Annotated in this window: 45 protein-coding genes and 1 other annotated feature (2 of these 46 cut by a window edge); of the genes, 38 read left to right on the top strand and 7 right to left on the bottom strand. The window is 42.0% G+C overall.

Features of this window, described 5'->3' with window-relative positions; all coding sequences use genetic code 11:
* The 9 genes from FFM84_RS05630 to FFM84_RS05590 form a co-directional block, all read left to right on the top strand.
* Positions 1-989, top strand: partial view of an MFS transporter gene (locus FFM84_RS05630; RefSeq protein WP_130844589.1) — the 3' portion only. The gene continues 325 nt to the left of window position 1, outside the view; 989 of the gene's 1,314 nt are visible here — the last part of the coding sequence; its start codon lies off the left edge, out of view; its stop codon occupies positions 987-989.
* Positions 990-2,456, top strand: coding sequence for a rhamnulokinase (gene rhaB, locus FFM84_RS05625; protein ID WP_130844590.1), 1,467 nt, complete (start codon positions 990-992; stop codon positions 2,454-2,456).
* Positions 2,457-2,771, top strand: coding sequence for an L-rhamnose mutarotase (gene rhaM, locus FFM84_RS05620; RefSeq protein ID WP_130844591.1), 315 nt, complete (start codon positions 2,457-2,459; stop codon positions 2,769-2,771). It abuts the gene before it with no gap.
* A gap of 16 nt (positions 2,772-2,787) precedes the next feature.
* A complete protein-coding gene (locus FFM84_RS05615; RefSeq protein ID WP_130844592.1) occupies positions 2,788-4,059 on the top strand; it encodes an L-rhamnose isomerase in 1,272 nt (423 codons plus the stop codon).
* Between the two features lie 47 nt (positions 4,060-4,106).
* Entirely contained in the window at positions 4,107-4,949 is an 843-nt protein-coding gene (gene rhaD / locus FFM84_RS05610; RefSeq protein WP_130844593.1) for a rhamnulose-1-phosphate aldolase, read from the top strand.
* Between the two features lie 22 nt (positions 4,950-4,971).
* Positions 4,972-5,667 (top strand): YczE/YyaS/YitT family protein, encoded by a 696-nt coding sequence (locus FFM84_RS05605; protein WP_130844594.1) that lies wholly within the window; start codon positions 4,972-4,974, stop codon positions 5,665-5,667.
* Between the two features lie 177 nt (positions 5,668-5,844).
* Complete coding sequence (locus FFM84_RS05600; protein WP_130844595.1) at positions 5,845-6,897, top strand: PTS sugar transporter subunit IIC; 1,053 nt, start codon at positions 5,845-5,847, stop codon at positions 6,895-6,897.
* A gap of 17 nt (positions 6,898-6,914) precedes the next feature.
* Positions 6,915-7,898: a D-2-hydroxyacid dehydrogenase gene (locus FFM84_RS05595; protein WP_130844596.1), complete on the top strand. Its 984-nt coding sequence runs from the start codon at positions 6,915-6,917 to the stop codon at positions 7,896-7,898.
* A gap of 68 nt (positions 7,899-7,966) precedes the next feature.
* A complete protein-coding gene (locus FFM84_RS05590) occupies positions 7,967-8,716 on the top strand; it encodes an IclR family transcriptional regulator (RefSeq protein ID WP_130844597.1) in 750 nt (249 codons plus the stop codon).
* A 68-nt stretch (positions 8,717-8,784) separates the two neighbouring features.
* On the opposite strand, the gene FFM84_RS05585 is transcribed toward FFM84_RS05590, so the two are convergent.
* Entirely contained in the window at positions 8,785-9,933 is a 1,149-nt protein-coding gene (locus tag FFM84_RS05585; protein ID WP_130844598.1) for an ABC transporter ATP-binding protein, read from the bottom strand.
* Between the two features lie 258 nt (positions 9,934-10,191).
* Here FFM84_RS05585 and FFM84_RS05580 point away from each other — a divergent pair, with 258 nt between their 5' ends.
* The 9 genes from FFM84_RS05580 to FFM84_RS05540 all read left to right on the top strand — a co-directional run bounded on the left by FFM84_RS05580 (position 10,192) and on the right by FFM84_RS05540 (position 23,885).
* Complete coding sequence (locus FFM84_RS05580; protein WP_130844599.1) at positions 10,192-12,369, top strand: glycoside hydrolase family 3 N-terminal domain-containing protein; 2,178 nt, start codon at positions 10,192-10,194, stop codon at positions 12,367-12,369.
* Positions 12,369-15,497, top strand: a complete 3,129-nt coding sequence (locus FFM84_RS05575; protein ID WP_130844600.1) for a GH36-type glycosyl hydrolase domain-containing protein — start codon at positions 12,369-12,371, stop codon at positions 15,495-15,497. The genes FFM84_RS05580 and FFM84_RS05575 overlap by 1 nt, the downstream gene beginning before the upstream one ends.
* Before the next feature lie 145 nt (positions 15,498-15,642).
* Positions 15,643-16,890: an extracellular solute-binding protein gene (locus FFM84_RS05570; RefSeq protein ID WP_130844601.1), complete on the top strand. Its 1,248-nt coding sequence runs from the start codon at positions 15,643-15,645 to the stop codon at positions 16,888-16,890.
* A 64-nt stretch (positions 16,891-16,954) separates the two neighbouring features.
* Complete coding sequence (locus FFM84_RS05565; protein WP_130844602.1) at positions 16,955-17,845, top strand: carbohydrate ABC transporter permease; 891 nt, start codon at positions 16,955-16,957, stop codon at positions 17,843-17,845.
* 11 nt (positions 17,846-17,856) lie between these two features.
* Positions 17,857-18,693: a carbohydrate ABC transporter permease gene (locus FFM84_RS05560; protein WP_130844603.1), complete on the top strand. Its 837-nt coding sequence runs from the start codon at positions 17,857-17,859 to the stop codon at positions 18,691-18,693.
* Between the two features lie 43 nt (positions 18,694-18,736).
* The gene (locus tag FFM84_RS05555; protein ID WP_130844604.1) at positions 18,737-21,148 is read left to right on the top strand and encodes a beta-galactosidase; all 2,412 of its coding nucleotides are present in this window, start codon (positions 18,737-18,739) and stop codon (positions 21,146-21,148) included.
* A 140-nt stretch (positions 21,149-21,288) separates the two neighbouring features.
* On the top strand, positions 21,289-22,266 hold the full coding sequence (locus FFM84_RS05550; protein WP_130844605.1) for a LacI family DNA-binding transcriptional regulator: 978 nt from the start codon (positions 21,289-21,291) through the stop codon (positions 22,264-22,266).
* 1 nt (position 22,267) lies between these two features.
* Positions 22,268-23,014 (top strand): alpha/beta hydrolase, encoded by a 747-nt coding sequence (locus FFM84_RS05545; RefSeq protein ID WP_130844606.1) that lies wholly within the window; start codon positions 22,268-22,270, stop codon positions 23,012-23,014.
* A 22-nt stretch (positions 23,015-23,036) separates the two neighbouring features.
* On the top strand, positions 23,037-23,885 hold the full coding sequence (locus tag FFM84_RS05540) for a helix-turn-helix domain-containing protein (RefSeq protein ID WP_130844607.1): 849 nt from the start codon (positions 23,037-23,039) through the stop codon (positions 23,883-23,885).
* A gap of 56 nt (positions 23,886-23,941) precedes the next feature.
* Here the strand turns inward: FFM84_RS05540 and FFM84_RS05535 are convergent, their stop codons facing one another.
* A complete protein-coding gene (locus FFM84_RS05535) occupies positions 23,942-24,913 on the bottom strand; it encodes an AraC family transcriptional regulator (RefSeq protein WP_130844608.1) in 972 nt (323 codons plus the stop codon).
* A 190-nt stretch (positions 24,914-25,103) separates the two neighbouring features.
* Here FFM84_RS05535 and FFM84_RS05530 point away from each other — a divergent pair, with 190 nt between their 5' ends.
* From FFM84_RS05530 to FFM84_RS05505, 6 genes are all read left to right on the top strand, one after another.
* Positions 25,104-26,426: an MFS transporter gene (locus FFM84_RS05530; protein WP_225425267.1), complete on the top strand. Its 1,323-nt coding sequence runs from the start codon at positions 25,104-25,106 to the stop codon at positions 26,424-26,426.
* A gap of 25 nt (positions 26,427-26,451) precedes the next feature.
* The gene (locus tag FFM84_RS05525; RefSeq protein WP_130844609.1) at positions 26,452-27,702 is read left to right on the top strand and encodes an MFS transporter; all 1,251 of its coding nucleotides are present in this window, start codon (positions 26,452-26,454) and stop codon (positions 27,700-27,702) included.
* Positions 27,703-27,723: 21 nt separating this feature from the next.
* Positions 27,724-29,871 (top strand): alpha-L-rhamnosidase, encoded by a 2,148-nt coding sequence (locus FFM84_RS05520; protein ID WP_130844610.1) that lies wholly within the window; start codon positions 27,724-27,726, stop codon positions 29,869-29,871.
* A gap of 94 nt (positions 29,872-29,965) precedes the next feature.
* Entirely contained in the window at positions 29,966-30,994 is a 1,029-nt protein-coding gene (locus tag FFM84_RS05515) for an aldose epimerase family protein (protein ID WP_130844611.1), read from the top strand.
* A gap of 410 nt (positions 30,995-31,404) precedes the next feature.
* Entirely contained in the window at positions 31,405-33,360 is a 1,956-nt protein-coding gene (locus tag FFM84_RS05510; protein ID WP_130844612.1) for a sugar MFS transporter, read from the top strand.
* 85 nt (positions 33,361-33,445) lie between these two features.
* Positions 33,446-35,671: an alpha-galactosidase gene (locus FFM84_RS05505; protein ID WP_130844613.1), complete on the top strand. Its 2,226-nt coding sequence runs from the start codon at positions 33,446-33,448 to the stop codon at positions 35,669-35,671.
* Positions 35,672-35,779: 108 nt separating this feature from the next.
* Here the strand turns inward: FFM84_RS05505 and FFM84_RS05500 are convergent, their stop codons facing one another.
* Both FFM84_RS05500 and FFM84_RS05495 read right to left on the bottom strand, forming a co-directional pair.
* The gene (locus tag FFM84_RS05500; RefSeq protein WP_130844614.1) at positions 35,780-36,748 is read right to left on the bottom strand and encodes a beta-galactosidase small subunit; all 969 of its coding nucleotides are present in this window, start codon (positions 36,746-36,748) and stop codon (positions 35,780-35,782) included.
* Positions 36,735-38,624, bottom strand: coding sequence for a glycoside hydrolase family 2 TIM barrel-domain containing protein (locus FFM84_RS05495; RefSeq protein ID WP_130844615.1), 1,890 nt, complete (start codon positions 38,622-38,624; stop codon positions 36,735-36,737). The genes FFM84_RS05500 and FFM84_RS05495 overlap by 14 nt, the downstream gene beginning before the upstream one ends.
* Before the next feature lie 301 nt (positions 38,625-38,925).
* Between FFM84_RS05495 and FFM84_RS05490 the strand changes: the two genes are divergently transcribed.
* The 7 genes from FFM84_RS05490 to dhaS all read left to right on the top strand — a co-directional run bounded on the left by FFM84_RS05490 (position 38,926) and on the right by dhaS (position 47,299).
* Positions 38,926-40,092 (top strand): galactokinase, encoded by a 1,167-nt coding sequence (locus tag FFM84_RS05490; protein ID WP_130844616.1) that lies wholly within the window; start codon positions 38,926-38,928, stop codon positions 40,090-40,092.
* Between the two features lie 46 nt (positions 40,093-40,138).
* Positions 40,139-41,143: a UDP-glucose 4-epimerase GalE gene (gene galE / locus FFM84_RS05485; RefSeq protein WP_130844617.1), complete on the top strand. Its 1,005-nt coding sequence runs from the start codon at positions 40,139-40,141 to the stop codon at positions 41,141-41,143.
* Positions 41,143-42,609 (top strand): UDP-glucose--hexose-1-phosphate uridylyltransferase, encoded by a 1,467-nt coding sequence (locus FFM84_RS05480; RefSeq protein ID WP_130844618.1) that lies wholly within the window; start codon positions 41,143-41,145, stop codon positions 42,607-42,609. Before galE ends, FFM84_RS05480 begins: the two co-directional genes overlap by 1 nt.
* 90 nt (positions 42,610-42,699) lie before the next feature.
* Positions 42,700-43,701 carry a LacI family DNA-binding transcriptional regulator gene (locus FFM84_RS05475; protein ID WP_130844619.1) on the top strand — a complete coding sequence of 334 codons (1,002 nt, stop codon included), beginning with the start codon at positions 42,700-42,702 and terminating at the stop codon, positions 43,699-43,701.
* A 565-nt stretch (positions 43,702-44,266) separates the two neighbouring features.
* On the top strand, positions 44,267-45,661 hold the full coding sequence (locus FFM84_RS05470; protein ID WP_130844620.1) for an FAD-dependent oxidoreductase: 1,395 nt from the start codon (positions 44,267-44,269) through the stop codon (positions 45,659-45,661).
* A 214-nt stretch (positions 45,662-45,875) separates the two neighbouring features.
* Complete coding sequence (locus tag FFM84_RS05465; protein ID WP_130844621.1) at positions 45,876-46,661, top strand: hypothetical protein; 786 nt, start codon at positions 45,876-45,878, stop codon at positions 46,659-46,661.
* 110 nt (positions 46,662-46,771) lie between these two features.
* The gene (dhaS, locus tag FFM84_RS05460) at positions 46,772-47,299 is read left to right on the top strand and encodes a dihydroxyacetone kinase transcriptional activator DhaS (RefSeq protein ID WP_130844622.1); all 528 of its coding nucleotides are present in this window, start codon (positions 46,772-46,774) and stop codon (positions 47,297-47,299) included.
* A 321-nt stretch (positions 47,300-47,620) separates the two neighbouring features.
* On the opposite strand, the gene dhaQ is transcribed toward dhaS, so the two are convergent.
* Positions 47,621-48,613: a DhaKLM operon coactivator DhaQ gene (dhaQ, locus tag FFM84_RS05455; protein ID WP_130844623.1), complete on the bottom strand. Its 993-nt coding sequence runs from the start codon at positions 48,611-48,613 to the stop codon at positions 47,621-47,623.
* A 156-nt stretch (positions 48,614-48,769) separates the two neighbouring features.
* Here dhaQ and dhaK point away from each other — a divergent pair, with 156 nt between their 5' ends.
* The 5 genes from dhaK (at position 48,770) to FFM84_RS05430 (ending at position 52,086) form a co-directional block, all read left to right on the top strand.
* Complete coding sequence (dhaK, locus tag FFM84_RS05450; protein ID WP_130844624.1) at positions 48,770-49,765, top strand: dihydroxyacetone kinase subunit DhaK; 996 nt, start codon at positions 48,770-48,772, stop codon at positions 49,763-49,765.
* Between the two features lie 14 nt (positions 49,766-49,779).
* Complete coding sequence (gene dhaL, locus FFM84_RS05445) at positions 49,780-50,367, top strand: dihydroxyacetone kinase subunit DhaL (protein ID WP_130844625.1); 588 nt, start codon at positions 49,780-49,782, stop codon at positions 50,365-50,367.
* The gene (gene dhaM, locus FFM84_RS05440; protein ID WP_130844626.1) at positions 50,364-50,732 is read left to right on the top strand and encodes a dihydroxyacetone kinase phosphoryl donor subunit DhaM; all 369 of its coding nucleotides are present in this window, start codon (positions 50,364-50,366) and stop codon (positions 50,730-50,732) included. Before dhaL ends, dhaM begins: the two co-directional genes overlap by 4 nt.
* A gap of 15 nt (positions 50,733-50,747) precedes the next feature.
* Positions 50,748-51,455, top strand: a complete 708-nt coding sequence (locus tag FFM84_RS05435) for an MIP/aquaporin family protein (RefSeq protein WP_130844627.1) — start codon at positions 50,748-50,750, stop codon at positions 51,453-51,455.
* 358 nt (positions 51,456-51,813) lie between these two features.
* Entirely contained in the window at positions 51,814-52,086 is a 273-nt protein-coding gene (locus FFM84_RS05430; RefSeq protein ID WP_130844628.1) for a hypothetical protein, read from the top strand.
* 54 nt (positions 52,087-52,140) lie between these two features.
* Here the strand turns inward: FFM84_RS05430 and brnQ are convergent, their stop codons facing one another.
* Complete coding sequence (brnQ, locus tag FFM84_RS05425) at positions 52,141-53,532, bottom strand: branched-chain amino acid transport system II carrier protein (protein WP_130844629.1); 1,392 nt, start codon at positions 53,530-53,532, stop codon at positions 52,141-52,143.
* Positions 53,533-53,599: 67 nt separating this feature from the next.
* Positions 53,600-53,856 (bottom strand) — a binding site (T-box leader).
* 147 nt (positions 53,857-54,003) lie between these two features.
* On the opposite strand from brnQ, the gene FFM84_RS05420 reads away from it, so the two are divergent.
* Positions 54,004-55,749 carry an ABC1 kinase family protein gene (locus tag FFM84_RS05420; RefSeq protein WP_130844630.1) on the top strand — a complete coding sequence of 582 codons (1,746 nt, stop codon included), beginning with the start codon at positions 54,004-54,006 and terminating at the stop codon, positions 55,747-55,749.
* A 443-nt stretch (positions 55,750-56,192) separates the two neighbouring features.
* Here FFM84_RS05420 and FFM84_RS05415 read toward each other — a convergent pair whose 3' ends face one another.
* Complete coding sequence (locus FFM84_RS05415; protein ID WP_130844631.1) at positions 56,193-56,843, bottom strand: MIP/aquaporin family protein; 651 nt, start codon at positions 56,841-56,843, stop codon at positions 56,193-56,195.
* A 215-nt stretch (positions 56,844-57,058) separates the two neighbouring features.
* On the opposite strand from FFM84_RS05415, the gene FFM84_RS05410 reads away from it, so the two are divergent.
* Positions 57,059-57,671, top strand: the 5' portion of a protein-coding gene (locus FFM84_RS05410) for an exonuclease SbcCD subunit D (RefSeq protein ID WP_130844632.1). Its footprint extends 506 nt past the window's final position; only the first 613 of its 1,119 coding nucleotides appear in the window; its start codon is at positions 57,059-57,061; its stop codon lies off the right edge, out of view.

The raw sequence follows: 57,671 nt of genomic DNA, 5'->3' as shown, positions 1-57,671 counted from the left end.
TTACAGGGATCGCCGTTGGAGCTGGGGTACCGGCTTCATGGACCTATATTTCAGAAACTTCGCAATCGGATGATCGGGCCAAAAATATTGGGATCTCTCAATTCGCCTGGTCATTAGGACCAGCAATTATCTTTATTGCTGGGACTTTGTTAGCACCAATCGGATTAATGGGTAATCGACTCTTATTCATCTTCTTAACAATTGTCGCCTTCATCGCTTGGCGGCTACAAAGTAAGTTGGATGAATCACCAGTCTGGGTTGAACAAAAACAACTTGAAAAAGCGACTGGCGAAAAACCACATCCATACCGGGATTTATTCTCAAACGTGGTCAATATTAAGACGTTGTTGTTCTTGATTGGGGTTTATATGTTCTGGAACTTAGTTGCTGGGGCCATGGGCTTCTTCATGCCATTTGTTTATGAAACGGCTGGTGGTTTGACGAATATGCAAGCGAATCTATTGCAAGCTGTTCTTTGGATCTTTACTGCTGCTGCGACTTACTTTGGATTTGCCAAGTATGGTGACAAAGCCAATCATCGGATTTTCTTCTTTGTCGGTGCGGCAATGGCCGTTGTTTCATGGGTCGTTTTATCATATGCCGGCATGAACTGGACGAGTCTTTGGATTTTCGTCACGGTTTGGGGCATTTCCGCCGGGATTGGTGCGCAAGCATGGTATGCCTTATGGGCGACAGAACTGTTTCCAACGAAGTACCGGGCTGGTTCCCAAGGTGTGATGTTCTTCGTTGTTCGGGGTTCCGCGGGGATTTGGTCAATTATCTTCCCAACCATCCTTAGCACCATGGGCTTCAAAGCTGCTGGGACGTTTATGATTGCCTTATTGGTTATTTCGTTAGTTATTGGGACAATCTGGACACCACAAACACGTGGAAAGTCACTAGAACAAATCACCGATGAACGTTATGGCAAGGATGATTCAGCGGAAATGACTCATACTGACACCTCAGCCAATGGGAGTGTGAAATAGATGAAGTCATATATTGCAGTTGATATTGGGGCCTCTAGTGGGCGTCTAATGTTGGGCCAAGTTCAACAAGGAAAACTAACGTTGCAAGAAGTCCATCGATTCTCAAATGGTTTTGCCATGGCGGATGGACATGATCGTTGGGATGTTGACCATCTCGTCCATGAAATCTTTTTAGGTTTGGAAAAAGTTAAGAAGATGGGGATCAACGCTGTGAAATTAGGGATTGATACTTGGGCCGTTGATTATGTTTTAGTGGGTAATGATGGTCAAAAGCTCGAAGACCCGATTAGTTATCGTGATAAGCGCACACATAATGCGATTGAAGAATTAACGAGCGATTTGCCACGCGAATATATCTACGAAAAGACTGGGATTCAATTCCAAGATTTTAATACGCTTTATCAGTTATATAAAGAAAACCGGCAATTGTTGTCACAAGCTGACAAGATCATGATGATGCCGGATTATCTGGGGTATGTCCTGACGGGAAATGCAGTCACTGAAATCACTAATGCGTCGACAACGCAAATGTTGAATTTACGAGTTGGTCTCTTCGATAAAGATTTACTTGGTAAAGTCAATGTGTCGCAAGATCAGTTCCCACGATTAGTTGAAGCCGGAACGATTCTAGGCAATGTTAGCCATAAATGGCACGAAAAATATGATTTACCAGAGGTAGAAGTGATCACCGTAGCCACTCACGATACGGCTTCGGCTGTGGTTGGGACGCCAGGTCAAGGTGACCGTTGGGCGTTTCTGAGTTCCGGTACTTGGTCATTGTTAGGTACTGAACTCAACGTGCCTGAGAATGGGTTGCAAGCTTTCCATGAAAACTACACCAATGAATGGGGTGCTTATGGGACCTATCGTTTCTTGAAAAATATCATGGGGTTGTGGATTGCCCAATGCGTCCGTCATGAATTGAATGATAAATATAGTTTTGGCGAGTTAGCTAAACTTGCTACTGAAGTAAAGCCGTTTGCACAATTTATTGATATTAATGATGATCGCTTTACTAACCCTGACAATATGATTAAAGAACTCCAGGATTACTGTCGGGAAAATGGCCAGCAAGTTCCTGAAACTCCGGGTGAATTATTCCAAGCAATCTACTCAAATTTGTCATTATTTTATGCCAACGAGTTGTCGAAGCTAGATGAAATTTTGGGTTATCACATCGACACGCTAAATATCGTCGGTGGTGGTAGTAACGTTGGTTTAATGAACCAGTTAACCAGTACGTTAGCCCAAGTTGACGTGATTGCTGGGCCAAGTGAAGCGACAGCTGTTGGGAATATCATGGTACAAATGGTGGCCGCAACGGAAGTTAACAACCTTGATGCTGGCCGGCAATTGATTGCGGATTCATTCGATTTGAAACGTTATCATCCTGAAGCTAGTCAATATGGTGAAGTTTTAAGTCAGTATCAAGCCTTTCTAAGTAAACAAATTAAGGAGATGGTTTAAATGGTTAGATTGGGACAAGTGATGTATTTGCATAAAGATGCTTTTGATGAATATCAAAAACGGCATGCCGCATTATGGCCAGAAATGCAACAAGCATTGAAGGAATATGGTGCCACTAATTATTCAATTTTTTTGAATAAATTGACGGGTCAAACATTCGCTTACCTCGAAGTGCCGGACGAAGCGACCTATAACAAGATTGCGGATACCGATATTTGCAAAAAATGGTGGGCATATATGGAACCACTAATGGATACGAACGAAGATAACAGTCCGGTTACGACGGATCTTACAGAAGTCTTTCATTTAGATTAATTAGGAGGAATTACTAATGGTTAAAACTGACGAAGTCGAAAAAGCTTATCAAGTCGCTAAAGAACGTTACGCTGAACTTGGTGTGGATACAGAAAAGGTCATGGAACAACTCAAACAAGTTAAATTGTCGATTCATTGCTGGCAAGGTGACGATATTCATGGGTTCTTAAATCCCGATGCTGAATTAACTGGTGGGATTGGCGTTTCTGGGGACTATCCTGGGATTGCGCGGACACCTGATCAATTGACCGGTGATTTACATGAGGCTTTATCGTTGATTCCTGGGAGTCATAAAGTGCAATTACATACATTGTATGCGGTTACAGATAAGAAGAAGGACTTCAATGAAGTGGGTCCTGAAGACTTCAAGTATTGGGTCGATTGGGCTAAACAAGAAAAAATCGGATTGGATATGAATCCAACGTTCTTCTCACATCCTATGGTTAAACATAACTTTACGCTGGCTAGTCCAGAAAAATCAGTGCGTGATTACTGGATTGAAGTCGGTAAGAAATCACGTGAAATTGCCAATTATTTTGGTCAAGAACTAGGGCAACAATCAGTTAACAATTTCTGGATTCCAGATGGTTTCAAAGATAACCCAATTGACAAGCAAACTCCTCGGACACGCTTGATCGAATCACTGGATGAAGTCTTTGCTAAGCAATATGACGAAAAGAATACGATTGAAGCTGTTGAAGGAAAATTGTTTGGGACTGGGATTGAATCATATACCGTTGGTTCGCACTTATTTTACAACAATTACGCGATCAGTCGTGGCAAGTTATGGACGATTGATGCTGGTCATTGGCACCCAACTGAAGATGTCTCGGATAAGTTTTCAGCATTTATGCCGTTTGGCAAAGGCTTGATGTTACACGTCTCACGTCCAGTTCGTTGGGATAGTGATCACGTGGTTATCTTCGACGAAGCCTTGCAACGGATTACCCGTTCATTGGTTCGTGATAATGAATTAAGTCGGACTAATATTGGCTTAGACTTCTTCGATGCCACGATTAATCGGGTTGCTGCTTGGGTTGTTGGTGCTCGTGCCACCCAAAAAGCGTTGTTACAAGCAATGTTGGCCCCAATCGATGACTTGAAGCAAGCTGAATTAAATTATGACTTTACGAAGTGTTTAGCCGTAACTGAAGAATTGAAATCATATCCATTTGGCGCAGTTTGGGATGAATTCTGTTTGAAGAATAATACTCCAGTTGGGACTGACTGGTTGGACGAAATTCACAATTATGAACAAACGGTTCAATTCCCACGTGACGCTAAATAACGCATTCAGGTTGTGATAACAAAAAATTTAAAAGAGGTTGGCAAATTATGACAGACTTTATTGACTCACCATATGTTAAAAATATGGCGAAAACGACAGAAAACTTATATCGGCATGGTTGGGATGAACGTAATGGTGGTAATGTTAGTCTTCGTTTAACCAAAGACGAAGTGGCAGCTTACGCTGGGACTGACAAAGTCTTACGTCAAATTACAATCAAATTTGATGCTAGTGAATTGGCTGGTAAATACTACCTCGTTACTGGAACGGGTCGGTATTTTAAGAACATGGTGGAATATCCAGAACGTGATATGGGCTTGGTACGGATTAGCGAAGCTGGTAATAGTGTTGACCTCATGTGGGGCTTCAACGATGGTGGCGAACCAACCAGTGAATTTCCAGCGCATTTGATGAGTCATATCGAACGACTAAAGAAAGATCCTGATCAACGGGTGATCATGCATTGCCATCCAACGAATTTAGTTGCCATGAGCTTTACCTTACCACTTGAATCTAAAGTGTTTAGTCGGACATTATGGCAGATGCATCCTGAATCAATAGTCGTCTTCCCAGAAGGTGTTGGTGTGATTCCTTACATGTGTCCAGGGACTAATGCGATTGGCGAAAAGACAGCTAATAAGATGCAAGATTATCGTGTTGTTTTATGGCCACATCATGGCGTCTTCGCTGCCGGTGATTCTTTAGATGAAACCTATGGCTTAGTTGAAACCGTTGAAAAATCGGCTTTGATTTACACAACCATCCAAGCTCAAGGTGGTAAGATCTTACAGTCGATCACTGATAAAGACTTACATGATTTGTGTGAACGGTTTGATTTAACCCCTAATGCGGATTTTTTAAATGATGGTGAAACGATAACTGCCAAATAGGTTAGTTGAAAAGAGGGTTACCATGCTACAAGATCATCATTTACCGCTTAGTCAAGATTGGCTAAAACGTTGGGCTTATCTAGGCTTATCACTCCTAATTAATGCAACTGGTCATGCGTTGACGGTTGTGATGAATCTTGGTAGCGCGGTTTGGACCGCTTCGGCAGTTAACTTGTATCATCTATGGCCACTGGATTTGCGGACCACGTTGTTTAGTTGCGGCGTGGTCGTGGTCATCATGAATACCGTGTTAATTCGCCAAGTTAACTGGTCCAGAATTATTGGTAATCTATTATTAACACTGCCATTTAGCTATTTGATTCAATGTTTTACAGCCTTGATTCAGATAACCGGAATTGAGATGTTGTCACTTGGTTGGCGAATCCTGATTGATATATTAGGGATTCTGTGTGTAGCGTTAGCAACATCGATTTATCAACGTGCAAATCTGATTTTGCATCCAAATGATGACCTTATGCAGATTATTCGATTTAGATACGTTCATGGTAATGCGACAATTGCACAAATGGTGCATTATATTCCGCCGGTCATTATCATGGTGGGCACATATCTGGTTAGCGGACAATTATGGGCAGTTAATATTGGCACTTTGATTTGTTTGTTCTTTCAGGGCACGTTTATTGGATTCTTTGATCGATATGCTTTTCGGAATTTGAAGCATTATGGTATCCGATCTAAAAGCATAACTGAACATTAGCAGTATTGAAAAAGGTCTCAAATCTTAGTTTAGGTTTGAGGTCTTTTTTGCTGTAAAAAATAGTGACTAAATTATTAATCAAAAAAACATTGAAAAAATAATCACAAAGGATTATGATATCTTTTGAAATGGAACACCGTTCCATTTCAAATAAAAAAGAGTTAGGCGGCTAGTTTAATGCAAGAATTAAGGCAATATAAAGTTGGTGAATTTTGGAACAAATTGCTGTCTGGAATTGCGATGGCAATTGTTGTAGCAGTAACACCAGGTGCGATTATCTCACCATTCATTGGCGGATTGGCTAAGAGCAGTGCCTTTTGGGCTGCAATCAATACCGCGACTAATATGGGAATTTACATTGTTCCAGTAGCGGCGGGAGTTTTAGCAGCGGATCAATTTGGCTTTACAATGATCGAAAAGGCAAGTGTCTCTTTAGCTGCTATTGCGGGTAGTGGTGCAGTAGTTTATGCGCATAATACATGGACATTAGTTGGTATGGGTGACTTGATCAATACGATTTTAGTTATTGCAATTGCAATTGTAACGATTTTTCTTGTACGGCCCTATGTGGGAAGTTTTTCAATTATTTGGGAACCAATCCTATGTGGTTCAGTTATCGGTGCGTTCGGCATGTGGTCATATCAATATGTACACATGATTTCAATGGGTGTCGGCAATATTTTAAATGCTTTTACGACACTACAACCAATCTTATTATGTACATTGATCGCCATGTCGTTTGCAGTAATTATTGCAACGCCACTATCAACAGTCGGCTTAGCTTATGCGATTGGGATTAGTGGAATTGCTGGTGGCGCAGCCTCAGTTGGTGCAACAGCCTGCTTTATGATGGTAGCGGTTGCAACGTATAAAGTGAATGGTAAAGGCGTGGCTTTTGCAATGTTTTGGGGTTCTGTAAAAATGATGTTGGCTAACTTTGTTAAACACCCACGAATGTTATTGCCGATTGCAATTGTTGGCGCTATGACCGGCTTTACGGATGCTTTCTTGGGTATTAAAGCAGGGGCTGCTTATGCTGGATTTGGTCAACCAGTGGGTCCGATTAATTCATTTACGTATATGAGTGGTTCAACGATAGTAAATGTTATTGTTTTAGCATTAATTTACTTTATCTTACCAATTATTTACTCACTGATTGCTTATGTCATCTTTAGAAAGATGCCTAAATTATATGATGAGAACGATTGGAAAATTGATCTAAGTAAATAACTTTGGAGGAACTTAAAATGAAAATTATTTGTTACGCGGTATTGCCATTAGAAGTACCATACATCAAAGATTGGGCTAATAAGAATGATGTTGAAGTCAAATTAATTCGCGAAGAATTGAGCGCGACTAATGCAGATTTGGCAGCCGGTTTTGATGGCGTTTCGTCAGAAGGAATTACCCCAGTAGATGAACGCGTCTACGCAGCTTTTGAACAATACGGAATTAAGCAGTTAGCGATTCGACAGGTTGGTTTTGACAATCAAGATGTCGCTGCTGCAAGTGCTCACGGTATTACGTTAACTAATGTAGCCGCGTATTCACCACGAGCTATCGCAGAAATGGGCGTCACGCAAGCGATGTATTTGTTACGAAAAGTTGGTATTTATCAAGATCGGATGGCTCATGGTGATTTTACTTTCGATGAAAAAACGATTAGTACGGAAATCTTTAATTGTACAGTTGGCTTAGTTGGTGCGGGTCATATCGGTGGCGCCACTGCACAAATTTATAGTGCCTTAGGTGCAAAAGTGTTAACGTATGATCCATTTTATGATGCTTCACTGGAACCTTTTACAACATATGCTGATCTGGATACTGTTTTAGAACAAGCAGATATTGTTTCATTACACACACCATTACTACCAACGACTAAGGGGATTATTAGTGCATCGTCCTTAAAGAAAATGAAGCGTAGTAGTATTTTGATTAATATGGCTCGAGGAGAATTAGTGGATACCGAGGCATTGATTACAGCACTTGAAAATCATGAGATTGCGGGTGCTGGCTTGGATACTTTGGCAGATGAATTTGAATTTTACGGTCAAGACCAAGTAACGAAATTACCAGCTGATTACCAACGATTGAGTCAGATGCCTAATGTATTAGTAACGCCACATGTTGCTTTCTTTACAAAGTTAGCGATTAAGAACAGCATGGAAATTGCATTAAATGATGCGAAAATGATCATTACTGGTGGTAAGAGTAGAAATGCGGTTAATTAACTGAGCCGGCCGATGCTTTTATTTGGCTTGAGATTCCGTTATACTACCGATTAAGGAGACTGGTATCTATGACAGATGATGGTAAGTTAAATAAAACTGTATTGCATGTTTTTAAAATTCTAGATATGATTGCGGCAACCGATAGTCCAATTGGCGTTAGTGAGTTAGCCCACCAAACCGCGTTACCGAAAACCACAGTTTTTAGGTTGTTAAATACGCTTGAACAGATTGGTGCAATCAATAAAGATACTTATCAACAGTATCGAATCGGGTCTAAGATTATTGCTTATGGTAAAGCAGCCGAACATCAGAATACACTGGTAAACGTTGCTCTGCCATACATGCAGGACTTTACCAAAGAGACAAAAGAGAATATCAATTTAGGCGTGCTATATGATAATCAAGTATTATATTTACATGCTGAACAAGGTGAGAAGTTTAGCCTTCAGGTAAATCTTTTACCAGTAGCGCCACTCTATTGTAGTAGTTCTGGTAAGATTTTTTTGAGTGATTTTACATCAACACAATTAGATGATTATTTAAAACATGTCGAGTTACGACAACGAACGATTAATACGATTACTAGTGTAACGGAATTGAAAGCAGCAGTTACTCAAGCGGCTGAAACAAAATTGGCCTATGATAATGAGGAATATGAATACGGACTGTCTTGTATGGCTGTACCGCTGTATCATGATGGCAAAATTATTGCGGCAGCTAGTGTATCTGGACCAACTTCACGATTAAAAGTTCGTGGTTGGGATAATATTCGTCAGAGTATTATTGATTTTGGACAAACTGTTAATCAGTTGCTCTAACATTGAGCAACATAAAAAGAGGAGCTTAGCTCCTCTTTTTTAGTACCTCAAGTGGGATGGATGAGATATTAAGCCTCTGCCTGTTCCTTATTCATAGCAGCTTCGGCCTCTTTAGTGACAATGGATTCGGTGGTGTCTTTATCAAAGAAGTGAGCTTTGTTAATGTCAAAGCCCATTTTAACGGTATCACCAGGGTTATGGAAATCACGAGAGTCAACGGTTGCGACAAACTCGGTATCATCGACTTGGCTATAGAGTTGACTTGTAGCACCAAGTAATTCGGAAACTACGATTTTAGCGGTAACGACTGAGTCAGGCCAAGTCTCGAGGAAGACATTTTCGGTATGAATATCTTCGGGTCGAATGCCGAAGACAAGTTCTTTGCCATTGTAGCCACGGTCATTGAGAATTTGAGCGCGACCAGTTGGTATTTTAATCTGAATACCTTGATGATCAGAAATGAACCCATCTTTATAGGTCACATCAAAGAAGTTCATGGCCGGGGATCCAATGAAACCAGCAACGAATTGGTTGCGAGGATGATCATAGATTTCGGCTGGTGATCCAATCTGCTGAACTTGACCAACTGACATAACGACAACACGATCTGCCATAGTCATGGCTTCGGTTTGATCATGTGTGACATAGATGGTCGTTGTATTTAAACGTTGGTGTAACTTGGCAATTTCGGCGCGCATTGATACCCGCAACTTGGCATCTAGGTTTGATAAGGGCTCGTCCATTAAAAAGATAGGGGCATCTCGAACAATTGCTCGGCCTAAGGCGACTCGTTGGCGTTGACCACCGGATAGATCGGCTGGCTTGCGATTGAGAAAGTCTGATAATCCTAAAATTTCAGCAGCGTAGTTAACTCGCTTTTTGATATCGGCAGCTTCATATTTACGTAGTTTGAGCCCAAAGGCCATATTTTTAAAGACACTGAGATGTGGATATAAGGCATAGTTTTGGAAGACCATTGCAATATCACGTTCTTTTGGAGCAACGTTATTCATGACTTCGCCATCAATTTTTAGGTCACCTTTAGTGATGTCATCTAATCCAGCAATCATTCTTAAGGTCGTTGTCTTACCACAGCCAGAAGGGCCAACAAAAACAATGAACTCTTTATCTTTAATGTGTAAATCAAAGTCCTTGACTGAATAATCAGTTGCGTTGGGATACTTTTTGTATAAATGTTCTAAGTCAATTTCAACCATATTACTAACCCCCGGGTGATTTAATAAGTAAAGTGTAAATGATAGCGCTTTATATAACCATGGACGAATGTCCAAGAAAAGTATTGAATATTTGGTTGTTTTTACAAAAACGTTTCGATTAACGATTGTAAGAATTGTGGAATAAGTAAAAACCACTATTAAAAAGTGTAAAGACATAAAAAAGAGATTGATTTAGATATGAAAGCGCTATATAATTTCATTGAAACGTTTCGAAAAGGAGAACAGGAGGCTTAATTAATGGCATCGCAAACAGCAAAAACAATCTTAGAGGAAATGACGATTCAAGAAAAAATCGGTCAATTAATTCAACTGAGTGGTGATTTTTTTCAAAATGGTACGGCAGCAATTACCGGACCGCTAAAGGAACACCACCTTTCACTGGAAACTATCTATACAGCTGGCTCAGTGCTTGGAATATCAGGAGCTGAACGCGTTCGGCAAGTTCAAACTGATTTCTTGAAGCACAGTCGATTGAAGATTCCACTATTATTTATGGCCGATGTTGTACATGGCTATCAAACTATTTTTCCAATCCCGCTAGCGTTGGGCGCTACTTTTGATCCGCAGACCATGCATGATACGGCAGCAGTCGCGGCTAAAGAATCCGCTGCTGGCGGTGTTCATGTGACCTTTGCACCAATGGTTGACCTAGTGAGAGATCCACGTTGGGGTCGTGTTATGGAATCAACGGGTGAAGATCCATATTTGAATTCTGTAATGGCTAAAGCGGCGGTTAATGGGTTTCAGGGGAAGCTGCCATTGGATGCCAATCATATTGCTGCTTGTGTGAAACACTTTGCAGCCTATGGTGCGCCGGAAGCAGGTCGTGAGTATAATACTGTCGATATATCTGAATGGCGTTTTCGCGAACAGTATTTACCTGCATATGCAGCGGCAATTGAGGCTGAATCATTATTAGTGATGACCTCTTTCAATACACTTTTTGGGATTCCGGCAACAGCCAATCAAAAATTAATGCGAGATATTCTGCGACAAGAATTAGATTTTAAAGGTGTCCTAATTTCAGACTGGGATGCTATTGGTGAAACTATTGCTCATGGTGTAGCTGGTAACCTTGAAGCAGCGGCTGATTTGAGTCTTAAGGCCGGTGTCGATATTGATATGATGTCGTTTGCTTATGCTAAATATCTTGAAAAAGCGGCCAATTTAGACGAACACACCAAATTGTTAATTGATGAAGCGGTAGTACGTATTTTGGACTTAAAAGTTGCGTTAGGGCTATTTGAAGATCCCTATCGTGGTTTAAGTGTTGAACGAGAGGCCACGACGATCTTATCGTCAGACAATTTACATGTTGCGGAACAAGCGGCTGAAAAGTCGATGGTATTACTAAAAAATGAATCAGTGTTACCTTTGGCGACAGATGCGAAGGTGGCCTTAGTGGGACCAGGTGCTCATACGGGTGACTTGCTAGGTAGTTGGTCTTGGCAAGGTGATCCTCAAAAAACATCTAGTATTTATGATGAGTTTAAATCACGATTCAAATCGGTTGAGTATGCTAAAGGGTGTGGGTTTCATGCGCTTAACTACCAGGAACTGGATCAGGCGGTAATGATTGGTCGAGACAGTGATGTAATTGTTGCCGTTGTTGGGTTGCCAAGTAGCGAAACCGGGGAAGCAACAAGTCTAACTCAATTGACATTGCCAACTGAACAATTAACTTTGTTGAAGCAATTGGCAGCTTTAAACAAACCATTGATTACGGTTGTTTTAACCGGGAGACCACTTGATTTAACAGCAGTAGCAGCTGTTTCTTCAGCGATAGTATTAGCCTGGTACCCGGGTAGTCGAGGTGCTGCAGCGCTAACCAATATTTTGACTGGTGAGGTTAATCCTAGTGGTAAGTTACCGATGAGTTTTCCGCGTCATGTCGGACAAGTACCGATTTATTACAATCACTACAATACAGGTAGACCTATTAGTCAGACTGCTGATGACGATGAAAATAAGTATTTATCAAAATATGTCGATGCGAAGAGTGAACCGTTATATCCTTTCGGCTATGGATTGAGTTATGCGGATTTGGCTGTTGAGCAGCTAAAGGTGTTGAACCCAATAGTGAATGATAGTCAGAACCTGCAAGTAGAGGTCACGATAACTAATCATTCGACAATCAGCGCGACAACGGTAATGCAAGTTTATAGTCACCAATTGGTTGGTCAGACGGTTCGTCCGGTTAAAGAATTAAAATACTTTGAACGACTATCATTGGCACCGTTAGAAACACGAGATATTTTAGTAACGTTGCCGCTTACGACGTTTAGAAGCATGCAATCGAATTTGCAATGGCAGGTTGAAGATGGTGATTATACAGTGATGGTAGGCCTTGACTCGGACAATGTGTTACAACAACCGTTTGAAATACGGGCTAATAATAAAAGGGGGCAAGAATAATGCCGGTTATTCAAAACGAACATTTGCGGTTCGAATTACTTGATAATGGGGCTATTGGCCAAATCTTAGCTGACGGCGTAATGATTAATCAGGTTGTAGGTAATAACCTAGATGGTAGTATGAGTAATATTTATTTACGGATAAAAGAAGATGATCAGTACTTTAGTCAGCCTTTGATGGGACCGCATAGTACCAGCAAGGTTAACTATAGTGAACGTAGTGTTAGTTGGTCGGGGCGCTTTAAAACCATACGATATCGGTTACGATTATTATTGAATGACACGACTTGGTTTTGGACGGTAAACGTTGACTCTGAAACGGATATTAAGGCCGATATTACGTACACTCAAGATTTGGGTTTGGGTATGCCGGAATTTGTTCAATCGAATGAGGCATTTGCTTGCCAATACTTAGACCATTATGTTGAGCAGAAAAACCAGCAAATCGTGATTGCCTCACGTCAAAATCAAGCTCAGAATGGGCAGTATCCATATATGCAAGAAGGGTCATTAAGTCCCATTAAAAGTTTTTCGACGGATGGCTTTCAATTCTTTGGTTCAATGTTTAAACAAACCCAAATTCCGGTTGGATTATTATCGGCTGATCTGGAAAATAAGAATTTACAATATGAATGCGCGTTGACGGGGTTGAGGACATCAGAAATTGTTATCGGAGCCAAGTCACAAGAAGTTGTTTTTTATGGTAGTTTTGTAGCCAATCAACCTCACGGAAATCAACGAGTTCTAATTTCGGAAACAACGATTCAGTCTTTGCTAGCAGAGATTGATGTATTTAAAGAGGCATCGTTCAATTTATTAAAACCGGCGGTTCAAATTGGCAATGTCTTAGCGGGTCAAACATGGGATGATAATGAACTTCGAAATCGATTCCCAAAAACGAGACAAGTTGAAAAACGAAATGGTGAAACGCTGTCGTTTTTTACCGAAAATGGTGATCATGTTGTTTTACCTGTGAAAGAACGACAACAAACGCGTCAAACTGGAAATATCGTTTTGGCAACGACTGAGAGCGTTCCGGGAACTAAACTAATGGCGGCGACTCAATTTATGCCAGGTGTCTTTCAGGCACACATGGTTTATGGCAATACAAATATGAATGTCCTGTCTAGTTTTACACGGGATGCGTTGAACTATTTTAAAGTTAACGGAACTAGAATTTATATTAAGCGGGGGTCTAAATATCACTTGCTAGGAATGCCGAGTGCGTTTGTAATGGCATATGATGGTGCTGACTGGTACTATCAACTAGCTGATGATGTTATTCATATTACCAGTGATGCCGGTGCAACCGCGCAAAGCTTGAAGCTTAGTTTTCAATCAGAAAAGCATCGAGTTTACGATATTTTAGTGACCACACAGTTGCAAACGGATTCGCTTGGGTTGAATCCTGATCTACAGTTTGACGCACGTCAGATTGTCGTTTCACCTGAAAAAAATACACTGATGGGACTGCGCAATCCAAGCTTAGGCTATGTGTTAGATTATCGACATTATGATGGTCAATTGCGAACGCTTGGTACTGAAAAAATTTTATTTGGAGCTAATATTGCAAGACCAACAAATCAACTAGTTGCTATGTATGCCGAGACAACTCAATTCAGTATTTTAACTGGATTAGCAACAGAAAAGGTTGCTGATTTTGAAGTAGCGACAATTCGAATGGCCCACCAGCAACATATTGAAAACTTGTTACAAGGTTTTGAACTGTCAACGACCAATCCGATTAAACAGGACCTTGTTGAGCAGACAAATTTGATCTTACGCTGGTATACCCATGATGCCATGGTGCATTTGATGTCACCACATGGCTTGGAACAGTATGGTGGTGCGGCCTGGGGAACTCGTGACGTATCTCAAGGACCAACTGAATTCTTCTTGGCAACCCATCAATATCAGGCAGTTCGTGCAATTTTAGTACAATTATTTTCGCATCAATTTATTGAAAATGGCAATTGGGCACAATGGTTTATGTTTGACGAATATGCGGATAATTTCGCTGATGAATCACATGGTGATGTCGTTGTTTGGCCGTTAAAGGCATTGTCAGACTATTTAGTTGCCAGTCATGATACGAGTATTTTGACAGAAATGTTGCCGTATATGTCATTTGAGACTAAGGCATTAACGATTGAACAAGAAACACTTGCTGAACATGTTCAACGTGAAATTGCCTATATTGAAACTCATTTTCTTTATGATACGGCTGTATCTGCATACGGTGATGGTGATTGGGATGATACTTTACAGCCGGCAGACCCGTTGCAGAAAAAACAAATGGCCAGTACTTGGACTGAAGAATTAACCATTGAAACTTTCAGAACCGCGGCTCGAGCTTTTGAATCAATACCAGCACTGGCTAGTCAATTTGAGAAGTTAGCCACTGCGATGATGGCTGATTTTAGGAAGTACTTCATGCAAGGGGAAGTTCTGCCAGGGTTTATTAGGATGGATACTCATCATAAGGTCACACCACTGATTTATCCAGGAGATCCGATTACCAAAGTTAATTATCGACTGTTACCTTTATCTCAAGGCGTGCTGAGTCACATATTGGTGGATCAAGAGGTTCCACAAGCTCTGAAGGTGATTAAAGAGCAACTATTATTCCCAGATGGTGTTCGGTTAATGGATCAACCATCGACTTATCATGGCGGGGTCAGTGTCATCTTTAAGCGTGCTGAGCAGTCGGCTAACTTTGGACGCGAAATTGGACTGCTGTATGTTCATGCCCATATTCGCTATGCGGCTGCAATGGCAACGACGGGCGACTATCAGCAAGCATGGAAACTGCTACAACTAGTAAACCCAATCAAATTGTCCGATCGAGTTAAAAACGCTGATTTGCGGCAAGCAAATACTTATTTTTCAAGTTCAGATGGCGGTTTTGATAATCGTTACCAAGCCCAGCAACAGTTTGATTTGTTACGGACGCAGCAGGTCAAGGTCAAAGGTGGTTGGCGGTTGTACAGTAGTGGGCCAGGTATTTATACTGGAACTTTATTGAATGATATTTTACAGCTACAAAAAGAAACGTTTAACCATGGAAGAAAAACTTGTCAAGTTGATTTTGATCCAGAATTAAATATTCGTATTGGACTAGACAAATAGCTGTTTTACAGTATTTTAACTAATTTTTGTAAAAATTAGAAAGTGGAAATAAAACTAAAAAAGTATTGTAATCGGTTTCAAATGAGATATAATAGCAATGAAAACGTTTCGATTAAACTTTTTAACATTTTAGGAGGGGCTACAAATGAAGTTAAAAAAGGCAATGGGGTACGGAATGGTTGCTGCGGCAAGTGTCTTATTACTTGCAGGATGTGGTAATAGTTCAACTAAGAGTTCCAGTTCAGGCAATAGTGAAACGTTAAGTTTTTGGTATGGCGGGGATGCTGATACAGCAGTTAAGCCAATTATTAAAGCGTTTACTAAGAAGACCGGGATTAAAGTTAAAGTTCAAAGTATTCCTTGGAGCCAATATATCGATAAAACATTGACGGCTACAGCATCTAAGTCTGGTCCAGATTTGATGGTAACAGGAACAACAACTATGCCAAATTCAGTAGCCTCTAAATCACTGATGGATATTACATCAACGGTTAAAAGTGATCAGGCATTGAATCCAAATAAGTTCTTTGCAGGATCGGAAGCCACAACTAAGTTTAATGGCAAGTATTATGCGGTTCCTTGGTATGTTGAAACTCGAGTCTTGTATTACCGAAAAGATTTATTAAAGAAGGTTGGTTACAACCATGCGCCTAAGACTTGGGCGCAATTATATGACGCTGCTACTAAGCTTTCAAAACGTGGTAAGGACATGTACGGGTTCAATGTGGATGCTGCTGAACCAACATTTGGGTTCATGTTTGCTCGTCAAAATGGGGCAACCTTGCTTAGTGGTAAAAAAACACAATTCAATCAAGCGCCAATGGTTGGTGCGCTGAAATATCTTAACAAGTTTGTTCAAAATGGGGCTTCACCAAAACAAGATCTAAAATTGTCAATTGGTCAATCATTTGGTGGCAATGGTCGTGTACCAATGTTTATCTCAGGGCCATGGATGATGCAATCTGTTAAAACTGATGCCGGTTTGAAATCTAGTCAATGGGGTGTCGCTGAACTACCAAAAGGTAAAGCAAACAACATGTCTAATACTGGTGGCGGTAACTTATCAATCTTCCGTTATACCAAGAACAAGAAGAATGCGATGAAGTTATTGAAGTTTATGTCTAATAAAGAAAATCAACTGAAATATTATAAGACCAGTACTTCAATGCCAACTTTAAAAGCTGCTTGGCAAGATAAGGCTTTGAGTGATACAAATATTCAAGTCTTCCGGAAACAATTAAATAGTTCTCAACCAATGCCATTGATTAAGCAATGGGATCAAATTGGTCAAAACTATCTTAAAGCTTGGGAACAAATTGCTCTAAATAATGCTAGCGTACAAAAAACGATGGATACATTTAATCAACAAACTGAGCAATTATTGAATAAGTAGCATTGATGAGTTCTGTTGGTGAAACAATGGAACTCATTTTTGCTAATTGAGAGGGGCTGTACTAATGGGAAAATCATTTCGTGAAAAACTGATACCATATACATTTGTATTACCGGCACTGATCTTATTAGCATTGTTTTCATTAATACCAATTGTAATTGCGTTAGTGATTAGTTTTACTGGTATGGATATTACGGGGCTTGGCGATTTATCACAAGTTAAATTTATTGGTTTTCAGAATTATACTCAATTATTTAAAGATCCTACTTTCTTACAATCAATTTTTAATACAGGCTTCTATGTCATTATTGGGGTGCCATTGGTTGTTATTCTATCGTTGACGGTAGCTATTCTGATTAATTCGGGGCAAAATCGATTCTTCAAATTTATGCGATTAATTTTCTACACACCCTCAATTACGAATACGGTTGCAGTTGCGGTTGTTTGGACTTATATGTATAACCCAAGCATGGGCATGATTAATAATTTTTTAGGTAAGTTAGGAATTAGTGAAATTGGCTGGTTAACGGATCCTAATGTTGCAAAGTACGCGCTGATAATTCTAGCGGTTTGGAAAGCCATTGGGTTGAATATGTTGATCTTTTTGGCCGCCTTACAAGGTATTCCACGCTCACTATATGAAGCAGCTGAATTAGATGGCGCTAATTGGTGGCAACAAACTTGGTACATCACGTTGCCATCAGTACGTTTTTCAATTTTCTTTGTTACAGTAACGACCTTAATCGGTTGGTTCCAATTCTTTGATGAACCATTTGTGATGACTAAAGGTGGACCATTGAACAGTACGAACTCAGTCGCCCTGTTTGTTTACCAAAATGGTTTCCAAAACAGTAACTTTGGTTATGCTGCGGCCGGTTCTTTCATCATGTTTGCGGCCATTATCATTGCAACCTTAATTCAATTTAGGCTACAAAAAAAGCAACAAGGTAGATAGGGGGAGACAATATGGATACACAAGGAATTCATAGTGCCAGTAAAACTGGCAAGCTTACTTCTGGACTGATTCTGGCTTTGTGGGGTTTTGTAACCGTATTACCATTTGTCTGGATGTTCTTAACGTCATTTAAAACCAATATCGAGATTTCACAAATGACACAATCATTTTGGCCACAACATTGGACGTTAGATAATTATCGGAATTTATTTATTGATGGTAACTTCGGCGTTTATTTGAAAAATACGTTGATTATTACGGCATTTACATTCATCGGTATGTTTCTGAATGCAATGGCAGGCTATGGTTTTGCTAAGTTCCATTTTAAAGGTCGTGGTGTGTTATTCATCGCAGTTCTATCAACGATGATGATCCCAGGCCAAGTCACGATGATCCCAGTATACTTGATCTTATATAAGATGCATTTAACGAATACGTTGTTGGGAATTATTTTGCCGAGCTTGGTTGGTGCCTTTGCGATTTTTCTATTTCGTCAGTTTATGTCGAATATTTCCGATTCAATTATCGAAGCGGCACGGCTGGATGGTGCTGGTGAATGGTATATTTTTTGGCATTTAATTATTCCAATGTCAGGACCAGTTTTAGCCGTTCAAGGAATTCTAACTTTCATTGGTGGTTGGAATTCATTCTTATGGCCATTGATCATTGCTAACGACCAAAAGTATTATACGTTGTCAGTTGGTTTGCAATTGCTTCAGGGTCAGCATACGACTGATTATGGGTTGCAGATGGCCGGATCGTCCTTCATGGTTATTCCAATTATTATTATCTTCCTGGTTTTCCAAAAATATATTTTGCAAGGATTTAGTGTCCAGGCCGAAAAGTAAAGTCGATGACTAGTCTAATTAACTTAGATGATGAGGATTAAAGATGATTTCATTAACAGATAGTAATTTCTTGATCGATGGTCGGCCGATAACGATCTTGTCAGGAGAAGTACATTATTTTAGATTACCTAAACATGCTTGGCGTCCGACCTTAGAAGCACTCAAAGCGACTGGGATGAATACCGTATCGACGTATATTCCATGGTTGATTCATGAAGAAATTGAAGGTCAATATGATTTTTCCGGTAAACAACATGCGGAAAATGATCTAATTTCATTTATTGAGTTAGTACAGGCGATGGACCTGTATCTGATTGCACGCCCAGGACCATTTGTGATGGCCGAATTAAAGAACGAAGGCATTCCTTATTGGGTCAGAGAAAAATATCCAGAGGCAATAAGTCGTACGTGGAATGCACAATCGGTTATGACTGGGACACTTGATTATAGCCATCCCGGTTTTCAACAGGAAACCCGGCACTGGTTTCAAAAAGTTAGTGGTGTACTGAAGCCATACTTACAGCCTAATGGTGGGCCAATTATTGGGGTGCAATTAGATAATGAAGTTGGCATGTTGAGTTGGGTCAGTAATTCACCTGATATAACGCCCACGACTAGTCGACTATTTGCTAATTGGTTGGTGAATAACTATGGTGATCAACTTCCAATGGTATATCCGAAAGCTATTGTAGACCCAATTCAGGCACTAGGTTTGATGGCTAAACCAACGGACGATTACGTGTTGCAATTAGAGTACGATCTGGGTTACTTTAACCGAATTCGATTTAAAGATTATATTAACAATTTAATAGATGCGGCTAAATCTGCTGGTCTCAGCGACGTGCCATATTTTATTAATGTTCATGGTACAGATCAAGAACGTGGCGAAACTTTTCCGATAGGGATTAGTCAGCTATACGACTTATTTCAATTGAAGGATGTATTGATTGGTACAGACATCTATTTTGGCGATTTTACCATGATGAGTGCAACGCATCTGTATACGTTGAATCGATTTATGCAAGCGGTTGATGGTCATTGGCCATTGAGTACATTAGAATTTAATGCAAGTTCAGGTAACAACACGGACCATGTGCCATTAGAAACAGACGCCTCGGCACTGGCGCTGAAAACACGGTTGCAAGTTGCACAAGGAACGAAAGTTATTAATAACTATCTATTTCGAGGTGGTTATAACCGTAAACTAGCGGTTCCTGTTAATGACGGCAATTCAAGAGTTGGAATCCACGGTTGGCGCCACGGTTTTGGCTCATTGTTAAACCCTGAAGGTGTACCAGCATCATCATTACCGACAATTAAGGATGTGACGCAAAAGCTAAATCATTTGCAGACTTTAATGGGTGACTTAAGAGCAGACAACTTGCCAATTAAAGTTGGCTTTTATCCAGATCTATTTATGACGGAATCGGTTTATCCAAATAGTCAGTTGGCCCAAGCACAGGCCGATAATCAGGCTATTAATCGTGCACAGCGTCCTTGGAATAGTTTATTGCGCGCGTTGTTGGCAACTAAACTGAATTATGATGCCTATGATATTCAAAGTCAGTCGTTGGACATAAATAAGGTACCGGTGTTAATTATGGCGACGGGTAAGGCAATGCATGAATTGTGTCAAAAAAAGTTGGTTGCTTATGTTAAAGCTGGGGGACGTTTAATCCTTACTGGTGAGTTGCCTATCCAAAATCTAGTCGGTCAACCGGCAACACAATTAATTGACTATTTGGGCGTACGACCAGAACCAGTTAAGACGGAACGATGGGACTACTTTCCAACCATTATTGGTGAAAATTTTCTAGAAGGTGTTCCGGAGGTGCGAGTAACCTTTTTGCAATCCTTTGCCGTAACTAATGGTACGGTTTTCTGGCGTGAGTTAATGACCCGACAACCAGTAGGTGCATTTATCAGGCGAGATCATGGTGAAGCTGCGATCTTAGGAGCTGATTGGCGATTTGAACCTATGTTTTATCTTAAATTGTTGGCGCATTTTGGTATTAAACCACAATTTGAGTTATTGCCACGGCAATCACAAATATTGGTATTAGCAACTGGCGGGTGTTTTGGTAATTTTATTCATATTTTGAATACGGATAATAGCGAAACACAATTTAAAATTAGTGATCTGACTGGAAGCTTATTTAACGATCAGTGGATTCATGTGCCAGCCAAGGATGGTTTGATATTGCCAACAGATGTACAGTATTTTGACTGGCAGTTGGATTTTGCGACAGTAGAGTTGAGTGCCATTGATAAACAGCAATTAGTATTTGATGTGCATCATGTGGATAGTGTTATCCAGTTAACGATAACTGATGGACAGTTTTTACCCAGTCAGGCAGCATGGGCTGAAATTAAAGGTGAAACGATGAGTATACATCCTAAAGCAGTCGGTCGATTGGTCGTTGAACGGCAAGGTCAAATCGTATATAGTAACTAAAAAATTTAATTTAACTTGAATATAAGGCAGGACTTTTTCAGATATAATGGCGTATTATCAATAATAGAAGAACTTAGTTATTATTCGCTGCGATTAGTATTCTGTTAGTAGTCGACCGATAACGACAAGGAGGAACTAAATTGGTAGGAATACGTGATATAGCTGATAAAGCTGGTGTTTCCATTTCGACGGTTTCTTATGCTTTAAACGATAGTGATAAAGTGACCGCTGAAACGAAAAAACGCATTTTAGAAATTGCAGATAAATTGCACTATACCCCTAATTTAGCGGGTCGAATGTTAAAAAAGCAAAAAACCAATATGATTGGGATGTATATTGCAAGTTTTGGTGGTTATTTTTATCACCACATGATTGATGGTGTTGCGCAGGTCTTGCGAGAGAACAACTATGAATTGATTATTGGTTCCGGCGGAAGTCATTCACGTGAGTTTATTCCGCAACACTTAGTAGATGGTGCGATTGTTTTAGATTCGGATTTTCCAACGAGTTTGATTGAACGTTATGCCAATGCAGGTAATCAAATTGTCGTGATGGACCGTGAAATTAAAGTTCCAAATGTTCGACAAGTACTATTGGGAAACCAGGCGGGGGCTATTCAAGCAGTTGACACGTTGTTAACTGCTAATCCGGATGCCGTTGTCTTTATTACCGGTCCGTCAGATTCAAATGATTCCCAATTGCGCCTGCAGGCCGGGTTAACGAGAATGGATCAATGTTCTGACAAACCAGTACTTGTTATTCATGGAGATTTCACTGTTGATAGTGGTCATCATGCCGCGGATATGATTGCTAAAATGGGTCATAGAAACGTGGGGGTGTTTGCCTTGAATGATGAGATGGCTATTGGGTTGTACGAGCGTTTACCAGAATTAGGTTTGAAACCCGGTGTTGATGTCAAAATTGTTGGGTTTGATAATGATTCTTTAGGTCCATATTTAACGCCAGCGTTAACGACTATTGATTATTCGAAACATGGCTGGGGTGAATTAACGGCTAAAACATTAATCAATATGATTGAAGGAAAACAAACGGTCAAAAATCAGGTTCTTAAGACTAAAGTTATTCATCGTGGTTCACTTGGTGAAACGGAGTGTTGAGATGATTATAAATCACATGCGAATGGGTTCGCGGGCTTTAGGGATGCAAACGAGTGTTAATGTTTTGTTACCAGATTATCCGCAACCTAATTTGCCCATTTTACTATTACTACATGGCTTAGGGGATGATGAAAATACCTGGCTTGAACAGACCAGGTTAACAGCTGTCATTGGTGAGCGACAATTAGCGGTTATTATGCCCCGAGTAGATCGTAGCTATTATACTGATACTGTGGCGTCAGGCTACTTTAAATTTGTTAGTCAAGAGTTGCTAGGGCGATGCCGACAAGTGTTTTCATTGTCGTCTTTAGCAAGTCAAACTTTTGTCGGTGGGGTTTCTATGGGGGGGTTTGGTGCCTTAAAAGTGGCCCTAAATAAGCCAGATGATTTCGCTGGTGTACTGAGCTTTTCTGGTGTCACAGATTTAATCAAGCAGTGGCAATTGAATCCAGATCGTGATGACTGGTTTAAAAGTATGTATGGTACACAAGCTAAGATGTTGGAAACGATAGATGATTTATCAGGATTGGCTGCTAATTGGCCGCAAAATAAACGAAAACCGATTGTTTGGCAATTCTGTGGTCAATCTGATCCGTTTAATAAGATGAATGCAGAATTTCATAAACAATTGATCTTACATCAATTCCAGACAACTTATTTAACACTGCCTGGAGCACATACCTGGTCTGTTTGGAATCGATCCTTAGATTCAGCGATGGCGTTTTTAGACAATCAGTTATTTAAGTAATGGTTGAAACGAGGTGAGTGGGATGATTACGCCGGCAGAAATTAAGCAAATTTTTCCAGAGGCTAATTTTAGTCATGCGCCACGACTTGACTCAAGCTTAGTTGAATTTAAAATTGCATCGCAGACGTGGTGCAGCTTAGAAAAAACATCATTCAATCAACGGGAATTAGTCTTGCTAGACTTGATGAGTCAACCGAAAGAAATGATTAAACCAAACAATCGTTGGTATTCATTTCTATTTGAGCAAGGTGATCTTATTGATTATGACTCACCTGTTAGACTGTTACAATTTAATGTGCATTTTACTGATTTTGAGAGTACGCCTGATGCGTGGCAAGCGGCACTACTGAGCATGTTTGCACAGTCAGTTGAAGGGTTTTGGCTTAATGCAACGATGTTTATCTTAATTGAGCCTAATCAGTCTGATTTAGTGAGCGACGATGATTTGATGGCTATGTTGCACACGGTTGATGCTGATTTTTTTACTGATACGACGGTATTTATAGGACATGTTTGGACTGTTGATTCTATGTTGCCGGTTATCTTTAAGGATGAGCGACGGCTGTTTAAAAGCAATCCGCCACAAAAGGTTAATCATATTACGAATACAATTTTTGAGTATTTGTTTACTAAGAAAGTTCGGCAACAACCGGTTTTTGTTGCATTGAAAGCTCAGATTAAAGATAATCAACAAAATGTTGAAATGATATTAATGCTTTATCAACAACAAGGTAATTTAAAGTCAACGGCTGAACATCTCTATATTCATCGCAATACGTTGTTATATCGGTTAGATAAATTTAATCGAGAAGTGGGATTTAATTTGAAAGAAATGGATGACTTGGTGTTTTGTCATTTGTTGCTAACGTGAACAGCTAAAAAGAGACCATAACGTTGATTTATTGAAATCGTCGTTATGGTCTCTTTTTAGGCCTTGTCGGTATACTTTTGTCGATACATCTCAGGTGTGAGTTGTAAATGCTTTTTATAAATTCTAAAAAGGGGCGCTGCATTTTGATAGCCCATTTGATTTGCGATGGTTGTAATAGTTTGGGTGGATTCGATAAGCAATTTTTGTGATTCAACTAGTCGTTTTTGTTCAATTAAAGCTTGAAAAGTATGTCCAGTTTCAAGCTTTATTTTATTACTGAGATAATTGCTATTGTAGCCAAAATACTTAGCAACCGTGGTTAAGTTGGTATTTGTATAATGTTCATCGATGTATTGTAGTACTTTTAGAAAATCGTTTTTCTTTTTTGGTAGGCCAGATGCTTGAATCTTTTTAGAGTTAGATAATTCTGTCAAGAACGCCGATAGTATTAGATTCATGGAGCGTCCTTTAAATTTGGTATGCTGATAATTTTTTTCAATTAAACTATTGATCAGATTACGTGCAATCGTATTTTGACTAATATCGAAAATGATGAAGTCGTTGTGCGTAGCGGCTTTTTTTGATGCCGTCATAATAAAATTGGTAATTAAGTCGTTAGAGTGAGATAGGTTTGTCAGAATATCAGCCATAATGGAACTGTCCTGAATTAAGATATTAATTAAAATATCTTGTTCATTAGTGTAGTCCAAACTATGGGTAACACCTTGGTCCATCATTAATAATTGGTGCTCTTGTAAGGTGATGTGTTGGCCGTTAATATTTTGTTGGCACTGACCAGAATACATATAGTTTAGTTCAATAAAGTTATGAGTATGTGCGGCTGTGTAAGCGAACCGATGATGTTTCAGAATATAGATATTACCTTCGGAGAAAAATTGAGCTTCAGGGAGCTTAGGAGTATTTGATTGAGTATAGTTAATATTTAATTCATTGAAATCCTGTCCGTTTTTTAACTGTTGATGTTCGATTGTATCAATCTGATGTAACTTTTGATCTAACGAAAACATAATATGCCTCCCAATTTGGATGAACTGTAAGACTGATATCTTTATTGTAAATCAAATCTATAGTAATAGGACTATCTTTAAAAAAATATGTAATTTAAATAGTTAATGTATGTATTGAGGTTATTGTTAAAAGATATGAAAGCGGTTAAATTTAGAACGTAGAGGTTGGATAAGAAAGGATGCGAGTGATGTGAGTAGTAAAAATGGTAAGGGAAGTTTAGTTAAAAAGTATTCACCATTGGCGACTGCAGCAGGAATTGGTTCAATGTTGGGGTCTGGGTGTATTATCGGACTTTCAGCTACGTTACCTGTTTGGAAAGCTGGTTTAAATTTATCGGTTGCTGAAATCGGCATAATTTCAGGATCGTTAACCTTTGCGATTGCTTTTGGTTCATTACTGGCTGGTCAAATTACAAAATGGTTTGGGTTGATTCGAGCTTTTAACTGGCTAAATCTTATTTATGCAGTAGGTGCTGGATTATGTATTGCGGCAACTAATTTTATTGCTTTGTTTGTCGGCGTGATCGTTATTGGACTGGCTTCAGGCTGTGATTTGCCGATTAGTTTAACGGTTGTTTCACACGATGCACCAGATGAGGCAACTTCAGCTGAATTGATCTCGTCAACTCAAATTTTTTGGATGATTGGAGTTTTCATTTCTTATATTTGTTCATTCCTATTATCAGGTGTGAAGGGTGTTTTGGGTGCTAGATTAGTATTTGGTATTTTATTAGTATTTGCTATTATTACGTGGTTATGGCGGACGCTTTCAAAACAATTTCGGCAATTTCATGAAGATGATGCAGCTCGTCAAGCTGCCAAGACTACCACAGCTTCTGCACAAAAGATTTCACTGAGGGAGTTATTCGATGGTACAAATGGTCGTAAATATCTAAAGTACTTTGTTGCTATTTTAACGTTTTACGTTTTTTGGAATTTAATTGCGAATACTTGGGGACAGTTTCAAACATACGCATTAACTAATGCTGGGGCCAGTCAAACGCAGGCAACAGGATTAGGCATTATCTTAAATTTAGTTGCTTTACTAACAACTATTGCATTTGCTTCCGTAGCAGGTGGTAAATGGCGTAATGTGGCTTTCTTTGTAGGTGCATTTATTCAATTAGGTGCGTTAGTTGGTATGGCATTTATTGGTGGTAGTGCTGGCTTTATGCCATTAGCAATTACGATTGGACTATATAATGTTGGAAGTCCACTAGCAGGAGAATCAATCTATAAAGTCTGGACACAAGAATCATTTCCGATGCAAGCTAGGGCTTCTCTGCAAGGGATTATTAATGGATCATCGCGGATGGTTTGTGGTTTGTTTGCGTTAGTTACCCCATTCTTAGTAATGCCATCCCATATTAAAATGTCGATGTTTGGTTTTTCTGGAATTGTTGTGGTCGTTATTATTGCTGGTACAACAATGATGCATCTGCAACATAAATATCATCAAGTTACGGCAAAGTCTGAAGCAAACGAAGGCTCAACTGTATCGGCTAATCAGTAAATCCTAGCTTGAAGGAGTGACCATTATGGCCTCAAAAAAAATCAAAAAAGTAATAGCGGTTTCATTAAATAATTTTTTGGATTCTGGTTGCATTGTAGCTGGAGCAAGCGGGTTAGCACTTTGGGCTAAAGCTTTTCACATGAGTAGTTTTTTAGTCGGATTACTTGGTGCGCTGAGTGCCAACGCAGTTGGGGCAGCAATTGGGGCACTAATTGGTGGTTATTTAACAGACCGATTTGGCCGAAAGTTGATTTACACCTACAATATGTTGCTCTATATGTTAGGGTGCTTGATCGTGATACTAGCATTTAATCCGATAATGCTTTTCATTGGATTTATTACTTTAGGTATCTCAGTCGGAGCTGGGGTTCCAGCGAGTTGGAGCTATATTTCAGAAACCTCTGATTCTAAAAATCGAGGTAGTAACATTGGGCTGTCACAACTGTTCTGGGCGTTGGGGCCAACATTTGTATTCATTGTTGCAACGATAACGTCGCCACTGGGACTACTAGGAAACAGGATTGTCTTCTTAATGTTGCTGATTGTCGCTTTTGTTGCTTGGCTATTGCAGCGACAATTACAGGAGTCACAAGCGTGGCAAGATGATAATAAAGGCCAGGCGATTAAACATGATAGTTATCGAGAACTCTTAACCAATAAAATCAATTTAAAAAACATACTGTTCTTGGTTTCGGTTTATCTATTTTGGAATTTAGTCGCGAGCTCATCGGGTTTCTTTATGCCGTTTGTATACAGCTCAGTTGGGCATATTTCATATAGCTATACACAAGTTATTTCAGCTATCGCTGGAATTGTCAATGCACTGGCAGCCTACTTTATTTTTACAATGTTTGTTGACAAAACGAGCCATCGCTTAATGTTTTTTATTAGTGCGATTGGATCGGTTATTTCTTGGATTAGTTTGACATTCTTTGGCTTTAATCAATTAGGTTTGTGGACCTACGTTATTCTTTGGAATGGCTGCGGTGCTTTTGGACCACAAGCTTTTTATGCTTTGTGGTCGACTGAGCTCTTTCAAACGCGATATCGTGGGGCCGCGCAAGGTTTAATGTTTTTCTTAGTGCGTGCCAGTAGTGGTGTGATGTCAATCGCTTTTCCGATCATCATTGCATCAATTGGGTTTCAGTTTGCCGGTTATATGATGATCTTTTTCTTAACGATTTCATTGGTTGTTGGTACAATCTGGACACCAAAGACGCGTGGCAAAGATTTAACTGAAATTTCAGCTGAAGTTTACCAGGAAAAACAAAATTAGGACATTTGGAGGAAATTAAAAATGAGTTGGATTACAAAGCAGCAGGAACAACGACATCCTTTACAATTTGAAAAAACATTCACTTTAGAAAGCTTGCCGAATACTGCAATAGCTAAAATATCTTCAATCGGTAATTATGTGATTACTGTCAATGGCCAGTCTGTGACAGATATGGTACTAACGCCAGGGTATACATCTTTCAGAAAGCGTTTACAATATCAAACAATTGATATTGTAAACGCTTTGGTAAAAGGAGCTAATAAATTAGTAATTGAAGTTGGTGGTGGTTGGCAGCTAACTAAATTAGATATGGATATTCATTGGCTCGAAAAGGAGCAATTGTCTGAATCGGTGTATTGTGATTTGAGCTTGAATTATGCGGATCATGTTGTGCAGTTGATGAGTGATGAAACTTGGCAAGTTTCGACCAGTCAAACGGAAGTTGCAGATTTATATGGTGGTGAAGTCACAGATTATTCACGGCCAGTGCAGTTATTAGGTAATGCAGAAAAAATTAAGTTTCCATATGATCAATTAGTTCCTCAGACTGGTCCTGATGTTACTGAAATGATTACTGTATTTTCTCGACAAATTATAACAACACCTAAAGGTGAATGTGTGATTGACTTTGGTCAGAATTTAACTGGATATGTTGAAATTAATGGTGATTTTGTCGATGGACAGCATATTGATATTTCACATGCGGAGGTATTAGATGTTGATGGCAATTTCTACAATGCTAATTATCGAGGAGCCAAATCACAACTATCATATGTTACGTCTGCTGAAGTGCATACGTTAAAGCCTAAATTTACGTTTTTTGGGTTTCGGTACATTCGATTGGATCATTATCCTGAAACTTCAGCGAACGAGTTAATGCAAAGTCTGGTTGCAAAAGTTGTTTACTCGAAGATGCAACGAACTGGATCATTTCGAACTTCTAATGATAAAGTCAATCAATTGTATGACAATGTTATTTGGGGACAGCGTAGTAACTTTTTAGATATACCAACTGATTGTCCTCAACGTGATGAACGAGCAGGTTGGACAGGAGATGCACAGGTCTTTATTAACGCCGCTAGTTACAACTATAATGTCAGTCAATTTTTTGATAAATGGTTAGCTGACTTAAATCTTGATCAATATGAAAATGGTGGTGTCCCACAGATTATCCCTAATTGTGGTAATCGGTTAAGCAGTGCTGCGTGGGGAGATGCCGCAACGATTATTCCATGGCGTATTTACTTGTTTTATAACAAATTACCGTTGCTAAAACGGCAATTTGATAGTATGAAACGGTGGGTAGATTATATTACAAAGACAACAGATGAACCAGCGCTGTGGACGGGTACAGATCATTTAGGCGATTGGCTTGGGTTGGATGCCCCAAAGGGTTCTTATAAGGGCAGTAGCCGTGAAGATTTAATTGCAACCGCATTTTATGCGCATTCAACGTGGTTATTAATTAAAGCCGGTCGAGTATTAAATAAAGATGTTGCTAGTTATGTTGAATTGTATCATGAGATAAAACAAGCGTTTAATCAACGTTTTTCCGAATTGAAAACACAAACGGAATTAGCATTAGGGCTACATTTCAAATTAGTATCGGACAGTGATTCTGCAGCTAAAAAATTAGTTGAATTAATTCGGCAAAACAATAATCATTTAACAACAGGGTTTGTTGGAACGCCATATTTGTTGCATGCCCTGAGTGAATCCGGATATAGTCAAGTTGCTTATGATTTGTTATTGCAAAAAACATATCCCTCATGGTTATATCCAGTTAGCAAAGGTGCCACAACTATCTGGGAACACTGGGATGGTATTAAAGAGGATGGGTCATTCTGGAGTCCGGATATGAATTCGTACAATCATTATGCTTATGGAGCAGTGGCAGATTGGATGTATGAAAATGTTGGTGGAATTCGAGTACTAGATGATCACCCGGGATTAAGTAAAATTGCTATTAGGCCAGAATTTGATCAGCGGCTTACTTGGGTTGAAACAAAGTTAAAAGTGGCTGCAGGGACTATTGAAGTTTATTGGAAACAAATTTCGCCTAAAAAATATCGTATTGATGTAACAAGCCCTGTGCCATTTGTTTTTGGTCATCAAGATGAAAAGGCTTATGATGCAGGTAATTATGTGTTTTACGATCAACTGAATTGAAAATACTAATAATTTAGGTAAAATTTTACCAATGATTAGGTGAGTTTTGCTATAATATCCATGAAAGCGTTTTAAATCATGGAGGTGCGTTAATTTGGAAACTAAAAAATCAGTATTTGGTCAATTAGATGGTCAAGATGTCATCAAGTATACTTTGGTAAATGACCGTAAAACTCGGATCTCAGTCTTAAGTTATGGTGGAACTTGGCAAGAGTTTGTCGTTAACGAAAACGGTACGGAACGGCCACTCATCTGGGGTCTCGACAGCATGGCAGATTACCAACGTGTTGGCTATTGCCTTTGTCAATCAATCGGTCGGGTAGCCGGTCGGATTGGTGGTGCCAAATTCGATATCGATGGTCAAACTTACAACGTCGACATGAATGAACAAACTCATTCCTTGCATGGTGGTGCCCATGGCTTCAATACTTTGCTCTTTGATGGTGACTTTAGTCAAACAACTGATAGCGCCAGTGTAACGTTGAGCCGCCATATTGAATCAACTGAAGATGATTATCCTGGTAACTTAGACGTACAAATTAAGTTCACGCTGGACAATCAAGATCGTGTCAGCATTGCCTTTACAGGTGATACGGATGCCGCAACCCTCTTTAACCCAACGAACCATGTTTATTGGAATGTTACGAACGATCGCACTTCGTTAGTCAACCAAACGTTACAAATTCATAGTGATCAACGACTAGAATTTGATGGCGAAAAAGTGCCAACGGGTAAGCGGCTAGCGGTTAAAGATACGGCCTATGATTTCAACTACCCACAACCTGTTCAAAGTGCACTAGATCAATTGAAAGTTGAAAGTGATGGCATTGAATTCGATGATGCTTACGAAGTAACGCCAAGTACCACTGAACCAATCGCTGTTGTCGGTGATACTGACGGTCATCGTCAAGTAAAGATTTACTCAGATCGAAATAGTTTGATTATTTATACGGCCAATCCGTTTGATCCGGCTAAAGAAACCGCTCATCAATATAATGCGTTAGCGACTGAGGCGCAAACGTTACCTGATGCCATTAACCATGATGGCTTTGGAGATATTGTTTTACGACCTGATCAAGCTGTGACCCACACGATTAGTTACCAATATGAACATTTAGCCTAACCAAAAAAGTAAGGGCCCCATCAGATGATGGGGCCCTTACTGTACCTAATAATCAAGTTAATCATAACATACTATGAGCGTAAGTGTGATTGAAAAGTAAATCTCGAAATAGTGTGCCATCAAATGCTGGGTAAAAACAGTAATGTTTTATTAATTTACTAAAACAATTAAATTAAATTTATTATGCAAATTAATTTGTTATTAACGTACACGACAACGCCGTGTAATCGCTGACATAAACACGTATTCTGTAATTAAACAGATCAATGTATAACCTCGAAAAAGTAGAGAAGAAAACAATGTTTTAATAAAATAATTACGCAAGTTTTACTAAAAAGCGTTGACATCTTTCTTGAAAACGATTACATTAGTAACTGTAATTTACAACAAGGAAGATGTGAGGCGATACTATGACTGATACAAAATCAGCTGCTGAAACCAAAGGCCAACAAGTAAAATCTCGTTTGGCGTATTCATTTGGTGCTTTTGGACATGATGCGTTTTATGCAACCTTATCCACCTACTTTATTATGTTTGTGACATCGCATTTGTTTGATAAGAGTAGTGGGAGTCAAGGTGCCAAGATGATTGCTTACATTACATTAATCATCGCGGCTTTACGGTTCGTTGAATTGGCAATCGATCCACTAATTGGGAATGCGATTGATAATACAAATTCTCGCTGGGGCCATTTCAAGCCATGGATTCTTGCCGGTGGGACGATCGGTTCAATTGTTTTAGCTATTTTATTCACGAATATGGGTGGTTTAAATACGTCTAGCCCAATTCTATATTTAATTATTTTTGCTATTTTATACATCACGATGGATATTTTCTATTCGTTTAAAGACGTTGGTTTTTGGTCAATGATTCCTGCCATTTCATTTGATTCGGCAGAACGTGAAAAGACGGCGACTTTTGCCCGGGTTGGTTCTAACATTGGGGCTAACTTGGTTGGGGTTGTTGTTATGCCAATCGTGCTTTACTTCTCAACGAACGCTAATAGTGGCCAAGGGGATACCAAAGGGTGGTTTGCTTTCGGGCTAATCATTGCGTTGATCTCTTGGATCTCAGCGGTTGCCGTTGGATTTGGGACTAAAGAAAATGATTCTGAATTACGTCAAAATGCTGAAAAGACAACTTTCAAAGATGTCTTCAAAGTATTGGGCCGTAATGATCAATTAATGTGGTTATCGTTAACTTACGGGATTTACACGGCCGGGATTGCGATCACCAACTCATTGGAACTTTACTACTTTACGTATATTATGGGGAATGCCGCACAATACTCATTGTTGGCAACCTTGAACGCCATTATCGGGATCTTCTCTGTTTTGGCCTTCCCACCATTAGCTAAGAAATTTAGCCGGCGGAAAGTGTTCTTCTTAGCCATTGCAGTGATGATTGTGGCTTTAATCTTATTTGCCATCTCTGGTGATTCTTTACCAATGGTCTTAACTTCAGCCGTTTTATTCTACATTCCACAACCACTTATTTTCTTAGTTGTCTTGATGGTCTTGAGTGATTCTGTTGAATATGGTCAATTGAAGTTTGGTCACCGTGACGAATCATTGACGTTATCTGTTCGTCCACTTTTGGACAAACTTGGTGGTGCCATTTCTAACGGGATCGTTGGTTTAACTGCCGTTTGGGCTGGGATGACTGCCGGGGCAACCTCTGGTGATATTACCGCTCATGGCCAAATGATCTTCAAGTTAATGATGTTTGGGATTCCAGCTGCCATGGTCTTAATTGGGACGTTCATTTTCTTTAAGAAAGTTAAATTGGATGAAAAGATGCATGCTGAAATCGTTGATGAACTTGAAAAGACTTGGCACGAACACTTGGATACCGACGAACCAATGGCCCAAGTTGAAGCTGAAGTTGCTGCTAAGACAACGACTTATCAAGTGCCAGTTACTGGGACGATGATCAGTTTAGCTGATGTTTCAGATGCCAACTTTGCTAATGGGACAATGGGTAAAGGGTTCGCGATCAAACCAGCTGATGGTGGTGTTTATGCGCCATTTGATGGGGTTGTTGAAGCGACCTTCCCATCACGTCATGCGATTGGGTTACGTTCGGACAATGGTATTTTAACCTTGATTCATATTGGGGTTGGCACTGTTAATATGCGTGGGACTGGTTTTGTTCAATACGTTGAAAAGGGTGATCATGTCACTCAAGGTCAAGAATTGATTGAATTCTGGAACCCAGCAATTGTGAAAGCTGGCTTGGATGACACCGTGATGGTTGTTGTTTCAAACTACAAAGATATCGATGACTTTAAGTTCTTGAAGGAAACTGGCAATGTCGCGCATGGTGACGATGCTTTGCAACTTTCAAATCCAGGGTCAAAAGCGTAATAAGCGTTGAAGAGAGACTAAGTCCACTAATGTAGGGGGATTTGGCCTCTCTTTTTGCAAAAACAACCTAAAGGAGCTCACAAAAATGGCACTTCAACATTTAACAAAGACAACCGATTTGATTCAAGTCGACGACCACCAACAGGTCTTTCACTTACAAAACAATGACATATCCTATGTTTTAGGCGTCGAAACCGGCGACGTCTTAGCGCACTTGTACTTTGGCCCTCGGATTGAACAATATCATGGTGAACGCCAGTATCCCCGGATTGATCGGGGGTTTTCTGGCAATTTGCCACAGTCGCTGGATCGGACGTATTCAAAGGATGATGTCCCACAAGAATATGCCGGCAATAATACTGGGGATTATCGGTTACCGGCGGCGGTGATTCGCGCTGAGAATGGTGCACGGACGGTTGACTTTCGGTATCAAACTTATCGAGTTAGTGACGGTAAACCAGACCTAACTGGCTTACCACAAACTTATGTTGAAGCTGACAATGAAGCCCAGACTTTAACCGTGTTATTAAGCGAAGCAACGTTAAATTTACAATTAGAATTAAACTATACGATTTATCGTGATCGTCCGGTAATTACCCGTAGTGCCCGTGTGATTAATCGAGGCGAATCCGCGGTTAATATTGAAAAGCTAGCGTCAATGCAATTAGATTTACCAACGGAACCTTTAGAGGTCATCTCACTACCTGGTAGTTATGCGCGTGAACGTCAATTGACGCGGCAACCAATTCCTCGTGGTTTGACCCAATTCGAAAGTCGTCGCGGTGGCAGTTCGCATCATATGAATCCCTTCATGGCCTTAGTCACACCACAAACAACGGAGTTCAGTGGCGCGGCACTTGGAGTCCTATTGATTTATTCTGGAAATCATCAGCTAAGTTTGGAAAAAGACGCCATTGGGCAAACACGGGTGATGGCTGGCATCAATGAATACAATTTTGACTGGCAATTAGCTCCGGAACAGTCGTTTCAAACGCCAGAAGTCGCAATGGTTTACTCGAATACTGGCCTGAATGGTATGTCACAAAGTTATCATAGTCTATTAAGAGAGCGTGTCGCTCGCGGTCAGTATCGCAATGCTGATCGGCCCATTTTGATTAATAATTGGGAGGCGACTTACTTTGATTTTGACGCGGGTAAGATTCAACAGATTTTAGATGCGGCGGCACCTTTAGGCATTGAAATGTTCGTGTTAGATGATGGCTGGTTTGGCCATCGTAATGATGACAACAGTTCGCTAGGGGATTGGGTGGTTAATCGAGATAAGTTACCTGGTGGTTTAAGTCAAATTGCGGCTCAAACGCATGCGAAGAAGATGCGTTTTGGCTTGTGGTTTGAACCGGAAAATATTTCTGAGGATTCGGATCTGTTCAGACAGCATCCTGATTGGGCCTTAGGCGTTCCTAACCGTGGGCGGACGTTATCACGCAATGAATATGTGCTAGATTTTAGTAATCCATTGGTTGTTGATAATTTGTATGAACAGATGACGGTGGTACTAGATGAAGTGCCAGTTGATTATATCAAATGGGACATGAATCGAAACTTGACAGAAGTTTATTCGGCAGCGTTAGCCCCCGCGCAACAAGGTGAAGTCAGTCATCGCTATATTTTAGGTGTTTATGACTTGATGGAACGGTTGACGAAACGTTACCCACAGATCCTATTTGAAGGTTGTTCAGGCGGTGGCGGTCGTTTTGATGCCGGTTTGTTGTACTATATGCCACAAAGTTGGCCATCAGATAATAATGACCCCATTGAACGGTTAAAAATTCAATATGGGACGTCATTAGTTTATCCGATCTCATCAATTACAGCGCATGTGGGTACGAGTCCTGATGAGTTATTAGGTCGATCAACAAGCATGGATATGCGTGGTGCAGTTGCGATGAGTGGCACGTTGGGCTATGAACTGGATGCTTCGGCCTTGAGCGATGCAGATAAGCAGGCTGTGATTGGCCAGATTAAGTTTTACAAAGAGCATCGGCATTTGATTCAATATGGCACTTTTTATCGGTTAGAAAGTCCATTTACGTCTAATACTGTAGCTTGGCTATTTGTCAGTCCTGATCAAAGCGAAGCCTTATTGTATCGGTTTGTTGTGCAGGGCATGGTACAGCCTGAACCGCACATTACCAAATTAGCCGGGCTAAAGCCACAAGCACAGTACTTGGATACGGGTAGTGAACAAGTTTATGGTGGCGATGAGTTAATGAACGTGGGTCTTTATACGACACCGGTTCAAACGAGTGATTTTATGGCCCAGATTAATTATTTTAAAGTGTTAGATTAACAGAAAAAGGTGCGATTGGCTTTTGGAGCTAATCGCACCTTTCTTAGTTAACAATACGAAAAAGGAGACTGCGATGAATGCGCAATCTCCCTTAATTTCTGATACGATTTAGTTTTCTGGTACATCAATCGTAAAGCTCAAATCAATATCTTTATCGGCCGGAATGTGGTACTGAGCTTCAACATCTGTTCCCCAACTATCAATCCCACCGACCCCACGTACAGCGCCGAAGATCCCTAAAACAGTGCGGCGAGCTAACGGCAATTCTTCAAGATGGGTGGCACTTTCAAGTTCAATTGCAGTGTATGGCAAGCAACTGAATGCGAATGGTTGGTCAACTTGGGTAAATGTTAAGGCCATTGGCTTAGCCACTTGATCAGCATTATTTTGTGTCGTGTTGCGATGCACGGTCACTTGTTTGGTTTGCATGTGCATGCCGCATTCTTGTGGCACCAAGTATGGCGTTACGGGCATGCCATCAACGTGATACGTCCCAGGTACACCGCCAGCCAAGCGATCAGGATAAGTTTCACCAGATAAACCGGTGTAATCAAAGCCAGTGGCCGTCGTTGGCATTGTGAAACGGACGCCAAAAGTTGGCAATTCTGGTAAATCAGTATGCCCGGTGTAGTGGGCATTGATCGTGATTTGACCACTTGGCTTCACGGTGTAAGTCATCGTTACCGGCGTACTTGGCACCGTGTTGGTTGCGAAGGTAAACGTTAAGGCGACTTCATCAGCAAATTCTTGATTGCTATAACGATTGTTAACTGGTGCGACTGGCAATTCGGGTAATTGTTGCCCATCAACGGTAACACTGACTTGTTGGCAAGTCGTGAATTGATCAGCAGCAAACCATTGGGCCGACTTTACTGAGAAGCCACTGCCGTGATCATTATCGGTTGTCGCCCGCCAAAAAGTTGGTATTGGCGTCCGGTATAGCCATTCACGGTCATTAACCACGAGTGATTCTAAACCGCCGCGTTCGTAACTAAAGAGGTAATGGAAGTTAGGTCCTTGCAGGCCTAATGTGCCATCGCCAAAGACAACATGTAATTTTTCATTAGTGTAAGCCATAATAATATTTCACCTCTTGCATTGCGGGTTTTGGTGTCCGATCAGCAAACATAAGTCCATCACCTGAGAATTCATAATCAGAATGACGGTCATCAAAGTCGCCACCATAACGTAAGACGTCTTGATCCGTAATTGAATCGTGAACCCAGAGGGCTTGGTCGATAAAGTCCCAAATGAACCCGCCTTGATACATTGGGTAACGGTCAATTAAATCATTGTAAGAAGACATTCCACCAAGTGAATTGCCCATGTCATGCATGTATTCGCAATTCAAGAATGGCTTAGCTGGATGATCATCCAAGTAAGCCGCGATTTGATCAGGCTTTTCGTACATCCGACTTTCAACATCTGAAATGCGATCTTTGAGTTCTGGGGTGTGCACGACGCCTTCGTAGTGGACCAACCGAGAGTCATCATGTTCTTTGTAGAATTCTTGCATTTTAGCGATATCTTCGCCAGCGTAAGATTCATTGCCAAGTGACCAGAAGATAATTGAGACGTGATTTTTGAACCATTCGTAGTTTGACCGTGCCCGATCAATGACGGCCGCTAACCAATGCGGATTGTCGCCAGGCACATTGTAAGAAGGTTCAATGGCGCCCATCTTTTGCCATGAGCCGTGAGATTCGAGGTTGTTTTCAGCCATTAAGTAAATCCCAGCTTCATCACATAAAGTATACCAAGGTAATTGGTCAGGGTAGTGACAAGTTCGATCAGCGTTGATGTTGTTATCAAGCATCGTTTGAATATCGGCTTGCATGTCGGCCATCGTAATTGCCCGGCCGGTCTTGGCATTCCATTCATGGCGGTTAACGCCATTGATAACTAAGCGTTCGTTATTGACGTAGATCACTTTGTCATCGCGGAGTTCCACTGATCGGAAGCCAAACTCATAAGGCACGATTTCTAATAGTTGCCCATCTGCGGCTAACGTTTCAATCGTCAGGTGATACAACGTTGGTTGCTTAGGTGACCATAACGCAACTTGGTCAAAGTGAAGCGTATCGAAAGTCACGTTTTCCTGGCCAGCTTGCGTTTGGGTGGCGAGGGTTTGACCATTGGCATCGGTAACCGTTAACTTAATGGTAGCACTATCGGTGGCGTCACCGGATAGTTTAGCCGAGACGTTTAAGACGCCACTTTGATAATTGTTCGTGACGACTGGACGAATATCTAAATCATCGACATGCGCTGCCGGGAGCGCCAGTAAGTTGACATCGCGGAAAATCCCGGAGAAGCGGAACATATCTTGATCTTCAATAAAAGCGGCGGTTGAGCGATTGTAAACGCGGACCGCTAAGTGGTTCGTACCCGCTTGTAAGTAAGGGGTTAAGTCGAATTCAGATGGGGTGAAACTATCTTCGGCGTAACCGACGAAATGGCCGTTTAACCAAACGTAGAGGGCTTCTTCGACACCTTGAAATTGAATAATCGTCCGTTTGTTTTGGAAGCTGTCAGGTAAGTCGAAGTCTTTTAAGTAAGAGCCAACGGTATTGTCATCGGCATCACTAAAGAGACCGTCGACTAAACTGTCAGAATTTAAGGTATACGGTGGGCGGCGATAGATTTGGCCATCCCAAGGATATAAGGTATTAATGTAGTTAATTTGGCCATAACCTGCCAATTCAATGTGACCAGGCACCTGAATCGTGTCAAAGTCGGTTGCATCGAAGTCTGGTTGGTAAAAGTCAATAGGGCGTTTTGCCGGGGTTTTGGCAAAGTTAAATCGCCATGTCCCATTTAAAGATTGAACGAGACTGCTCTGTTGTTGCTTTAGTTCGGTCGTCGTTTGATAAAAGTGATGGTCACTGTGGGCCGGAAGTTGGTTCACGCGGAACACTTCGGGGTCATCTAACCAATTGAGTGCTGCTTGCATAGATTGCGGCTCCTTTCAAAGTTCACTAAAAATAAAACGCTTTCAATTATTATCATAAAACAAAAAATGGTACTTGTATATAATATTTAGTTAAAGTTTAACTAAATGATGAAAATTTTATTCCTGAAATCGCCAGCGAACTAATCAATAATAGGATTAAATCAGGCTTTATAAATGAGAATAAGTTAACCGCTACCATTCTGATAATAACAGGATTTTGAAAGCGGTTGACAAACCAACTTAAAAGGCTTATATTCAAATTAATAAAGTTTTAGTAAAACAACTAACGGAGGGTCTACCTATGAAAACCAGCGATTTAAAACAAGAATTCCAAGCCATCTTTGAAAGCGAACCAGAACGTGTCTTCTTCTCACCTGGCCGGATTAACTTAATTGGTGAACATACCGACTACAATGGTGGTCACGTTTTCCCATGTGCCATTACGATTGGGACTTACGGTGTCTACAAAGCGCGGACCGATAAGACGGTGCGGATGTATTCAGCTAATATTCCAGATCAAGGCATTGTGACCTTTGACGTGGATGATTTAACTTATCGCAAGGAAGCTGGCTGGACCAACTATCCTAAAGGAATGATGGATGAACTTGTTAAAGCTGGTTACAGTTTTGACCATGGATTTGATCTTTACATTCATGGGAATATGCCTGATGGCGCTGGTTTATCTTCATCAGCCTCAATCGAATTATTAACTGGGATTGTGTTGAAGTCAGGGTTTGATTTAGATATCAGCCAATTAGACTTAGTTAAGATTGGCCAAAAGTGTGAAAACAACTATGTTGGCGTTAATTCTGGGATCATGGATCAATTTGCTGTTGGAATGGGTAAAAAAGATCAAGCGATTTTACTCGACACTAACACGATGGATTATTCATACGCCCCAGTTAAATTAGGCGACTATGTGATCGTGATCATGAACACCAACAAACGTCGTGAATTAGCTGATTCTAAATATAATGAACGTCGCTCTGAATGTGAAGAAGCCTTACGTCGTTTACAAACGAAACTTGACATCAAGTCATTAGGTGACTTAACGGAAGACGAATTTGACGAAGCCGCTTACCTCATTAACGATGAAACGTTAATCAAGCGTGCTCGCCATGCTGTCTTCGAAAACCAACGGGCTATTCGGGCCACTAAAGCCTTAGCTAAAGATGATTTAACCACCTTTGGTAGCTTAGTCACAGCATCACACGTGTCCTTACACTTTGATTATGAAGTGACGGGTAAAGAATTAGATACGTTAGCTGAAACGGCTTGGGCTCAACCAGGTGTCTTAGGTGCCCGGATGACCGGTGCTGGTTTTGGTGGTTGTGGGATTGCTTTAGTTAAGAGCGACGAAGTGGATAACTTCAAACAAAATGTTGGTAAAGTTTATCGCGATACGATCGGTTACGATGCGGACTTCTACATTGCTGAAATCGCTGATGGTCCTAAAGAATTAGCTTAAAAAGTGGCAGTTAACAAAGATTGAGAATTGAATTGGAGGAATTAGCATGGCAGTTTTAGTTTTAGGTGGGGCTGGTTATATTGGGTCTCACGCTGTTGATCGGTTAGTTGCAAAAGGTTACGATGTGGCCGTTGTCGATAATTTGGTAACGGGGCATCGCGCCGCTGTCAATGATCAAGCCCGTTTTTATGAAGGGGACGTTCGTGATGTCGACTTCATGAACAAGGTTTTTGATCAAGAAGATATTGAAGGGGTCATTCACTTTGCGGCCTTTTCAGTGGTACCTGAATCCATGAAAGACCCATTGAAGTATTTTGATAACAACACCGCCGGGATGGTGAAGTTGCTTGAAGTAATGGCTAAACATGACGTGAAACGGATTGTCTTCTCATCAACGGCCGCCACTTATGGTGAACCTAAGCAAGTCCCAATCAAAGAAACTGATCCGCAAGTGCCAACGAATCCTTATGGTGAAAGCAAACTCGCAATGGAAAAGATCATGCATTGGTCAGATGTCGCTTATGGCATCAAATTTGTGGCGCTACGTTACTTTAACGTCGCTGGTGCCAAGCCTGATGGCAGTATCGGTGAAGATCATCATCCTGAAACCCACTTGGTCCCAATTATTCTCCAAGTGGCGGCGGGTGAACGCGATCAATTGTCAATCTTTGGCGATGATTATCCAACGCCGGATGGTACCAACGTTCGTGACTATGTCCACGTCGTTGATTTAGCCGATGCGCATATCTTAGCCTTAGACTACTTGAAGCAAGGTCATGATAGTAATGCCTTTAATCTCGGGTCTTCAACCGGGTTTTCTAACAAGCAAATGTTAGACGCCGCTCGTGAAGTCACCGGTAAACCAATTCCAGCCGTCATGGCACCACGTCGGGCTGGTGATCCTAGCACCTTAATCGCCGCTAGTGATAAAGCTCGGACCATTCTTGGTTGGACGCCACAATATGATGACGTTAAAGAAATTATCAAGACCGCTTGGAACTGGAAACAAAGTCATCCAGCTGGTTACGATGATCGGGGAGGCCAAGCCTAATGACGAGTGTCGACCAATTTACGGCGGCCGTCATTGCCTCAGCCGCACCTTATACTGAACTTGATGAATATTATGTGCACAACCGCATTTTAGGGTTAGTTGGTGACGACAATCCTGTTGAAGCTGTCGATGACCAATTAACGAGTTTAAACGATGCGTTGGTCCAAACAGCGATTAACAACGGCAAGATTGATGACACGCCATCGGATAAAGAAATTTTAGCCGATCAATTGATGGATCTGGTGACACCATTGCCATCAACGTTGAACCAAACATTTTGGAACAAGTATCAAACAAGTCCTCAAACGGCGACCGATTACTTCTTCCAATTGAGCAAAGCCAACGATTATATCAAAACGCGCGCGATTGCGAAAAATGTTGTGTTCCCCGCAAAGACGGACTTTGGTGATTTGGAAATCACCATTAACTTATCCAAACCTGAAAAAGATCCAAAAGCGATTGCGGCGGCGCGGAATCAACCGCAAGATGGGTATCCATTGTGCCAATTATGTATGGAAAATGAAGGCTACTTGGGCCGCTTGGGCTATCCCGCTCGGAGTAACCACCGGATTATTCGCTTAACCTTAGGTGGTGAAACTTGGGGCTTCCAATATTCCCCATACGCTTACTTCAATGAACATTCGATCTTCTTAGACCGAGTTCATCGACCAATGGTGATTAATCGTCAAACGTTCAGTAATTTATTAGAAATTGTTAAACAATTTCCACATTACTTTGTCGGTAGTAATGCGGACTTGCCAATTGTCGGTGGCTCGATGTTAACGCATGAACATTATCAAGGTGGTCGTCACGACTTCCCAATGATGAAAGCGCCGATTGCCCGTAAGATTGATGTGGGTGTCGCTAATGTTGAGGCGGGCATTGTTAAATGGCCAATGTCAACGATTCGTTTATCGAGTACTGATCAAGTGGCTTTGTTAGATGCCGCCACGAAGATTCACAATATTTGGATGACTTATTCTGATGAAAGTGTTGATGTTCGTGCTTATACCGATGGCGAACGTCATCACACCACGACGCCGATTGCGCGCAAAGTGGGCGACCAATATGTGATTGATTTGGTCTTGCGTGACAATCAAACGTCAGCTGAATTTCCTGATGGGATCTTCCATCCACATCAAGATGTGCAACACATCAAGAAGGAAAATATTGGTTTGATCGAAGTGATGGGTCGTGCGATTTTACCGGCACGATTGAAGACGGAATTGCATGAGGTCGAACAATATTTGTTAGGCCAAGCTAATGACATGGCTACGATGCATCAAACCTGGGCCGATGAAATCAAGGCTCAAAATAAGATTACAGCTGATAACGTGACCGAAATTGTGCAGCGTGAAGTGGGCAACGTCTTTGCGCGGGTGCTCGCCGATGCTGGGGTCTTCAAGTGGGATGATGCTGGTGAAGCCGCATTTGACCGTTTTGTAACTACCGTAAATGCTGATTAAAATAGCGTGATTAAACCCAGCTTTGTCAAAGCTGGGTTTAATGCGTACAATGGGACTTATAATGATTTTTATGAAAGAGGGGGCGATACCATGGCGACAACTTTAAAAGATATTGCCAAAGAAGTCGGGGTTTCATTGGCGACAGTCTCACGGGTGTTGAACTACGACCAATCGTTATCGGTCGGTGATGAAACTCGCCAACGGATTTTTACCGTGGCGGAAAACTTGCAATATTCAAAGAACAAACGGCATACCAATGCCCCAACGGCTAAGAAAAAATTAGCCATCGTGCAGTGGTATTCGGAATCTAAAGAACAAGATGATTTATATTACATGTCTATTCGGATGGGCATTGAACGTCAAGGACAAGCACGACAATTTGAAGTGACCAATATCTTTCAAAGTGATACGGGGCAATTAGACGCCGACGTCGATGCGGTAATTGCGGTCGGTAAGTTCAGTCCACAACAAGTTCAAACGATGGCCGCGTTAACGGATAAAATTGTTTTTGTGGATGACGATCAATTTGCGGCTGGTTTTGACAGTGTCTTGACCGACTTTAAGTTAGCCACCGAAAATGTCGTTGATTATTTCTGGAACCAAGGCATTCAAGCAATTGGGATGATTCACGCTAAGGAAATGACGACCGATCAAGCTGAAACGGTGGTTGATCAACGTTACTTGAGTTTCAAAACGGCGATGGAGAAACGTCATGCCTATCAACCGAAGTTTGTTTTTGAAGGCGATTATACGAGTCAATCGGGCTATGTCATGATGAAGCAAGCGATTGATACGTTGGGCAAAGATTTGCCGCGGGCGTTTTTCGTGGCTAATGATCCGATGGCTGCTGGTGCTTTAAAAGCCTTGCAAGCCGCAAATATTAAAGTGCCAGAACAAGTCAAAGTGTTCAGTTTTAACAATACGTCCTTAGCGACTTTTGTGTATCCAGAACTCAGCTCAGTGAACGTTGAAACCGAGCTGATGGGGGCGACCGCGGTTGACCTGATTGTCAATCGGCTACAAACCGGTCGGCAAGTGCCGCAACGTATTGAGCTAGGCACCCGTTTAGTAGCACGCGATAGTACGAAATAAATGATTTACTTAGTAGCGATGAGACGACCAATTAGTGGTTAGTTTCATCGCTTTTTTAGATGAGTAATTAAATTAGCCACCTACGCCAGCCAGTGATTCTGCCAGCTGTGGGGACCGGCTCCAGCCAAAGTGCGGGTTGCCACCTCGCTTTTGAGCCTAGCCAAAACCGCTAGTCTCAAAAGTCGTCCACATCGTAAGTCCGGAAAAATCATCCGGACTTACGATGTTTTCACGGTCGGCGCCATCACTGGCTGGCTTCGGTTATTTTATGGACATTAATTCATTCAAGCTATTATAACCAGAGCTCACATTGAGCCACTTTTGATTGGTGAATCTCTAATATATCAACGATGATACTCAAAAAGTAACTTTCGGCCTTAGTCATTAGTAGTAGTTAAATTAAAATAACAAAAAATTAAGTTGTACTAAAGATAGTTTTGGAATAGGAAAGATGTTAAACTAAACGAAACTATGAAGTTTAAGTGAATAAACCTTACTTATTAGATTAGGGGAACGGTACTGGTTAGTGAGATCAGTGAGATTAAAAATGAATGGAAGTTATCAGATGAAAGTCATCATTGTGGGGAGTACGCATGCGGGGACGGCCGCCGCAAAACAAATTTTGATTCGTCATCCAGAAACTGATGTGACGGTCTATGAACGGCATGATAATATTTCGTTTGTCTCTAGTGGGATTTATTTATATCTTACGGGGAAAATTAAACGCTTGGAAGATATGTTTTATTCTTCGCCTGACGATCTGCGTGAAATGGGCGCGACGGTTCGAACCCAACATAACGTTTTACGAATTGATACGGCCAAAAAAACCATGCAAGTTGCCGACATGCAAACGGGGCGGGTTTTTGAAGATGATTACGATAAGTTGATTATGACGACCGGCTCTTCTGTGGCGGTGCCGCCAATTATTGGGATCGATCAAGCCAATGTCTTGTTATGCAAGAACTATCAGCAAGCTCAAGAAATTTATAAAACGGCTAAGGATCATCATCATATTGCGGTGATCGGGGCCGGGTATATGGGGACAGAATTAGCCGAAAGTTACGCTGAAACGAATCATGAAGTGTCCTTATTTCAGTCGCACGGTCATATCTTAAACAACTATATCGGCAATGAATTATCCGATCGGGCCGTTCAATTGTTACGGGATCATGGGGTACATGTGCACCTTAATCAACGGGTGACGAGTTTTGAAAATACCGAAGATGACCGGGTATCCATTGAAGGGCCTGATCAAGAATATGAAGTTGATCTAGCCATTGTCTGTACTGGCTTTGTGCCGAATACAGAACTTTTGCGCGGACAAGTGGACATGGATCGTCATGGCGCCATCATTATTAATGATTATGTTCAAACATCAAATCCAGATATTTATGCGGCTGGAGATTCTTGTGTGGTTAATTTTAATCCGACCGGTAAGCCGGCCTATACGCCATTAGCGACTAACGCGTTGCGGCAAGGGGCGTTAGCGGGGATTAATGTTTTTGGTGATATCCAGCCGTATGTTGGCACCCAAGCCACTTCGGCGATGAAGTTGTTCGACTATACGTTAGCGACTTCTGGTTTGACGTATAGCGCAGCCCAACGTGATCACTTGCCAGTTCGGCATGCGATCTATGATGGCCCCTATCGACCTAAATATATGCCCAATCCAACTGAAATCATTATTGATTTGGTTTATGATTATGAAACGCGCCAAATCTTAGGGGCACAGTTTTGGAGCGAACATGATGTGTCGCAATCAGCGAACACGATATCGGTCATGATTCAAAATGGCAATACCATTGATGATTTGTCATATGTGGACATGTTATTCCAACCAAATTTTGATGAACCATTTAACTATTTGAATTTAGTCGGCCAACAAGCCGTCGAACAAGAACGGCAATTGGGTAACGACGAGCCACGGATTACCGCGATGGGCAATTGGGGTAAAAAGTAGGTAGAATGAAGGCCAGAAAATTTTTCTGGCCTTTTTTGCGCCCAATTAACCATGATTAATTGGTTGAAAATCAATTATTTTGGGGGAACTTGAAACTATTTCAAACTAAAGGACAAATAACTGGCTAAATAGCTGTCATGACAACGATTGCAGTCTCCTGTCGATTGGCTTAAACTTATCAAGGCAAGTTTCAAGTAAATTGGAGGGGTATTTGATGAAAAAACGACAGTGGGTCATTGCATTAGTCGGGGTATTAGCCGTGGGGATGTTGAGCGGTTGTGGCAATGCAGCTCAAACGAGCTCAAGTACGAGTTCTAAAACCACAAAAATGGCGACAAGTAGTAGCGCCAGCAGCACTGATCCAAAGTTAGCCAAGGATGAGGCAATCTTAAAAAAGGCGCAACAATTGAATGTGGACGGCAAGTATAAGCAGTCTAATAAGCAGTTGAGTTCGATTGATTTAGCGGATTTGAGTAAAAAGGGATTTGGCGCGTTAAAAACGGAATTCTTTGCGTTACAAAAGAGCAATGATAAATTCTTACTGAAAAAGCATAAGCAAAGCAAGACGGCTAGCACGACTAAGAGTGGTACGGCTGCGGCATCGTCTAAGACAACCACACCAGCCACGAATCACAGGTTTGATGGCTACAGTAAGTTTGTTGGGGACTATACTTTCTATAACTACGATAGTGATCGGCCACAGTCAGATTTGTCGATTGCTTCCGATGGAACGGTGACCCAAAACAACAATGATGGCTCAGCTTATTATGGCACCGCCACGATCAAGGCGTCTAGTGCGACTGGCATTTTGTCTTACGATGTTTCAACGGGGACCAATGACACGAAGACAATTCATGCTAACGTTGAAGTGGATGTCGTTTGGGATAGCGATAATGAGCATGAAACTTATTACGGGTATACCTCTTATGATGGCAACTCGGTGTTAACCGATGGCAATACCTATGATGGCAATCTGGTTAACGAAGTTTGGATTAAATAGTCATGACAACTAAAAACGTGTGGCGGCATCACCTGAACTTAACTTCAGAGTGGTGTCGCCACACGTTTTGCATTAAACTGGGAGCAATACTGATGAACGGAGGTGGCCGAATGGCGTATATTACACAACGCAAAATGGCGCAAGGGTTACAGCAACTTGTCACAACTAAAGGCATTGACCATACGTCAGTGACGGCCATCATGGATACGGCGGGGTTACGTCGGCAAACGTTTTATGATTATTTTCAAGATAAATATGAATTGCTGGCCTGGTCTATTGACGACACGTTGAGTGAAACGGTCGAGCATAATTTGAATTATTTAAAATGGCCGGCCATCATTAACTTGGTTTGCTATGAACTAGAGGCGCATCGGCAATTTTATGTCGCCAGCGTCAAGACACAGCACGAAATTGACGTGACGGCTTTAATTGCCAACCATTTAGCTGAATTAGTGACCCATCTTAGCCCAACTGATGTGGTGGCCTCGGCGGCAACGTTAATTTGGTTACTGTGCTTAGGCATTGCGCAGTCCTTGATTCATAATTTACTCACCAATCATCCGCGAGATTATGAAGAATTAGCGACGGCCGCTGTAACGGCCATTCAAATGACCTTAAAGATGCTAGCTAAAGGTTGAAAGATAAAGATGCGGCAGCAACTTGACTAGTTTTGACTTCAGTCATGCTAAATTTGCCACCTACGCCAGCCAGTGATTCTACCGGCTGTGGGGACCGGTTTCAGCCACAGTGCGGGCTTCAACCTCGCTTTAAAGCCTAGCCAAAACCGCTAGTCTCAAAAGTCGTCCACAGCGTAATCCCGGAAAAATCATCCGGACTAACGCTGTCTTCACGGCCGGCGCCATCACTGACTGGCTCCGGCTCAACGTGGGCGAACGGTAGGTGGCAAGTTGAGCGTGTACCTGTCACTAAAAAACAATTTTTATCCTTTAGATACTAACTTAATGATTTGGCCATGCCGGTGTTTTAACCGGCATGTTCAGGGCAGCTAACCAGTCAGTTTGTTCGAGGTGCAGCAATGTTAAAGAAAGCCCATGCATTCCATTTGATGTTAGGAAGGTTCCCGCTTGATGAAAGTCGAGCGCTAACTGGTCGAGTTGTAGTAATTCATGCACATCGTGATTAAAGACCATTAGTTCCAACGGGGTAATGCCACCCAAAGAATTGACTAAGACGGCGTAATGATCGTGGGCGTGCCATTGAAAGTTAAGTCGTAATTTACTAATCAGTTCTTGGGCAAGTCGTTCTGATGATTGGAATGGTTCTTGTCGATAGCCAGGCTCACCGTGAATTCCAATGCCATAATAAATTTCACCAGGATTTAAGGTGAATGAGGCGTCGGCTTGACCAGGAATCAGGGCACCACTAGTCGCGACCCCAATGGTTTTGGTGGCGGCGGTGACGTGTTGCGCGAGGGTTGTTAATTCGGCCATGGTGGCCCCATTAGCGGCCGCCGCACCTAAGAGCTTATGGATAAGAACCGTGCCGGCCACGCCGCGACGTCGCTGTTTTAAGGAGGCATTATCGACGGAAATATCGTCAGCCACGAGGGCCATACCCACGTCCCAACCTTGGTCTTGTAGGGTTGTTTGGGCAGTCTTAAAGGCCTTAACATCGGCGGGAAAGTTTTTAACGATCAAAAAGAGTCGTCGTTGATGGGTCATCGCCTGCGCAACCTTAACAATTTGTTCAGCGGTTGGTGGCGTGAAAATTGTGCCCATGACGGCGCCAGTCAACATGCCGTGGCCGACATAGCCCCAATGAGCTGGGGCGTGTCCACTACCACCACCAGCCAATAGTGGGATCTGGTTGTCAGCAAAATGACGATCATAACAACCGTACGTGTCGGGAACCCAAGCTAGCTCAGGATAGGTCCACTGAATACCTTGCACTGCTTGGGCGAGGGCTTGGTCCGGTTCATTAATAATTTGCATGTGCACACCAGCTTTCAAGCGTTTACGGCTATTATACCGCACTTAATCTAAGAGCCTGCCAAGCAATACCGGACAATTTAGTGATTTTGTCCGTCGTAATTGTAAGCGGATTCATATACAATGAAAGAGTAAATTCAGAAAGGATCGTGAGTCAAGATGAAAAAGATTATCAATGCTCCTCAAGATGTGGTTCCTGAAATGGTCGATGGCCTCGTCCGCGCGTATCCACAATATTTAAAACAAGTGCCCGATACGTTGGCGATGGTCCGTAGTGATACGGCCTCAATGGTTGGCAAAGTTGGGATCGTCAGTGGTGGCGGTAGTGGTCATGAACCGGCTCATGCTGGTTTTGTTGGTCAAGGCATGTTGAGTGCTGCAGTAGCTGGCCAAGTCTTTACGTCACCAACGCCTGATCAGATTTATGCAGCGATTAAAGCTGTGGATCAAGGCCAAGGGGTCTTCTTAGTTGTTAAGAATTATTCCGGTGATGTGATGAACTTCGACATGGCCAAAGATATGGCCGAGATGGATGATATCGAGGTGCAATCAATTGTGGTTGACGATGATATTGCTGTAAAAGACAGTCTTTATACGCAAGGTCGCCGTGGCGTGGCTGGAACTGTCCTGATGCATAAAGTCTTGGGTGCAGCGGCTGATCAAGGCGCAAGCTTAGATGAACTCTCTCAATTAGCCCAAGCCGTTTTGCCACACCTCAATACCGTAGCGGTAGCTTTATCGGCGGCCACGGTACCTGAAGTGGGCAAACCAGGTTTTGAATTAGCTGATGATGAAATCGAGTATGGCGTCGGTATTCATAGTGAACCGGGTTATCGACGTGAAAAAATCAAACCATCTAAGGCATTAGTCACTGAATTGTTGGCTAAGATTGATGAGCGTTTGCACTTAGATGCTAGTCATCAATATGCTGTTTTAGTGAATGGTATGGGTGCTACGCCATTGATGGAACAATATATCTTTAGCCATGACTTACTCGATGCCTTAGCTGAAAAAGGGATTAAACCAGCCTTTATGAAGGTTGGTAACTACATGACGTCCATTGAAATGGCGGGAATTTCATTAACAATCTTTGAATTAACGGATGCTAAATGGCTTGATTATTTGACCTATCCGGTTAAAACAATTGCATGGTAGAAAGGATGACGACAATGTTTACAGCACAAGCAGCAACAACTTGGTTAACTAAATTTGGTGATGCTATTGCGACGAATAAGGCGTATTTGAGTGACTTGGATACCCCAATTGGTGATGGCGATCACGGCAATAATATGGCACGTGGGATGACCGCGGTGCAAGCCGCGTTAGCCACCCAAACGGATGCGGATTTAACAACGGTCTTTAAGACGGTAGCGATGGCGTTGATTAGTAAAGTCGGCGGGGCTTCTGGGCCATTATATGGGACGGCCTTTTTGGAGATGGCGAAAGCTAGCAAAGCCGGCACGACAGATTTACCGACACTACTTGCGGCGGCTTTAGCTGGGATTGAAAAACGTGGTGGTGCGCAAGCTGGTGACAAGACCATGCTGGATGTTTGGGTACCGGTCGTCGCCGCTGTGCAAGCAGACAAGTTGGATGCGACATTGATTGCCACGGCCGTTGACAGCACAAAACCGATGATTGCGAAAAAAGGTCGGGCTTCCTACTTAGGTGAACGGGCGATTGGTCATCTCGATCCTGGTGCGGTTTCTAGTGGTTATCTGTTTACAGCATTATTAGAAACGGAGGCACAAGCATGAGTTTAGGTATTGTGGTGGTTTCACATGTCCCTGAAATTGCGGCTGGTGTCACGACCTTGATTAAACAAGTCGCCGCCGATGTGTCGATTACTTTTGCTGGCGGAACCGATGATCAAGAAGTTGGGACCAGTATGGCCAAGATTAGCGCGGCTTTTGACGCCAATGACGCCGATGAATTATTAGCGTTTTATGACTTAGGTAGTGCCAAGATGAACCTAGAAATGGCGATTGAAATGAGCGATAAAACGGTTCATTTATACGATACGGCATTGGTCGAAAGTGCGTATACAGCCGCGTCATTAGTACAGGCTGGCGTTGATTTGGCGGCGGTCGAAGCACAATTAGCCCCACTTAAAATTAAGTAAGGAACGGTGAGCGGGATGCAGGGATTTTTAGGTGAATTTTTAGGCACGTTGGTATTGATTGTCTTTGGGGTCGGGAGTGGTGCGGCCGTTAATTTGAAACAGACGTACACAAAAGGCCAAAACTGGACGTTTATTGCGTTAGCCTGGGGCTTAGCCGTCACGTTTGGGGTGTATGTTGCTGGTCAATTTGGGTCGCAAGGCCATCTGAACCCAGCGGTCACAATTGCGTTTGCGTTATTTGGTTTCTTTCCTTGGGCCCAAGTTTTACCTTATCTAGTTGGTCAGTTTTTAGGCGCATTCGTTGGGGCAGTTGTGATCATGATTCAATACTACCCACACTTTAAAGCGGCTAAAAGTCCAGCAGATGGTAATAGTGTTGGGATCTTTGCGACAGGTCCAGCGATCCCTAATCCGTTATTTAACTTTTTGAGCGAAGTGATTGCGACGTTCTTCTTTATCTTCCCACTATTGAATCTTGGTAACTTTACGCAAGGATTGAAACCGTTGATTGTGGGGTTGTTGATCGTCGTGGTTGGGTTAACGTTAGGCGGAACAACCGGCTTCGCGATTAATCCAGCGCGTGACTGGGCGCCACGGTTGGCTTATACGATCTTACCTGTACCAAATAAGTCTGATGCTAACTGGGCTTATGCTTGGGTCCCGATGTGTGGCCCGTTAGTCGGGGGGATTTTGGCCGCTGGCTTGCAAGCTTGGCTTCATTAGATTTGGTTCATTAGAAGAGTCGTTTTCAGTGTAAACTGAGGCGGCTTTTTTTAGCTGGACCAGCTTGTCGCCTGTCGTTCGCCCACTCAATGCCGGAACGCTGTGGGTGGACCGGTTAAGCCAAAAGGCGGTCTTAACCGTCGTTTTGAACCGCTCAACCCGCGTTTCAAAAGCGCCGGGCTCTAAGCGATAAATCGCTAAGCGCCCCCACGGCTGGGCACGGTCCCCCATAGCTGGTAGAATCACTGACTGACGTAGGTATATCAATAAAATTATAACCGCTTTTAATCGTCTTTTGGGGCTAAGATTGCTATGGTTAAGTTGGGTAGGATAGTGTCCTAATTTGGGAGACAGTATCATGACGGAAACATGGCGGGTTTATCCCGTAATTATGAGTTACGTGCCGGCGAATCAGCCGACACCTTATTTAGTCGAAATTCCAGCCTTTCAAGGTGAAACGCAAGGTCGTTCTGTGGCCGATGGCATGCGCCAAGCTCGGACTTACATGGGACTAGCGGCCAGTGAACTGATCGTACGTGGTAAAGAGGTTCCGGCTAGCGAGACGCATTTGCCAGTGGTAAGTGCACCAACGATTGTGACCTTAGTTGAGGTAGAAATTGGACAGGTTTAAACGCCAAAAAAATGCGCTCGTCAATTGCTGACAAGTGCATTTTTAATAAACGGCTTAATTATGATTACCAACGGGATTAACGGCATGGTTTTTGGTACGTTGCAAGAGTAAATAGTGTCCGGTTCCTAAGACTGCCCCAACCAAGGCTGGAACTAACCAGTCCATGCCGCTGGATGCAAGTGGCATATACGATTGAATGTGGGCCATGGCTAAGCCTAAAGCGCTTTGACTCACAACGGCTGGGAAAGCGGCGACCATGTCAAAGACAGCTGGCACCACTGTGAAGACAACGACCCAACGATAGACGACTGGTGCTTGGTGAAATAATGGCGACAAGATGGATAAGAAGATTAAAGCCATTGCCAATGGGTATAAGAACATCAAGACTGGCGTTGACCAGGCGATGATTTGGTTCAAGCCGATATTGGCGGTTAAAAACGAGGCTAAACAAGTGATCCGTAACCATGCTTTATAACTTAAGAAACCAAAGTGTTTGTGGAAATCTTGGGCGAAGGCAGCGACTAAGCCGATTGCCGTCGTTAAACAAGTGGTGATGATTAGTACCGCTAAAACGGCTTGACCAAAAGTCCCCATGTAATGATTGACGATTTGGTTGAAGGCCACGCCACCATTGTCGGATAGCTTAAACATGCCTAATGATTGGGCACCTAACAAGATTAATAAGACGTAGATAAGCCCTTCAAAAGTCATCGAGAATAAGCCAGCGCGCGCAGTGACCCAAGCAGCCTTGTTAGGATCTTTTTGCCCCATAAATTGAACGGCAGTAACGATGGTGACACCAAGCGCTAATCCGGCAAGTGCGTCCATCGTGTTGTAACCTTGCAAAAACCCGTTGGTAAACCCAGCCGTTTGATAGGCAGCTGTGGCGGTGGTATTGCCGGCATGCGCGAGTGGACTGCTGAAAGCAACGAAGAAGATAACGACTAATAAGAGCAAGAATAATGGATTCAATAATTTACCAACACGATTCATGATTTTGTGTTGTTCCAATGATAAGTAATAGGCTAAACCGAAGAAGACTGCTGAGAAAATAAGTAAAGCGACGGTTTGATATTTAGCCGGGAAGAAGGGGGCTAACCCAACCGTGAATGAAACCGTGGCCGTCCGGGGCGTTCCAAAGAAAGGGCCGATCGTAAAGTGGATCAGGACCATGAAGACGATCGCAAAAGTGGTGCCAAGTGGTTTACCGATATCGTAGACGCCTTTTGATTTGGTAACACAAACGGCGAGGACCGAAAGAAGTGGCAGTAACACGGCAGTCACTAAGAACCCGACGGCGGCCATGCCCCAGTGGCTACCGGCTAATTGTCCGAGGTGTAAGGGGAAAATTAAATTTCCAGCGCCAAAGAATAGGGCGAAAATCATGGAGCTCAACGTGACGTAATCGCGTTTGGTTAAGTGTCGTTTTTGAACTTTATCTAGCATATGTAAAACCTCCAAAATAGTCTCGATTAACAAAAAAACGTCCTAGCAACTGAATTTGCATTCAGTTCACCAGGACGTTTAAAAACGCGTTACCACCTTAGCTTTGTTGCTATTTCACAATAACAACCTCACAGGTACGGCTAGTGACCGGTCACTAACGATACCCTGGCTCAATAATGGGAGCACCCACCTGTCGCTAGCCGAAGGGTTTCGCAACAGTCGCTCGAAACTGATTTTCAATTAAGATTCTGGGATGTCCTTTCACCAATCTGACACTCGCTTAGCCCTGAATCGTTAATTTACTGTGTTTCTCAACGCGCTTTGTTAATCTGTTTTTAATGTGTTTATAATTTAACGCCGGAAAAAGAATTTGTCAACGACTTTTTTGAAAAAAGTAAAATTGCTAGTGCGTATTCAGTCAGAAAGTTAGATAATGGAATTAGATTATGTGCGCAGAAAGCAGGTATTGAGATGACCACGAATGCCAATGAACCAACGCCGCCAACGTGGCAGGCTAACCAGAATCGTCATACACGGTTTCGCACGATCCTTAGTGTGCTACGACAGTACAATGTGCTCAGTAATTTAGCGCGGCAAAAGCATCCGCAACAAGTCCGCCTGGCTTTTGAAGAATTGGGGCCGACATTTATTAAAATCGGTCAAATTTTGTCTTCACGGACGGATATCGTGAAGCCCGCATTTGCTAATGAGTTCAAAAAATTACAAGATAATGTGAAACGTGATCCTTTTGAGACCGTTAAACAAACCATTGAAACCCAAACGGGTAAAACGATGGCCGAGATGTTTGCCAGTTTTGATGAGGAACCTTTTGCCTCGGCATCGATGGGACAGACCCATCATGCGACGTTGCTCAATGGGCAAAAAGTGGTTGTGAAAGTCCAACATCCCGGTATTGACGCTGAAGTGGCCTTGGATATTTCGCTATTTGAACGGGCCTTGCCATTGTTACGCTATATTCCAGAATCTTCCGTGATTGATTTACGCGAAATGGTCGCTGAAATTAAGCGATCACTGTTTAATGAATTGGATACTAGCATTGAAGTGAAGAATGGGACGCGCTTTTATCGGTTAAATAATCGACAAGATATTATTCAAGTGCCCAAAGTCTATGGCGATTATAGTACGCAAAAAGTTTTAGTTAACCAATACATGGCCGGTACGAGCATCCAACATTTTATGGCGACACTTAATGATGCGGATTTAAATGACGATCATCAATACGATGATGAACGGCGTTATTTGGCCCATACCTTGGTGACCAACTTTTTAAAACAAGTTTTTGAGGATGGTTTTTTTCATGCTGATCCTCATCCGGGGAATATTTTATTACGGGAATTAAAACCACAAGATATGGGTTATCATACGCCAGCTAAGCGAAAAACTGGGCATATTCATCGAGAAACATTGCCACCGTACCGGCTGGTTTATTTGGATTTTGGCATGATGGGTTCCATTAGTCCGGCTTTAATGGCTGGTATTGCCAATGTGGTCATTGCGGTGACTACTGAGAATACGCGCCAAGTGGGGCGGGCGATTCTAGCGATCTCTAACCGGACTGGTGAAGTTGATGAAGAAGCGTTCTTTAGTGCATTAGCACCGTTTTTAAGTCAATATTATAATTCTGGTTTGGGTGATATTGATTTTCAAGGCTTGCTATTTGAAATGGTAAAAGTTTGCCGAACGAATAATATTCAAGTTAATCCGGCTGTTACCATGCTGGGAAAAGCTTTTGGCACCATTGAAGGGATCGTTGAAATGCTTGATCCAAGTTTGTCGATGATGGATGTGGCGCGCCCATTTGCACGTAAATATATGCGAGAACATTTTGATTTACGTCAGGAGCTTGAGGATGGGGCATTAGCGACCTTGCAAGGGCTACGAGATACGCCGAAGTTACCGTCACGGTTATTATCGGCTTTAGATACGTTTGAAAATGGCCAAACGCGAGTGAATATTGTTTTTTCTCATCGCAAACAATTCATTGATCAGATTGATTCGATGGTGAATAAAGTGGTATTGGCCGTAATCTTAGCGGCATTGATTGTCGGGTCTTCGTTGCTAGTTCAGAGTCATCCTGACAACAATTGGATTACTAACATTGGGATCTTTGGTTATGTCACGGCGGTGATCGTGATTATTGGTCTCGCCATTGGCACACTGCATTCGTGGTATCGGCATTGGCGACACAAACAGTAAGCGGAAACGACTAGCGGTGGTTAGTCGTTTTTTTGCTTACAATCGTTGATATGATAAGTGTCCAGCAACTAAAACTAGATCGACTTGCCACCTACCGTTCGCCCACCTTGAGCCGGAACGCTGTGGGCGGACCGGTTCAGCCAAAATGCGGTCTGAACCGTCGTTTTGAACCACCAGGCCCGTGTTTCAAAAGCGCCAATCTCTAAGCGATAAGTCGCTAAGAGATTCCCACGGCTGGGCTCAATGTGGACTCATTCTCGGTTATGATGGTGATTACGAAATTGATTGATATTCGCAATACAACCGGAGCCAGCCAGTGATGGCGCTGGTCCCACAGCCGGCAGAATCGCTGGCTGGCGTAGGTGACTCATTTAACACAACGACCGTCAGTCGTGAGATAAAAAAAGACTTCCAGCCGAGGCCAGAAGTCTAACTAGAAGCGTTTAATATTCACTACCTAAAAACCGTGAGCAGTAAGCGGCCAGAATTGCGCCAACTTCGGGTGCTAAGATGTAGACCCAAAGATGTGAGATGGCGGTGCCGCCAGCGAAGATAGCTGGACCAATCGAACGGGCAGGATTCAATGACCCACCAGTTAGGTTTAAGGCTACGATAATGAGGAAAGCTAATGTAACCCCAATGGTTAAGCCAGCAAATTGGCCATTCCCATGTTCGTCACTAGTGACATTTAAGATCACCATTAAGAACAGGAAGGTGACTAAAGCTTCAATGAAGAAAGCCATCCCACTGTTAATCTTGGTGAAATCAGTTTGACCTAATGAGTTGGTTGCTAAGCCCAAGGCACTAACGAAGCTGCGAATGGCAGCTGATGCGACAATTGCACCTAAGATTTGACTAACAATGTAACCTAAAGCATCTTGGATGCCAATCCGGCGATTAATCAACATAGCCGTGGTTACAGCCGGGTTAAAGTGACCGCCTGAGATACCACCGAAGGCATAAGCTGAAACAGTGATCGCTAACCCGAAGGCTAACCCAATCGTTAACACGTCGCCTTTACCAATGACGACGGCGCCAGTCCCGAGAAAGACTAGCATGAAGGTGCCGAGAAATTCGGCGAAATACTTGCGCATGAAATTCACGCTCCCTTTTTAGAATAGTATTGCAGTTACATTTCTATTCTACGATAATTTTAATCTGATGTGGACAGAAATGCTCAAGTAATGAATGAATTGAACAAATTTGAGGATGGTTGTCAGGTTTAAGTTAATTACGAACTAACCTTGCCCGTAACGAGCATCGATGTTTTATAATGAAAAGCAAACAACTTTATTGAGGAGGCCATCACATGCGGTTTTTACATACAGCTGATTGGCATTTAGGTAAACAGCTCCATGGATTTAATTTACAGGCGGAACAGCAAGCGGCCTATGAACAAATCGTCCAACTTGCGGTACAAGAAAAAGTTGATGCCGTTGTCATTGCCGGTGATTTATATGATCGTGCGGTGCCAAGTGAAGCGGCGGTGCAGCAACTGAATAGCATGTTGATGGATTTGAACTTAAAACATCATTTGCCGTTGTTAGCGATTAGTGGGAATCACGACAGTGCCCCACGGTTACGAACGGGGAGTGCTTGGTTTGCCGCCACGGATTTTTATTTGAATACGAAAGTCAGTCAAGCGTTGACACCAGTTGTGTTGGGCGATACACAGTTTTTCTTGTTACCCTATTTTGAACCATTTGAAGCGCGGCATTATTTTGAAGATGATAGTATTCGCACGGTGCAACAAGCGATGGAAAAGCTAGTGACGGCGATGCAGGCTCAATTCGATCTTGATAAAAAGCAGGTTTTAATCGCGCATTTTTTTGCCGCGGGGAGTACCCATGTGGATTCAGAAACGCAAGTTACGGTTGGGGGACTCAATGCGATTCCCGTTGATCTATTGGCGCCATTTGATT

The organism is Lactiplantibacillus mudanjiangensis (genome assembly GCF_005405385.1).
In the GTDB taxonomy this organism is placed as follows: Bacteria; Bacillota; Bacilli; order Lactobacillales; family Lactobacillaceae; genus Lactiplantibacillus; species Lactiplantibacillus mudanjiangensis.
The sequence above is the reverse complement of the archived record's forward strand: the minus strand, read 5'-3'. Positions and strand labels throughout refer to the sequence as shown.

Coding starts and splice junctions, on each gene's coding strand:
- rhaB (WP_130844590.1), top strand. CDS start 990: ATGAAGTCATATATTGCAGTTGATATTGGGGCCTCTAGTGGGCGTCTA.
- rhaM (WP_130844591.1), top strand. CDS start 2,457: ATGGTTAGATTGGGACAAGTGATGTATTTGCATAAAGATGCTTTTGAT.
- FFM84_RS05615 (WP_130844592.1), top strand. CDS start 2,788: ATGGTTAAAACTGACGAAGTCGAAAAAGCTTATCAAGTCGCTAAAGAA.
- rhaD (WP_130844593.1), top strand. CDS start 4,107: ATGACAGACTTTATTGACTCACCATATGTTAAAAATATGGCGAAAACG.
- FFM84_RS05605 (WP_130844594.1), top strand. CDS start 4,972: ATGCTACAAGATCATCATTTACCGCTTAGTCAAGATTGGCTAAAACGT.
- FFM84_RS05600 (WP_130844595.1), top strand. CDS start 5,845: ATGCAAGAATTAAGGCAATATAAAGTTGGTGAATTTTGGAACAAATTG.
- FFM84_RS05595 (WP_130844596.1), top strand. CDS start 6,915: ATGAAAATTATTTGTTACGCGGTATTGCCATTAGAAGTACCATACATC.
- FFM84_RS05590 (WP_130844597.1), top strand. CDS start 7,967: ATGACAGATGATGGTAAGTTAAATAAAACTGTATTGCATGTTTTTAAA.
- FFM84_RS05585 (WP_130844598.1), bottom strand. CDS start 9,933: ATGGTTGAAATTGACTTAGAACATTTATACAAAAAGTATCCCAACGCA.
- FFM84_RS05580 (WP_130844599.1), top strand. CDS start 10,192: ATGGCATCGCAAACAGCAAAAACAATCTTAGAGGAAATGACGATTCAA.
- FFM84_RS05575 (WP_130844600.1), top strand. CDS start 12,369: ATGCCGGTTATTCAAAACGAACATTTGCGGTTCGAATTACTTGATAAT.
- FFM84_RS05570 (WP_130844601.1), top strand. CDS start 15,643: ATGAAGTTAAAAAAGGCAATGGGGTACGGAATGGTTGCTGCGGCAAGT.
- FFM84_RS05565 (WP_130844602.1), top strand. CDS start 16,955: ATGGGAAAATCATTTCGTGAAAAACTGATACCATATACATTTGTATTA.
- FFM84_RS05560 (WP_130844603.1), top strand. CDS start 17,857: ATGGATACACAAGGAATTCATAGTGCCAGTAAAACTGGCAAGCTTACT.
- FFM84_RS05555 (WP_130844604.1), top strand. CDS start 18,737: ATGATTTCATTAACAGATAGTAATTTCTTGATCGATGGTCGGCCGATA.
- FFM84_RS05545 (WP_130844606.1), top strand. CDS start 22,268: ATGATTATAAATCACATGCGAATGGGTTCGCGGGCTTTAGGGATGCAA.
- FFM84_RS05540 (WP_130844607.1), top strand. CDS start 23,037: ATGATTACGCCGGCAGAAATTAAGCAAATTTTTCCAGAGGCTAATTTT.
- FFM84_RS05535 (WP_130844608.1), bottom strand. CDS start 24,913: ATGTTTTCGTTAGATCAAAAGTTACATCAGATTGATACAATCGAACAT.
- FFM84_RS05525 (WP_130844609.1), top strand. CDS start 26,452: ATGGCCTCAAAAAAAATCAAAAAAGTAATAGCGGTTTCATTAAATAAT.
- FFM84_RS05520 (WP_130844610.1), top strand. CDS start 27,724: ATGAGTTGGATTACAAAGCAGCAGGAACAACGACATCCTTTACAATTT.
- FFM84_RS05510 (WP_130844612.1), top strand. CDS start 31,405: ATGACTGATACAAAATCAGCTGCTGAAACCAAAGGCCAACAAGTAAAA.
- FFM84_RS05505 (WP_130844613.1), top strand. CDS start 33,446: ATGGCACTTCAACATTTAACAAAGACAACCGATTTGATTCAAGTCGAC.
- FFM84_RS05500 (WP_130844614.1), bottom strand. CDS start 36,748: ATGGCTTACACTAATGAAAAATTACATGTTGTCTTTGGCGATGGCACA.
- FFM84_RS05495 (WP_130844615.1), bottom strand. CDS start 38,624: ATGCAAGCAGCACTCAATTGGTTAGATGACCCCGAAGTGTTCCGCGTG.
- FFM84_RS05490 (WP_130844616.1), top strand. CDS start 38,926: ATGAAAACCAGCGATTTAAAACAAGAATTCCAAGCCATCTTTGAAAGC.
- galE (WP_130844617.1), top strand. CDS start 40,139: ATGGCAGTTTTAGTTTTAGGTGGGGCTGGTTATATTGGGTCTCACGCT.
- FFM84_RS05480 (WP_130844618.1), top strand. CDS start 41,143: ATGACGAGTGTCGACCAATTTACGGCGGCCGTCATTGCCTCAGCCGCA.
- FFM84_RS05475 (WP_130844619.1), top strand. CDS start 42,700: ATGGCGACAACTTTAAAAGATATTGCCAAAGAAGTCGGGGTTTCATTG.
- FFM84_RS05470 (WP_130844620.1), top strand. CDS start 44,267: ATGAAAGTCATCATTGTGGGGAGTACGCATGCGGGGACGGCCGCCGCA.
- FFM84_RS05465 (WP_130844621.1), top strand. CDS start 45,876: ATGAAAAAACGACAGTGGGTCATTGCATTAGTCGGGGTATTAGCCGTG.
- dhaS (WP_130844622.1), top strand. CDS start 46,772: ATGGCGTATATTACACAACGCAAAATGGCGCAAGGGTTACAGCAACTT.
- dhaQ (WP_130844623.1), bottom strand. CDS start 48,613: ATGCAAATTATTAATGAACCGGACCAAGCCCTCGCCCAAGCAGTGCAA.
- dhaK (WP_130844624.1), top strand. CDS start 48,770: ATGAAAAAGATTATCAATGCTCCTCAAGATGTGGTTCCTGAAATGGTC.
- dhaL (WP_130844625.1), top strand. CDS start 49,780: ATGTTTACAGCACAAGCAGCAACAACTTGGTTAACTAAATTTGGTGAT.
- dhaM (WP_130844626.1), top strand. CDS start 50,364: ATGAGTTTAGGTATTGTGGTGGTTTCACATGTCCCTGAAATTGCGGCT.
- FFM84_RS05435 (WP_130844627.1), top strand. CDS start 50,748: ATGCAGGGATTTTTAGGTGAATTTTTAGGCACGTTGGTATTGATTGTC.
- FFM84_RS05430 (WP_130844628.1), top strand. CDS start 51,814: ATGACGGAAACATGGCGGGTTTATCCCGTAATTATGAGTTACGTGCCG.
- brnQ (WP_130844629.1), bottom strand. CDS start 53,532: ATGCTAGATAAAGTTCAAAAACGACACTTAACCAAACGCGATTACGTC.
- FFM84_RS05420 (WP_130844630.1), top strand. CDS start 54,004: ATGACCACGAATGCCAATGAACCAACGCCGCCAACGTGGCAGGCTAAC.
- FFM84_RS05415 (WP_130844631.1), bottom strand. CDS start 56,843: ATGCGCAAGTATTTCGCCGAATTTCTCGGCACCTTCATGCTAGTCTTT.